Source organism: Rhizobium sp. Leaf262, assembly GCF_001422245.1.
Taxonomy (GTDB): domain Bacteria; phylum Pseudomonadota; class Alphaproteobacteria; order Rhizobiales; family Rhizobiaceae; genus Agrobacterium.
In genome coordinates this window covers 172,419-214,089 of record NZ_LMMM01000002.1, presented here as the reverse complement: position 1 = coordinate 214,089, position 41,671 = coordinate 172,419, and the positions used below count along the sequence as shown (strand labels likewise).

At 58.6% G+C, this 41,671-nt stretch carries 32 protein-coding genes and 1 tRNA gene (1 of these 33 running past the window's edge); 14 read left to right on the top strand and 19 right to left on the bottom strand.

Going from position 1 to position 41,671, the window contains the following annotated elements:
* Window positions 1-714 precede the first annotated feature (714 nt).
* From ASF29_RS04595 to ASF29_RS04575, 5 genes are all read right to left on the bottom strand, one after another.
* Complete coding sequence (locus tag ASF29_RS04595; RefSeq protein ID WP_062449012.1) at window positions 715-1,860, bottom strand: iron-containing alcohol dehydrogenase; 1,146 nt, start codon at window positions 1,858-1,860, stop codon at window positions 715-717.
* Window positions 1,857-3,245, bottom strand: coding sequence for an aldehyde dehydrogenase family protein (locus ASF29_RS04590; protein ID WP_062449010.1), 1,389 nt, complete (start codon window positions 3,243-3,245; stop codon window positions 1,857-1,859). Before ASF29_RS04590 ends, ASF29_RS04595 begins: the two co-directional genes overlap by 4 nt.
* Before the next feature lie 76 nt (window positions 3,246-3,321).
* Window positions 3,322-4,692 (bottom strand): glutamine synthetase family protein, encoded by a 1,371-nt coding sequence (locus ASF29_RS04585; protein WP_062449008.1) that lies wholly within the window; start codon window positions 4,690-4,692, stop codon window positions 3,322-3,324.
* A gap of 57 nt (window positions 4,693-4,749) precedes the next feature.
* Window positions 4,750-6,264, bottom strand: a complete 1,515-nt coding sequence (locus ASF29_RS04580; protein ID WP_062449006.1) for an amino acid permease — start codon at window positions 6,262-6,264, stop codon at window positions 4,750-4,752.
* Window positions 6,265-6,455: 191 nt separating this feature from the next.
* Window positions 6,456-7,217, bottom strand: coding sequence for an N-formylglutamate amidohydrolase (locus ASF29_RS04575; RefSeq protein ID WP_062449045.1), 762 nt, complete (start codon window positions 7,215-7,217; stop codon window positions 6,456-6,458).
* A gap of 177 nt (window positions 7,218-7,394) precedes the next feature.
* Between ASF29_RS04575 and ASF29_RS04570 the strand changes: the two genes are divergently transcribed.
* The 6 genes from ASF29_RS04570 (at window position 7,395) to ASF29_RS04545 (ending at window position 13,922) form a co-directional block, all read left to right on the top strand.
* Window positions 7,395-8,279 (top strand): MurR/RpiR family transcriptional regulator, encoded by an 885-nt coding sequence (locus ASF29_RS04570; protein WP_062449005.1) that lies wholly within the window; start codon window positions 7,395-7,397, stop codon window positions 8,277-8,279.
* Window positions 8,280-8,494: 215 nt separating this feature from the next.
* Window positions 8,495-9,601, top strand: a complete 1,107-nt coding sequence (locus ASF29_RS04565; protein WP_062449003.1) for an ABC transporter substrate-binding protein — start codon at window positions 8,495-8,497, stop codon at window positions 9,599-9,601.
* 93 nt (window positions 9,602-9,694) lie between these two features.
* Window positions 9,695-10,585 (top strand): ABC transporter permease subunit, encoded by an 891-nt coding sequence (locus ASF29_RS04560; RefSeq protein WP_062449002.1) that lies wholly within the window; start codon window positions 9,695-9,697, stop codon window positions 10,583-10,585.
* On the top strand, window positions 10,582-11,364 hold the full coding sequence (locus tag ASF29_RS04555) for an ABC transporter permease (RefSeq protein WP_062449000.1): 783 nt from the start codon (window positions 10,582-10,584) through the stop codon (window positions 11,362-11,364). The genes ASF29_RS04560 and ASF29_RS04555 overlap by 4 nt, the downstream gene beginning before the upstream one ends.
* A gap of 11 nt (window positions 11,365-11,375) precedes the next feature.
* Entirely contained in the window at window positions 11,376-12,434 is a 1,059-nt protein-coding gene (locus ASF29_RS04550; RefSeq protein ID WP_062448999.1) for an ABC transporter ATP-binding protein, read from the top strand.
* A 444-nt stretch (window positions 12,435-12,878) separates the two neighbouring features.
* On the top strand, window positions 12,879-13,922 hold the full coding sequence (locus ASF29_RS04545; RefSeq protein WP_062448997.1) for a zinc-dependent alcohol dehydrogenase family protein: 1,044 nt from the start codon (window positions 12,879-12,881) through the stop codon (window positions 13,920-13,922).
* A 224-nt stretch (window positions 13,923-14,146) separates the two neighbouring features.
* On the opposite strand, the gene ASF29_RS04540 is transcribed toward ASF29_RS04545, so the two are convergent.
* The 3 genes from ASF29_RS04540 to metH form a co-directional block, all read right to left on the bottom strand.
* A complete protein-coding gene (locus ASF29_RS04540) occupies window positions 14,147-14,419 on the bottom strand; it encodes a hypothetical protein (protein WP_062448995.1) in 273 nt (90 codons plus the stop codon).
* A gap of 262 nt (window positions 14,420-14,681) precedes the next feature.
* Window positions 14,682-15,851, bottom strand: coding sequence for a leucine-rich repeat domain-containing protein (locus tag ASF29_RS04535; protein ID WP_062448994.1), 1,170 nt, complete (start codon window positions 15,849-15,851; stop codon window positions 14,682-14,684).
* Between the two features lie 116 nt (window positions 15,852-15,967).
* A complete protein-coding gene (gene metH / locus ASF29_RS04530) occupies window positions 15,968-19,741 on the bottom strand; it encodes a methionine synthase (protein ID WP_062448992.1) in 3,774 nt (1,257 codons plus the stop codon).
* A gap of 312 nt (window positions 19,742-20,053) precedes the next feature.
* Between metH and ASF29_RS04525 the strand changes: the two genes are divergently transcribed.
* Window positions 20,054-21,301: an AGE family epimerase/isomerase gene (locus ASF29_RS04525; protein ID WP_082453382.1), complete on the top strand. Its 1,248-nt coding sequence runs from the start codon at window positions 20,054-20,056 to the stop codon at window positions 21,299-21,301.
* Between the two features lie 142 nt (window positions 21,302-21,443).
* Here ASF29_RS04525 and ASF29_RS04520 read toward each other — a convergent pair whose 3' ends face one another.
* The 3 genes from ASF29_RS04520 to ASF29_RS04510 all read right to left on the bottom strand — a co-directional run bounded on the left by ASF29_RS04520 (window position 21,444) and on the right by ASF29_RS04510 (window position 23,929).
* Window positions 21,444-22,004 carry a dual specificity protein phosphatase family protein gene (locus ASF29_RS04520; RefSeq protein WP_062448989.1) on the bottom strand — a complete coding sequence of 187 codons (561 nt, stop codon included), beginning with the start codon at window positions 22,002-22,004 and terminating at the stop codon, window positions 21,444-21,446.
* Window positions 22,005-22,213: 209 nt separating this feature from the next.
* The gene (locus tag ASF29_RS04515) at window positions 22,214-22,666 is read right to left on the bottom strand and encodes a hypothetical protein (RefSeq protein WP_062448987.1); all 453 of its coding nucleotides are present in this window, start codon (window positions 22,664-22,666) and stop codon (window positions 22,214-22,216) included.
* Window positions 22,667-22,846: 180 nt separating this feature from the next.
* Window positions 22,847-23,929 (bottom strand): hypothetical protein, encoded by a 1,083-nt coding sequence (locus tag ASF29_RS04510; protein ID WP_062448985.1) that lies wholly within the window; start codon window positions 23,927-23,929, stop codon window positions 22,847-22,849.
* Between the two features lie 164 nt (window positions 23,930-24,093).
* On the opposite strand from ASF29_RS04510, the gene ASF29_RS04505 reads away from it, so the two are divergent.
* The gene (locus ASF29_RS04505) at window positions 24,094-24,414 is read left to right on the top strand and encodes a low molecular weight protein tyrosine phosphatase family protein (protein ID WP_062448983.1); all 321 of its coding nucleotides are present in this window, start codon (window positions 24,094-24,096) and stop codon (window positions 24,412-24,414) included.
* 21 nt (window positions 24,415-24,435) lie between these two features.
* On the opposite strand, the gene ASF29_RS04500 is transcribed toward ASF29_RS04505, so the two are convergent.
* Window positions 24,436-24,511: transfer RNA gene (locus ASF29_RS04500), tRNA-Ile, on the bottom strand.
* Between the two features lie 184 nt (window positions 24,512-24,695).
* Between ASF29_RS04500 and ASF29_RS04495 the strand changes: the two genes are divergently transcribed.
* A complete protein-coding gene (locus ASF29_RS04495; RefSeq protein WP_062448981.1) occupies window positions 24,696-25,433 on the top strand; it encodes an SIMPL domain-containing protein in 738 nt (245 codons plus the stop codon).
* Between the two features lie 111 nt (window positions 25,434-25,544).
* On the opposite strand, the gene ASF29_RS04490 is transcribed toward ASF29_RS04495, so the two are convergent.
* Together ASF29_RS04490 and ASF29_RS04485 are read right to left on the bottom strand one after the other, a co-directional pair.
* Window positions 25,545-25,883 (bottom strand): hypothetical protein, encoded by a 339-nt coding sequence (locus ASF29_RS04490; protein ID WP_062448979.1) that lies wholly within the window; start codon window positions 25,881-25,883, stop codon window positions 25,545-25,547.
* 131 nt (window positions 25,884-26,014) lie between these two features.
* The gene (locus ASF29_RS04485) at window positions 26,015-26,437 is read right to left on the bottom strand and encodes a secondary thiamine-phosphate synthase enzyme YjbQ (RefSeq protein WP_062449044.1); all 423 of its coding nucleotides are present in this window, start codon (window positions 26,435-26,437) and stop codon (window positions 26,015-26,017) included.
* A gap of 279 nt (window positions 26,438-26,716) precedes the next feature.
* Between ASF29_RS04485 and ASF29_RS04480 the strand changes: the two genes are divergently transcribed.
* Window positions 26,717-29,269, top strand: coding sequence for an HWE histidine kinase domain-containing protein (locus ASF29_RS04480; protein ID WP_062448978.1), 2,553 nt, complete (start codon window positions 26,717-26,719; stop codon window positions 29,267-29,269).
* A 31-nt stretch (window positions 29,270-29,300) separates the two neighbouring features.
* Here the strand turns inward: ASF29_RS04480 and ASF29_RS04475 are convergent, their stop codons facing one another.
* The 3 genes from ASF29_RS04475 to dnaG form a co-directional block, all read right to left on the bottom strand.
* On the bottom strand, window positions 29,301-30,296 hold the full coding sequence (locus ASF29_RS04475; RefSeq protein WP_062448976.1) for a DUF930 domain-containing protein: 996 nt from the start codon (window positions 30,294-30,296) through the stop codon (window positions 29,301-29,303).
* A gap of 117 nt (window positions 30,297-30,413) precedes the next feature.
* A complete protein-coding gene (gene rpoD / locus ASF29_RS04470) occupies window positions 30,414-32,468 on the bottom strand; it encodes an RNA polymerase sigma factor RpoD (protein ID WP_062448975.1) in 2,055 nt (684 codons plus the stop codon).
* A 391-nt stretch (window positions 32,469-32,859) separates the two neighbouring features.
* Entirely contained in the window at window positions 32,860-34,839 is a 1,980-nt protein-coding gene (dnaG, locus tag ASF29_RS04465) for a DNA primase (RefSeq protein WP_062448973.1), read from the bottom strand.
* Between the two features lie 181 nt (window positions 34,840-35,020).
* Here dnaG and ASF29_RS23770 point away from each other — a divergent pair, with 181 nt between their 5' ends.
* Together ASF29_RS23770 and ASF29_RS04455 are read left to right on the top strand one after the other, a co-directional pair.
* The gene (locus ASF29_RS23770) at window positions 35,021-35,311 is read left to right on the top strand and encodes a BrnT family toxin (RefSeq protein WP_082453376.1); all 291 of its coding nucleotides are present in this window, start codon (window positions 35,021-35,023) and stop codon (window positions 35,309-35,311) included.
* The gene (locus ASF29_RS04455) at window positions 35,274-35,606 is read left to right on the top strand and encodes a BrnA antitoxin family protein (protein WP_062448969.1); all 333 of its coding nucleotides are present in this window, start codon (window positions 35,274-35,276) and stop codon (window positions 35,604-35,606) included. The genes ASF29_RS23770 and ASF29_RS04455 overlap by 38 nt, the downstream gene beginning before the upstream one ends.
* A gap of 284 nt (window positions 35,607-35,890) precedes the next feature.
* On the opposite strand, the gene ASF29_RS04450 is transcribed toward ASF29_RS04455, so the two are convergent.
* Window positions 35,891-36,343, bottom strand: a complete 453-nt coding sequence (locus ASF29_RS04450; RefSeq protein ID WP_062448968.1) for a GatB/YqeY domain-containing protein — start codon at window positions 36,341-36,343, stop codon at window positions 35,891-35,893.
* A gap of 323 nt (window positions 36,344-36,666) precedes the next feature.
* On the opposite strand from ASF29_RS04450, the gene carA reads away from it, so the two are divergent.
* The gene (carA, locus tag ASF29_RS04445; protein ID WP_062449042.1) at window positions 36,667-37,872 is read left to right on the top strand and encodes a glutamine-hydrolyzing carbamoyl-phosphate synthase small subunit; all 1,206 of its coding nucleotides are present in this window, start codon (window positions 36,667-36,669) and stop codon (window positions 37,870-37,872) included.
* A gap of 42 nt (window positions 37,873-37,914) precedes the next feature.
* On the opposite strand, the gene ASF29_RS04440 is transcribed toward carA, so the two are convergent.
* Complete coding sequence (locus ASF29_RS04440) at window positions 37,915-39,312, bottom strand: MATE family efflux transporter (RefSeq protein ID WP_062448966.1); 1,398 nt, start codon at window positions 39,310-39,312, stop codon at window positions 37,915-37,917.
* 322 nt (window positions 39,313-39,634) lie between these two features.
* Here ASF29_RS04440 and ASF29_RS04435 point away from each other — a divergent pair, with 322 nt between their 5' ends.
* Window positions 39,635-41,671, top strand: partial view of a methyl-accepting chemotaxis protein gene (locus tag ASF29_RS04435; RefSeq protein ID WP_062449040.1) — the 5' portion only. 45 nt of this gene lie beyond the right edge of the window; the window shows 2,037 of its 2,082 coding nt (coding positions 1-2,037); it begins with the start codon at window positions 39,635-39,637; its stop codon lies beyond the right edge, outside the window.

Sequence of the window (41,671 nt, the reverse complement as noted above, 5' to 3'; positions counted from 1 at the left end):
AGGTTTGCGTCACCCTCCCAACCCCAGCGCCGGTCCCGCCTCGCCGCAACGCCTTGCGGTGTATCCGAGGGCGGAACGGGACCAGTGTGCGGGTGATTCGCGCGCCATTGAGAAAGTTGCGGGGGAAATTTTGGTGTTTTTTGCGGGGTTTTGGGTAAGGGATTGATTTGGTTGGGAAGTATTTTGGGTGTGGGCGTGTTGGGGCGCGCATCGTGAGGCTTGAGGGTGGGGCTTACCCCCCTCTGGCCTGCCGGCCATCTCCCCCACAAGGAGGGAGATCGACTCGTGGTGGGCACCCGGCCGTCTTTACCGTTGCGGATAGAGCGGGGGCATTCGGCATGCAGGCCATCCTTCTGACGGCCGCGATTTGAGCGGTGGGCGTGCCTTTTGCCGATCTCCCCACCTGTGGGGGAGATGCCTGGCAAGGCAGAGGGGGGTGAGCGGCTGGCTCAGGCCTCAAGCGTCATCCTGAAGCTGCGGAAGGATAAGCAATTGGCAATAAGGCACTCTGCCCCACGTCCGCAACCCTCGTCCTTCGAGGCTCCGGCTGCGCCTGCGCACCTCAGGATGAGGGTTGCTGCTGTTGCGGTTCAATGTTTACGCGTCAGCGTTAAGCGCCAGCGTTAAGCGCCAACCTTTACGCGCTAGCGTTAAGCACCAGCGTCAAACACCCGCACTTTGCCATTCAAAACAGCCAAGGCGCACTCACCTCGCTCAAAAGCACTCCAGAAACAGCGCCTTCGTGTTCTCCACCGTCATTTCCACCGGATTACCGCCGCAGCTTGGGTCCTTGATGGCCTCTGCCACCAGTTCATCCACGCGGTCCGGCTTGATGCCCATGGCGGTCAGGTTTTCCGGTACGCCGAGTTCTTTGCGAAGCTCCAGCACGTAGTCGTAAAAACCGTCAAACCCGCCTTCGATGCCGAGATAGGCTGCCGCTCTAGCGATCTTGTCTTCGATGACGGGGCGGTTGAAGCGTAGGACGGCGGGCATGACGACGGCGTTGGTCATGCCGTGGTGGGTGTTGTAGACAGCGCCGATGGGATGGGACAGCGAGTGGATGGCGCCCAGCCCCTTCTGGAAGGCGACGGCGCCCATGGCGGCGGCGGCCATCATGTTCGAGCGTGCCTCGATATCCGTGCCGTCCTTATAGGCGCGCGGCAGATATTCCTTCACCAGCCGCAGGCCTTCGAGCGCGATGCCCTGGCTCATGGGGTGGAAGAAGGGCGAGGAATAGGCTTCCAGGCAATGGGCAAACGCATCCATGCCGGTGCCTGCGGTAATCGCCTTGGGCATGCCGACCGTCAACTCAGGATCGCAGATGACCACGCCGGGCAGAAATTTCGGGTGGAAGATGATCTTCTTCACATGGGTCTGCGAATTGGTGATGACGCTGGCGCGGCCCACTTCCGAGCCAGTGCCAGCCGTTGTCGGCACGGCGACGATGGGCGCGATGCCATCGGAATTGGCGCGCGTCCACCAGTCGCCGATATCCTCGAAATCCCAGACCGGGCGGGTCTGGCCTGCCATGAAGGCGACGGCCTTGCCGAGGTCGAGACCCGAACCGCCGCCGAAGGCTACGACGCCGTCATGGCCGCCATCCTTGAAGGCTTTGACGCCTGCTTCGAGGTTGATCTCGTTGGGATTGGGGTCCACATCGGCAAAGATGGCGCGGCCAAGGCCTGCCTCTTCCAGAATATCCAGCGCGTGGCCGGTGATCGCCATGCTGGCGAGGCCCCGGTCGGTGACCAGCAGCGGCTTCTTGATGCCGAGCTGCTTGCAGGCATCCGCCAATTCCTTGATGCGGCCGCGTCCCATCTTGATCGGGGTCGGGTAGCTCCAGTTTGCGACGATGTTCATTTCGTGACTTTCTTCAGATGGTAGGATTTTGGACGGGTCAGGTTCTGGAAGCCGATGACCGAAAGCGAGCCGCCGCGGCCGGTTTCCTTGACGCCGGTCCAGCACAGGGCTGGGTCGAGATAATCGGCGCGGTTCATGAAAACGGTGCCGGTTTCGATCTCGCGACCGATGCGCCCTGCCCGCTCAGCGTCCTGCGTCCATAACGATGCGGTCAGGCCGTATTTGCTGTCATTCATCAGGCGGATGGCTTCGTCGTCGTTCTTCACCTTCATGATGCCGACGGCGGGACCGAAGGTTTCCTCGGTCATGAACTCCATAGAGTGATCGACATCAACGAGGATTTGCGGCGCGACATAGGCGCTTTCGCCATCATCTGCTGCAAAGAGTTTTGGATCGACAAGCGCTTTCGCGCCCTTGGCAACCGCATCCGCCACCTGCTGGCGCACCACCTTCGCGAAACGCTTGTTGGCCATCGGGCCGAGCGAGGTTTCCTGTTCCAGCGGGTTGCCGAGCTTGTAATTGGAAACCCAGGCGACGGACTTTTCGACGAAAGCGTCGAACAGCGCTTCATTGACATAGACACGCTCGATGCCGCAGCAGCATTGGCCCGAATTGAAGGTCGCACCGTCCATCAGCGTATCGACCGCCGCATCCAGATCGGCATCTTCCATGACATAGCCGGGGTCCTTGCCGCCAAGTTCCAGACCGAGACCGGTGAAGGTGCCAGCCGCAGCGCGCTCGATGGCGCGACCACCTTCGACGGAGCCGGTGAAGTTTACGAAGTTGAAATTGCTTTCGGCAATCAGCGCCGATGTGGTCTGGTGATCAAGGAAAAGGTTGGCGAAAACATCATCCGGCACACCCGCCTCGACAAAGGCGCGGACCATGCGCTCACCCACCAGCAAGGTCTGCGCGGCGTGCTTGATGACAACGGTGTTGCCCGCCATCAAGGCAGGCGCAATAGTGTTGATCGCCGTCATATAAGGATAGTTCCACGGCGCAATCACGAAGACGACGCCATGTGCTTCGCGCTCGATGCGGCGTTCGAAATTGCCGCTTTCCTCAATGACGAGCGGTGCAAGGGCATCCGCCGCGATGGACGCGACATAGTTGGAGCGTTCGTTGAAGCCCTTGAACTCACCGCCATAACGCACCGGGCGGCCCATCATACGGGCCAGTTCCGGCACGACCTCATCGACCATCTCGTTCAGCCGGGCCACGCCTTTCAGCACCAGTTGAACGCGATCCTCCAAAGGGCGACGCGCCCAGGATTTTTGCGCAGCACGCGCCTTCAACACGACGCCGCGCGCCGCATCCAGCGACATCGCCTCACGCTCGGCATAAACAGTGCCGTCGATCGGCGAGATATTCTGGATCATGACCATGATGGTTCTTCCCTAACTTTTTTGCCTCACATCGGATGACCCGAAAACCGCTTCACACTTTTCGGTCCGATGTCGTTTATGCCCGTTCGAACCCACGTGCGACTTCCCAGTCTGTAACCCGGCGGTCGTATTCTTCCTGCTCCCATTTTGCGGCGCGAACATAGTGGTCGATGACATCATCTCCGAAAGCGCTGCGCAGCATCTTGGAGGTGTTAAGGTGATCCGTCGCATCCCGCAATGTCTTGGGTATCTCGCGGATGTCCTTGCCACCATAGGCGTCGCCTTCGAACTGCGCCTCAAGTTCCATCTTGTTTTCGATGCCGTCAATGCCTGCCGCCAGAAGCGCGGCCATGGCGAGGTGTGGGTTGAGGTCGGAGCCGCCGACGCGGCATTCGATGCGGATGCCTTTGGTATCTGCGCCGCACAGGCGATAGCCTGCCGTGCGGTTATCCGTGCTCCACACGGCTTTGGTGGGCGCAAACGTGCCTGCCATATAGCGCTTGTAGGAGTTGATGTAAGGCGCGAGAAAATAGGTGATTTCGCTGGCGTGAGCCAAAAGCCCGGCGATGTAATGCTTCATCATCGCGGACATGCCGTGGTCGGCGTCCTTGTCCAGAAACATCGGCGTCTTGCCATCGAGGCTCCACAGCGACTGGTGAATGTGCGACGAGCTGCCTGCCGCGCTGTAATTCCACTTGGCCAGAAAGGTCACGGCCTTGCCCTTGGACCAGGCGATTTCCTTGGTGGCGTTCTTGATGATGGCGTGGCGGTCGGCCATGGTGAGCGCATCGGCGTAGCGCACGTTGATTTCTTCCTGACCGGCAGAAGCCTCGCCCTTGGAATTTTCCACCGGAATGCCCGCACCCTGCAAGCCGTTGCGAATGGCGCGCATGACCTCTTCTTCCTTGGTGGTCTGGAAGATGTGGTAGTCTTCATTATAGGCGCTGGCCAGTTGCAGATCGCGGTAGCCATTGGCGCGGGCGGTCTCGAAGCTTTGGTCGAACAGGAAGAACTCCAGCTCGCTGGCCATATAGGCCTTCAGGCCCATGGCTTCGAGGCGGGCGACCTGCTTCTTGAGCATGGCGCGCGGGGAATGGGCGACTTCTGCGTGGGTGTGGTGGTCATAGGCGTCGCACAGAACGAGTGCCGTGCCTTCCAGCCATGGCACGCGCCGCAAGGTCGAGAGATCGGGCTTCAGCGTATAATCGCCGTAACCCTTTTCCCAGCTGGTGGATTTGTAGCCCGGCACGGTTTCCATTTCCATGTCGGTGGCCAGCAGATAATTGCAGGTATGGGTTTCCTCATAGGCGCTTTCCACGAAGAATTCCGCCTGGAAGCGTTTGCCCATCAGACGACCCTGCATATCCACGAGGCATGCCAGAACCGTGTCTATGCGCCCCTCGGCGACATCTTTCTTGAGGTCTTCGAATGTGTAGGTCGTCGTCATGATTGTTCCGTTCCCTTTGTTTATGGGGCGACCGTTGCCGGTCGCCCTGTTTGTCGGTCAGGCCTTGGCAGCCGCCGCATCGAGTGCGGCCTGCTTGTGCTCCAGCGCGAATTCCTCTTCCGGCGACAGGATGAGGCGGTGACGGCCGACCAGCGCGAAATAGGCAATCGCTACGGCAAACCACAGCGCCACCCAGATGACGCCCTTGGTGAAGTTCGGGTCCTGCACCTGATAGAGCAAGGTTATGACAGCGATAATGATGGTCAGCACAGCGCCGGGAATGCCGAGCGGCGAACGGAAGGGCCGTTCGATATTCGGCAGGTTACGGCGCAGCATGATGAAGGAGATGGCCTGCATGATGTAGGAGAACATCGCCCCGAACACGGCCATGTTGAGCAGCACGCTGCCGATGATGCTTCCGCCCTGCTCCGCACCCAACGCAAACCAGATGGTCATCATCACGGCAAGACCGACGATGGCACCCGTCAGCATCGCCACATGCGGTGTCTTGAACTTGGGATGCGTGACCGACAGCGCCGTCGGGAAATAGCCTGCCCGCGACAGCGAATAGATCTGGCGACCCTGCGCATAAAGAATGGTGTGGAAGCTGGCGATGAGGCCCGTGAGAGCAACAAAGCCCAAGAGAACCACGCCACCGTCACCGTAGACAGCCTTGAAACCATCCAGCAGCGGCTCCAGCGAAGAACCGAGATGGAAGGCGCCGATGCCGGGCAGCGAAGGGTTGAGCAGCACGATCATGAAGGCCGAGATCATCAGCGTGATGATGCCGAGAATGATGCCCTTGGGCATGTCGCGCTTGGGATCGACGGATTCTTCCGCTGCCAGCGGCAATTGCTCGATGGCGAGGAAAAGCCAGACCGCAAAGGGCAGCGTGGCCAGAACACCGGAGAAGCCGAAGGGGAAGAACGAGCCGTTGCCTTCCGGCAGTTCGATGGCCGCACCATCCGGCCCGACGCCGATGTTCAGGGCCCAGCGGGAGAAATCGATATTGGGAATGGCGCTGATCCAGAAGAAGACGAGAACACCCAGCGAAATCAGCGTGATGACCAGCGTTACCTTGAAGGATAGTTCAAGTCCGAAGACGTTGAGCGCGAGGAAGATGACGTAGAACAGCACCCATAGGAACGGCGAATAGACCGGATCGAGCCCGAGGATGGAGTTTACGTAAGCTGTGATGAAAGTAACGATGACGGCGGGGGTGAGGACGTATTCGACGTTCTCGCAAAGCCCGGTGATGAAGCCGCCCCAAGGGCCCATGGCCGTGCGGGCGAAGGAATAGGCAGCACCGGTGTGCGGCAGTGCCGGGCTCATTTCCGCGATGGAGAATGTCAGCCCCAGATACATGACGGCGATGATCATGCCCGCAACCAGCATGCCGCCCCAGCCGCCGGTAGCGAAGCCGAAGTTCCAACCGGAAAAATGGCCCGAAATAACCGCGCCGACGCCGAGCGCCCACAGCGACCAGACGCCCGCGTAACGCGAGAGCCCTCTTTTTTCGAAGTAAGATGCGTCAGCCTTCTTATAGCTGACCCCTGATGATGAACTGTCCATGCCGTTCTCTCCTGATCAAGAAAAACAGGCTGTCAGCCGGAATGGCCGATTTTGCCCCAGTCTCGGCGCGATGGAAAACCCGATCACGCCATGCACATCTGCTGTTCCCACGCTGCACCCGTGCCGATTGTTCGGCATTCTTGACGGTGCAGCGGCACTCCAGTTTCGCGAGGCAATTCCCGCGAAACGAATTACGAGGCGTCAGTGGCAATCCCCGCCACCAGAAGCCCATGTAGAAAATCGGCAGCGACCCGCTGCCCCTCTTCATCCTGTATGAGGTCGTTTCTGACCTCGATCATCACGTTCAAAAGCCCGTTCGGCAGCGCATGCAGACGCAGCGTGTGGGTCACGCCGTCTTCCGGGCCATAGGGCTCGTTGCGCTCCACCTTGAAGGATGCGCCCGCGGCATGGGCCAGCATTACATCGGCCAGCCGGGCGTCGGTATCGTGCAGAATGCCGATTTCGACTTCGCGGTGCTTGCCATGGTAGACCGGCGTAAAACTGTGGATCGTCACCAGAACCGGGTCTTGCCGAGCCGCGACAAGTTCGCCGATGCGATCATGAAACGGAATATAGAGCGCCGAGGTGCGCGCGAACCGCTCCGCATCGCTCAAATCCGCATTGCCGGGAATGTCATAGATTTCGCTGGTGACAGGCATGGCCGAGGGAGATTCCGGCGGGCGATTGCAGTCATAGATCAGCCGGGAATAATTCTGGTAGATGACGGTCGCATCGAGACTGGCCGAAAGAAGACGGGTGACCGCGAGAGCACCAGGATCCCAGGCAATATGGCTTGCAAGCACGTCTTCGCTGAGGCCAAGGGTGCCGAAGCGGGCGGGCAGCCTGCGCGACGCATGTTCGCACACCAGCAGCACGCGGCTCTTTCCGTCAGCGTTTTCCACGACAACAGGCTCTGCCTCGTCGCTTGTGAAAAACTGGCTTTGCACCATCATGGTGAACCCCGCTGTCAACATCACTGTCCCCCGACAGTTAGAAAAGAATTCTTCACGCGCACCAAAGTGTCAAATGGTTTTTGAAATTTTCTCTTCATTTTTTCGATTGACTCCATCTGCCCGCCGTATCTTAATCAGCGCTAACAGACCGGCGAAAAGCTCGGCTAGGGGAAAAATTTGCACAGTTCTGCCGCGACCGTTTCGGACGTTATCCAGGCTCATTACGAGAGCCTGACGCGTGCCGAAAAGCGTCTGGCGGAAAGTCTTCTTGGTAATTACCCGGTCTCAGGGCTGGGAAGCATCACCACCGTTGCGGAAAATGCAGGCGTTTCGACGCCGACCGTGGCGCGCATGGTGCAAAAGCTGGGTTTCAAGGGTTATGCGGAGTTTCAGGCACGGCTGCATCAGGAGCTGGAAGCCACCATTTCCAACCCCATTGCCAAGCATGACCGCTGGGCCAGCAATGCGCCGGGCCTGCACATTCTCAACCGCTTTGCCGATGCGATAACCAACAATCTGCGCGACACGCTAAGCGACCTCGACACCGCTGATTTCGACAATGCCGCAGCCCTGCTGTCCGATCGTAAACGCAGCCTCTACTTTGTCGGCGGGCGCATTACCGGGGCGATTGCCGAATATTTCTTCACCCACATGCAGGTCATCCGCCCCAAGACGGCGCTGATGTCGTCCAACTCCAGCTCATGGCCGCAATTCATGCTGAACATGAACGCGGGAGACGTGCTGGTGATGTTCGATATCCGCCGTTACGAGCAGGACATGGTGACGCTGGCGCAGGTGGCACATGACAATAATGTCCGCATATTGCTGTTTACCGACCAGTGGACCTCACCGGTTTCGCGCTTTGCCGAACATACGTTTCGCGTGCGCATCGAGGCGCCATCGGCGTGGGACAGCTCCGTCGTCACGCTGTTCGTGGTGGAAGCGCTGATCGAGGCCGTGCAGAACAACAGCTGGGACGAGACCCGCCAGCGCATGAACTCTCTCGAAGGTCTCTTCGAGCAGACACGCCTGTTCAGAAAACCGGAAAAGGGAGAAAAGTAGAGGGCCGGAGGCAGCGCACAATTCTGATCAACGGCGCAACACGAATTTTTTATGTCGTTTTTTAAATATCATGGCGACGACAGGGCGTAATGATGGCAATAAAACGGCAGGGGCCAGATAAGGGCGAAAACTCGCCTGAAAAAACCGTCACATAACGTTCATGCAACCCACGTATCAGCGTCGCCAGACGCATGAGACACAAGAGGAGACTAAACGTGATCTCGCACAGCCGCCGACTGCTATCGCTGACAACAGCACTGGTCATCGCATCCACCGCGATCGCCTCTGCCGCACCGAGCGAAGAACTCATCGCCGCCGCCAAGAAGGAAGGCATGCTGACGACCATCGCCCTGCCCCACGACTGGTGCGGCTATGGCGACGTTATCGCCTCCTTCAAGGCCAAGTATCCTGAAATTCAGGTGAACGAACTGAACCCGGACGCCGGTTCTGCCGACGAAGTCGAAGCCATCAAGGCCAACAAGGACAACAAGGGCCCGCAGGCGCCTGACGTGATCGACGTTGGTCTGGCTTTCGGCCCACAGGCCAAGAAGGAAGGTCTCCTCCAGCCTTACAAGGTTTCCACCTGGGACGAAATTCCTGACAATGTGAAGGACGCCGAAGGCTACTGGTACGGCGACTATTACGGCGTCATGTCCATGTTCGTGAACAAGGACCTCGTCACCAATTCTCCAAAGGACTGGGCCGATCTGCTGAAGCCGGAATATGCCGGTCAGGTTGCTCTCGCCGGTGACCCGCGCGCCTCCAATCAGGCTATTCTGGGTGTTCTCGCTGCCGGTCTTTCCACGGGTGCCAAAGACGGCAAGGAAGCTGGCGAAGCCGGTCTGAAGTATTTTGCCGAGCTCAACAAGGCTGGCAACTTCGTTCCCGTCATCGGCAAGGCCGGTACGCTGGCACAGGGCGCAACACCAATCATCGTAGCATGGGACTATAACGCCCTGTCCTGGGCAAAGACGCTGAACGGCAACCCGCCGACAGAAGTCGTTGTTCCTGAAAAGGGCGTTCTGGCTGGCGTTTACGTGCAGGGCATCTCCGCCTACGCACCGCATCCAAACGCTGCCAAGCTGTGGATGGAGCATCTCTATTCCGACGAAGGCCAGCTTGGCTGGTTGAAGGGCTTCTGCCACCCGATCCGCTTCAACGCGATGGCAAAGGCAAACAAGATTCCAAAGGATCTCTTGGACGCCCTGCCACCAGCAGCAGCCTATGAAAAGGCAATCTTCCCGACACTCGAAGACGTGGATGCCAACAAGGCTGCCGTCACCGGCGGTTGGGACAAGGTTGTCGGCGCCAACGTGAAGTAACGAAATAAACAGCCGCCCCGGTATTTCCAAAGGTCGGGGCGGCTGATTTACAGTATAGAAGACCGCAATGATCGCGGCGTTTGGGAACATGATATGTCATCAAACATCAGTGGCGCGCCATCGCGACCAGCAGCCGGGCGACGCCTGAAGCTGGAGTGGCTGGGTGTTTTGCCATTTGCCATTTTTATTCTGCTCTTTTTGATCATGCCGACGATGAAAATCGTCATCGGCGCTTTTCAGACGCCGGATGGCAGCTTTACGCTGCAAAACCTTGCTGATCTTTTCACGACGTCCATTCTCTCGGCCTACTGGATTTCCATCAAGATCAGCGTTGCCTCGGCAGCCCTTGGCTGTCTGATCGGTTTCGGGGTGGCCACAGCCGTGGTGCTGGGCGGCCTGCCGCAGAAAATCCGCGCGCCTCTGCTTACATTTTCCGGCGTCGCTTCGCAGTTCGCAGGCGTGCCGCTGGCCTTCGCCTTCATCGCCACACTTGGCCCTGTCGGCCTCGTGACCGTATTCTTGAAAACACAGGTCGGGCTCGACCTGCGCCTGCTCGGCTTCAACATCCTGTCCTTTTGGGGACTGACCATCACCTATCTGTTTTTTCAGATACCGCTGATGATCCTCATCATCACTCCGGCGCTGGACGGCTTGAAGCGCGAATGGCGTGAGGCAGCGGAAATTCTGGGCGCAAGCGGCTTTCAATATTGGCGCATGGTGGCCTTCCCCATTCTGCTGCCCTCCATTCTCGGCACGTTCTCGCTGTTGTTCGCCAATGCCTTCGGCGCGGTTGCCACGGCAATTGCGCTCACCGGCTCGTCGCTCAACATCGTGCCTATTCTGCTGTTTGCGCAAATCCGTGGTGACGTGTTGGGCAATCCCAATCTTGGTTATGCGCTGGCCTTCGGCATGATCCTTGTCACCTGCATTGCCAACACGCTCTACATCTGGATGCGCACGCGCAGTGAAAGGTGGCTGAAATGAAGCGGATTTTCGCCTGGGGCGCGCTGCTGTTCGGCCTGCTCTATTTCGCCCTGCCGCTGATCGGCATGACCAACTTCTCACTGAAAATGCGCCGCGGCGAATATTCCTTCGACGCCTACGCCAAGGTTCTGGGCGATCCGCGCTTTCAGGAAACCTTTACCTTCTCCGTCATCATGGCGCTGGTCACCATCATCTTTGGCGTGCTGCTGGTGGTGCCGACGGCCTATTGGGTGCGGCTGAAACTGCCTGCCTTGCGGCCCGTCATCGAATTCATCACGCTTCTGCCGCTGGTCATTCCCGCCATCGTCATCGTCTTCGGTTACATCAGGCTCTACAACACCTCCAGCTGGCTGCCGCTGACGGGCACGACATCTGGCACCAATCTGCTGTTGATGTTCGGTTATACCACGCTCGCCCTGCCCTATATGTACCGCGCCGTCGATACCGGGCTTCGCACCATCGACATCACCACGCTGACGGAGGCCGCGCAAAGCCTCGGTGCCGGGTGGACGACCATTCTCGCCCGCATCATTTTGCCGAATGTGCTGGTGGCCGTACTGTCAGGCGCGTTCCTCACCTTCGCCATCGTCATCGGTGAATTCACCATGGCAGCGCTGCTGAACCGTCCGGCCTTCGGCCCTTACATGCAGCTTCTCGGCGCCAACCGCGCCTATGAGCCTGCAGCGCTGGCCGTGATTTCCTTCGGCATCACATGGGGCTGCCTGGGCCTGATCCAGCTCGTCTCGCGTTACCAAAAAGGCTTGGCCCCCAAGGCCTGAGGATTTATTTTATGAGCTTTTTGACACTTCAGAACATCAAAAAATCCTTCGGTCAGGTTCAGGTCGTCCATGATTTCAACATGGCGATCGAGCAGGGAGAATTCGTTTCCTTCCTCGGGCCATCGGGCTGCGGCAAGACCACGATCCTGCGCATGATTGCCGGTTTCGAAACGCCGAGCGATGGCTCCATCGTCATCAAGGGCAAGGACCAGACGGCGCTGAAACCCAACCAGCGCAATATCGGCATGGTGTTTCAGGCCTATGCGCTGTTTCCCAATATGAATGTTTACGAAAACGTCGCTTTTGGCCTCCAGATCGCGGGCAAGCCCAAGGCGGAAATCGATGCGCGGGTGAAGGAAATGCTGGCGCTGATCCATCTGGATCACCTGGCCGACCGCTACCCCTACCAGATGTCCGGCGGACAGCAGCAGCGCGTGGCGCTGGCGCGCGCGCTCGCTCCCAAGCCGCAGGTTCTGCTGCTGGACGAGCCGCTGTCTGCGCTCGATGCCAAGATCCGCGTTTCGCTGCGCGAAGAAATCCGCAGTATTCAGCGCAAGCTCGGCATCACCACCATTTTCGTGACACACGATCAGGAAGAGGCGCTCACCATCTCCGACCGCATCGTGGTGATGAATGCCGGTCGCGCCGACCAGATCGGAACACCCTTCGACATTTACAACAAGCCAGCAACCCGCTTTGTCGCATCCTTCGTGGGTACGTTGAACCTGATCGATGCCACCGTTGTCGATGCATCCACCAGCACGATCCAGATCGGCGACCAGCAGGTTTCGCTGAAGAAGCCGCTGGGCAAAGGCAATGGCGAGAAGGTCACCGTGGCGTTGCGGCCCGAGGCTGGCTCTCTCGGTGAAGCCAATGTCGGCGACGTTGCCATATCAGGCACCGTGACCTCCAGCCACTTCCTCGGCTCGGTCATCCGGACACGCATGGATGTGGGCGGAGCGACGCTCTCCTTCGATATGTTCAACGACCCCGGCAAGACTCCACCTGATATCGGTGAACGGATCACGCTGAAATTCGCATCAGAAGATTTGATGATTGTGGCAGACTGACCCCCGGAAGGTGGCTTTCAAGTCTATCACGCAATGCACGACAGCGGCTGTGGCTCACCCCCCTCTGTCCTGCCGGACATCTCCCCCACAGGTGGGGAGATCGACTCGTGTTGGCCGCTCGGCTATCTCATCCGTCGAGATTGAAGTGATGTCGGGACGCCCATCCGATCTCCCTCCTTGAGGGGGAGATGCCCGGCAGGGCAGAGGGGGGTAAGCCACACCTACTGTATTTCAATGCGCCAAGGAGAGAATATCGCATCCAAAAAGAGATTCCGATTTTCACTCCAACGGTCTAGTGACGACGGCATCGGGAAATACACCACCTGATATCGGCGAGCACATCACGCTGAAATTCGCATCAGAAGATTTGATGATTGTAGCAGACTGACGCACTGTTTCTCACCGGGAGATCGGGCTAGACAAGTCCATCTCAGGAGATCAGTCATGCGCGCATTGTTCTACGAACGCTTCGGTGAAGCCCCTCTTATCGCGAACCTGCCGGACCCGGAATCGACACCGGGCGGCGTGGTGATTGCGGTCAAGGCGACCGGGCTCTGCCGCAGTGACTGGCACGGCTGGATGGGTCATGACAGTGATATCCGCTTGCCGCATGTGCCGGGCCATGAGTTTGCGGGCGTCATTTCCGCCATCGGCAAAAACGTCATGCGTTTCAAGGTCGGTGACCGCGTCACCGTGCCGTTCGTCTCCGGCTGCGGCCATTGCCAGGAATGCCGCTCCGGCAACCAGCAGGTCTGCGAAACGCAGTTCCAGCCGGGCTTTACCCATTGGGGCTCCTACGCCGAATATGTCGCCATCGACTATGCCGACCAGAACCTTGTGCATATGCCTGACGATATGGCGTTCGATACGGCCGCCAGCCTCGGCTGCCGCTTCGCCACCTCGTTCCGCGCCGTGGTCGATCAGGGTCGGCTGAAGGGCGGCGAGTGGCTGGCTGTGCATGGCTGCGGCGGCGTGGGCCTCTCGGCCATCATGATCGGCGCCGGGCTCGGCGCGCAGGTCGTCGCCATCGACATTGCCGACGACAAGCTGGCGCTGGCGAAAGCGCTGGGCGCGACCGCCACCATCAACAGCCGCGAGGTTGCCGATGTCAGCGAGGCCGTTCGCGACATCACCGGCGGCGGCGCGCATGTCTCCGTCGATGCGCTGGGCCATCCGCAGACCTGCTGCAACTCCATCACCAACCTGCGCCGTCGCGGCCGCCATGTGCAGGTGGGCCTGATGCTGGCTGACCACTCCATGCCGCAAATTCCGATGGCGCGTGTCATTGCGCATGAGCTGGAGATCTACGGCAGCCATGGCATGCAGGCCTGGCGTTATGATGATATGCTGGCGATGATCAGGTCGGGCAAGCTTTCGCCGGAAAAGCTGATCGGGCGGCATATTACGCTGTCGGATGCGGTGACGGCATTGCCTGCGATGGATACGTTCAGGGAGAGCGGGATCAGTATTATTGATCGGTTTGAGTAGGGCTGCGGTGCTACGGCGAGTGATGAGCTCGTGGCACCCCCTCTGTCCTGCCGGACATCTCCCCCACAAGGAGGGAGATCAGCTGGGCGCATGCTCCCCACTTGATACTCGACCGTCAAGATGGGTGAGAGGTCTCCACAAGTCGATCTCCCCACCTGTGGGGGAGATGTCCGGCAGGACAGAGGGGGGTGAGCCGCACCCACCAACACCCAACGCCCCCCCACTCAAGCCGCAGCCATAGCCGCCAAGATCGTCATCAGCGCCGAGATGCGATTGATCTTGCTGGCTGTGTAAGACGCCACCCCCTCCCTGCCGCGCACAAGCCGGGCACCGAGATAGAGCACGGTGTGGGCCACGAAGAAGAAGGCGAGCGGGCCGATGATGAGAGCAGCGATGCCCTCGCCCCATTTGCCATCGCTTGCGGCACCGGTCACGACATGGGCGCTGAGGATCGTCAGGGTGATGAAGACCAGCAAGAGAGAAGAAAGCTGCTGCACGTTAATCTCCGATGAGGACGCCAATGGAAGTCACAACCTTTGAATACATTCAAATAGTCTAATATTATTTAAAGGCGTTATCAACAATTGCGCCTTCTGGCGGAAACGCACGGAAACGAGCAGCGCCAGAACGGCAAAAAGCGCGGAGCGATCCGCGCTTTTTCTATTTTAAATCAATACCTAAGAGCCGACTTCGGAATCAACCCGACAACCACCTGAATCGAATTGTCAGATGGCGGTTTCTACTTTTTTCGGCCTCGGTCTATCGTCTACTCATGGGGCAATCGCGGTCTGCCATGGCAATGCATTGCCGTTCATCGGTCACCCCGCCTCGCCATTCTCGATAGGTAGCGCAGAGTTGATCAATGGGGTCAACGCCATCCGAAGAGGTATAGGATGTGGCATTCAGCCCTTTGGCAATGATTTCGTCGACGACCGCGCGGTCAGACCAGCAGATACGATGGCCGAGATAGGCGCGTTCGAGGCTTTGTGAACGAAGAAGCGGTTTAAGGTCGATCTTTCGATGCCCTTCCAGATTCACATGTTTCAGATTGGGCAGTGTCGCCAGGACAGATATATCGGTGTAATCGGAAGCGCTTAGGTTGAGAGTTTCGATATCGCGTAACTGTGCAAGCACCGACAAGTCAGAAACGGCAGTATTGGAAAGAGCGACAGACTTCAGGCGGGTATTGCCCGACAGCGGCGTCAGATCTTTGATCGTGGAATCGATGATATCGAGGCGCTCGAGGGAGACAAGACCGGCAATCGGCGCGAGGCTGTCGAGCCCTTTTGGTTGGAGTGAAAGTTCTCGCAGCCGCTTCGCGTTCGAAAGCGCCGAGAGGTCGCGTACGCCATAAAGTCGAACTTTGATCAGTCCATCGATGTCGGCGAGATTTCCGATATTGCCTGTCTGCCACGAATCGTGATCGATCTCGATATCGGTTTTCATCGTCCGAAGCGGTGCCAGATCATCTTTCTCGCTGGCTCGCAGCGACAGGTATTTCAGCTGCGAGAGACGCATAACCGCTGAGAGATCGGCTCCCCCGACCCTCCCAAGCTCCAGCCGCTTGATGCCCGTTAGCTGACCGAGGCTGCCTGTATCATGGATGAGAGCAACCGAGATACGGAGTTCCTGCAGGTCCCTTGCCGCGATCAACGGCGCCAGACTATCGATCTCGGTATGACCGAGATCGAGATATTGCAGGCCAGGTAAACGCGCAACTTCCGCCAGCAAAGCCTGCGACACTTTCGGAGCAGCCGGAACCTCAAGTGGGGAATCCGGGTCTACGAGGTTGAGCGACAGGCAGCGTGTCTTGTCGGTCCCCGATGGGCAGTCGGCGTCCGGATGAACACCATATTGCTCCAGAGCCGCTCTGTGCTCCCGCAGCACCTCCGGCTCCATATAATAGTAATAGGCGCTGCTGCCCACCAAGACGCATGCCAGTATCCCAATCGCAAAAATACGCGTTCGTCTCGAAAAATACCCCAAGTAAAACTCCGTATGGCGTCCTGCCTTACGAGCAAGGCGAGACGCCACGGCACCTGTAGTTATGCCGCGTCACCAACCAAATCCTCTGCCTTTGCCGGCACGTAGTTCAACACGGGACCGAGCCAGCGCTCGACGTCTTCCACCGCCATGCCCTTGCGCTGGGCATAGTCCTGCACCTGATCGCGCTCCACCTTGGCAACGCCGAAGTAGTAGCTTTCGGGGTGGCCGATATAGAGGCCGGAGACGGAGGAGCCGGGCCACATGGCGTAGCTTTCGGTCAGCACCACACCGGTTTCTTCCGTCGCATCCAGCAGGCGGAACAGGGTTTCCTTTTCGGTGTGGTCGGGCTGGGCGGGATAGCCGGGGGCCGGGCGAATGCCGGCATAGGCCTCACCGATCAGATCGTCGGGGCCGAAGCTTTCATTGGCCGCATAACCCCAATATTCCTTGCGCACGCGCTCATGCATGCGCTCTGCAAAGGCTTCGGCGAAACGGTCGGCCAGTGCCTTGACGAGGATGGAGGAGTAATCGTCATTGGCCCGCTCGAAGCGTTCGGCAATCGCCACTTCCTCAATGCCCGCCGTGACCACGAAGCCGCCGACATAATCGGTAACGCCAGTGTCCTGCGGCATGACGAAATCCGACAGCGCCACATTGGGACGGCCATCGCGCTTGGACAGTTGCTGGCGAAGCGTGAAGAAGGTCGCGAGGTCTTGCCTACGGCTCTCATCCGTAAACAGTCTGATGTCGTCGCCCACCGCATTGGCAGGCCAGAAGCCGATGACGGCGCGGGGTCGGAACCACTTTTCGTCGATGATCTTCTTCAACATCGCCTGCGCATCGGCAAAGAGCTGACGCGCCGCCTCGCCCTGCTTCTCGTCCTGAAGAATGGCGGGGTAACGACCCTTCATCTCCCAGGTCTGGAAGAAGGGCGTCCAGTCGATGTATTTGGCAAGCTCTTCAAGGTCATAGCTCTCGAAGGTCTTGGTGCCGAGGAACTGCGGTTTGACCGGCTGGTAGGCCGTCCAGTCCACCTTGTGCGCATTGGCACGCGCACGTGACAGCGGCAGACGCAACTTTTCCCGCTCGTTGCGGGCATGGGCGTCGGCCACCTTGGCATATTCAGCGCGGATGCCATCGATATAGGCAGGTTTCTGATCGTCCGACAGCAGAGCGGACACAACACCCACGGCGCGCGAGGCATCGGTGACGTAGATCGCCTGACCCTTTTCATAACGCGGATGGATCTTGACAGCCGTATGCACGCGGCTGGTGGTGGCACCGCCGATAAGCAGTGGAATGTCGAAACCCTGACGCTCCATTTCGGCGGCAACATGCACCATTTCATCCAGCGACGGCGTGATGAGGCCGGACAGGCCGATGACATCGACCTTCTCGGCAATGGCCGTTTCCAGAATCTTGGTAGCGGGCACCATGACGCCAAGATCGATGATCTCGTAATTGTTGCAGGCGAGAACGACGCCGACGATGTTCTTGCCGATATCGTGCACGTCGCCCTTCACGGTCGCCATCAGCACCTTGCCGGCGGCCTTGCGCTGATCACCGCCGTTGAGGCGCTTCTCTTCTTCCATGTATGGCAGAAGAACGGCCACGGCCTGCTTCATGACGCGGGCGGATTTGACGACCTGCGGCAGGAACATCTTGCCCGAACCGAACAGATCGCCCACCACATTCATGCCCGCCATCAGCGGTCCTTCGATGACATGCAACGGACGGGCAGCACTCTGGCGCGCCTCTTCCGTATCGGCATCGATGTAATCGGTGATGCCGTTGACCAGCGCGTGTTCCAGACGCTTTTCCACCGGCCATTCGCGCCAGGCGAGATCCTGCACCTTGGCTTCGCGGCCCGGACCACCGCGGAACTTTTCCGCCACTTCCAGCAGCCGCTCGGTGCCATCGGCGCGGCGGTTCAGCACCACGTCTTCGCAGGCTTCGCGCAGTTCAGGATCGATGCTCTCGTAAACCGCAAGCTGCCCTGCATTGACGATGCCCATATCCATGCCGACCTGAATGGCATGGTAGAGGAACACGGCGTGCATGGCCTCGCGCACCGGCTCATTGCCACGGAAAGAGAAGGACAGGTTGGAAACACCGCCGGAAATATGAACCAGCGGCATGGTTTCGCGGATCGTCTTGGTGGCGTTGATGAAATCCACGCCGTAATTGTTGTGTTCCTCGATACCGGTGGCGACAGCAAAGACGTTGGGGTCGAAGATGATATCTTCGGGAAGAATGCCCGCTTTTTCGGTCAGCAGCTTATAGGCGCGGGTGCAGATTTCCACCTTGCGCTCGTAAGTGTCGGCCTGCCCGACCTCATCGAAGGCCATGACGACGACGGCGGCACCGTAATGGCGCACCAGACGCGCCTGCTCCAGAAACTTCTCCTCGCCTTCCTTCAGCGAGATGGAGTTGACGATGGATTTGCCCTGAACGCATTTCAGGCCAGCCTCGATGATCTCCCACTTGGATGAGTCGATCATGACAGGCACGCGGGCGATATCCGGCTCGGCAGCGATGAGGTTCAGGAATTCGACCATGGCCTTCTGGCTGTCGATCAGGCCTTCATCCATGTTGATGTCGATGATCTGCGCGCCGTTTTCCACCTGATCACGGGCAACAGCGAGAGCCGCCGTGTAATCGCCAGCGGTGATGAGCTTGCGGAACTTGGCAGAGCCGGTGACGTTGGTGCGCTCACCGACGTTGACGAAGGGAATATCCTTGGTCAGCACGAAGGGCTCGAGGCCCGACAGCGACATGAAGGAGCGGTGTTCCGCCACCTTGCGCGGCGGATATTTGGCAACGGCTTCGGCAATCGCGCGAATATGCTCTGGCGTTGAGCCACAGCAGCCGCCGACCACGTTGACGAGGCCTTCGCGGGCGAATTCCTCGACCTGTGCGGCCATCATCTCTGGTGTTTCGTCATACTGGCCGAATTCGTTCGGCAGGCCTGCGTTGGGATAGGCGCAGATGAAGGTGTCGGCCACTTCCGACAATTCCTGCAAATGCGGACGCATGGCGCTGGCACCCAGCGCGCAGTTCAGGCCGATGGTGAAGGGGTTAGCGTGGCGAACGGAGTTCCAGAAGGCAGAGGGCGTCTGGCCGGACAGCGTGCGGCCGGACAAATCGGTAATCGTACCCGAGATCATCACCGGCAGATGAATGCCCTTGGCGGCGAAGCGCTCTTCGCAGGCAAAGATCGCAGCCTTGGCGTTCAGCGTATCGAAAATGGTTTCGATGAGAATGAGATCGGCACCGCCATCGATCAGGCCGTCGATCTGCTCGCCATAGGCAATGCGCAGCTCATCGAAGCTGACGGCGCGGTAGCCGGGATTGTTGACATCTGGCGAAATCGAAGCCGTGCGGTTGGTGGGGCCAATGGCACCGGCCACGAACCGACGGCGACCGTCTTCCCGCTCCGCACGCTGGGCGGCACGGCGCACGATGAAGGCACCTTCGCGGTTGAGATCATAGACGGCACCTTCCATCTCGTAATCCGCCTGCGCAATGCGGGTGGAGGAAAACGTGTTGGTTTCCAGAATATCCGCACCTGCCATGGCATAGCGATAATGGATTTCCTCGATGGCATCCGGCTGGGTCAGGATGAGAAGGTCATTGTTGCCCTGCTGGTGACAGGCGCAGCCGATGAAGCGATCGCCCCGGAAATGGTCTTCATTGAAACCAAGCCCCTGGATCTGCGTGCCCATGGCACCATCGAGAACAAGGATGCGCTCCTGCGCCGCCTGACGCAGCGCCTTCAGGATTTCCGCGCCGTCTCTTTTGCCCCCTACGGGACCAAACAGATCTTCCAACATCGGCACACTCCTCATTCTCTTGCTGATTTGCAATATCTCAGTCACATAAAGATATCTTTATGTCAATATATGAAGCATTTTTGGTATTGCCACGCCTTTTACCGCGAGGGTACGAAATTTTCGTTATGGATGACACCGTTACGTCCCAAAGATATAGAAAATATCAAGGCAAACGATACAACGGGCTCAAGACTTACGTGCACCGCCTCCTCCCCTCATTCCTGTGCTTGTCACAGGAATGAGGGGAGGAGGCGGTTACTGTCAGGCACGATTGTAACGCCTACTGCGAATGAAATGAACGAGGAGGAAACGATGACCGAGGCGGAACACGCGAAAACCAACTGGAGCACCCTGCCCTGGCACCGGCAATGGCTGGTCAAGCAGGCCGAAGGTCTGTTCGACTTCTTCCAGTATCGCGCCATCAATCCCAAGGGTGGCTTTTTCGATCTCGACCGGCAGGGTGCGCCTTTGCAGCCGGACAATCCGGTGCGCGGCATTCACATGTCGGCGCGCATGGTGCACTGCTTTTCCATCGGCCATCTGCTGGGCCGCCCCGGTTGCGGCGATGTCATTGATCATGGCATGACATATTTGTGGAACAACCACCGCGACACGGAGCATGGCGGCTACTTCTGGCAGGTGGATGAGAACGGCCCTGTCGATGCAAGCAAGCAGGGTTATGGCCATGCCTTCGTGCTGCTTGCTGCCTCCTCGGCAAAGGCAGTGGGCCATCCGCTGGCCGACCAGATGCTGGCGGATATTACCGAGGTTCTGAACACCAAGTTCTGGGAAGAGAACCACGGCGCCATCAACGAGGAGTTTTACCGCGACTGGTCTCCCATCGAGAAGTATCGCGGCCAGAATTCCAACATGCACCTGACCGAAGCGCTGATGGCAGCCTTCGAGGCAACGGGCGACAAGTCCTATCTGACCAAGGCCGAGCGCATCGCCGATCTCGTCATCCGCCGTGCCGCCGGTGCCCTCGATTTCCGCGTGCCTGAGCATTTCGACGAGAACTGGGTGCTGGACAAGGATTATCGCGGCAACGAAATGTTCCGCCCCTCTGGCTCCACCCCCGGCCACTGGCTGGAATGGGCACGCCTCATCCTCCAGCTCTGGGTGCTGGGAGACCGCAAGCACGAATGGATGCCAACGGCGGCGAAATCGCTGTTTGTGCAATCCATGTCGCTGGGCTGGGACCGCGAAAAGGGTGGCTTCTTCTACACGCTGGGCTGGGACAACGTGCCTGCCAAGCGCGAAAAGCTGTGGTGGCCGATGTGCGAGGCCGCCGGTGCGGCCCACTTCCTCAACGAGCATCTGCCCGCCGACGAATTCTACGAAGACAGCTATCGCCGCATCTGGAGCACCATCGCCACCAGCTTCCTCGACCATCAGAACGGTGGCTGGCATGAGGAACTGACGGAAAATCTAATGCCCGCCAACACCATCTTCCCCGGCAAGGGCGACATCTACCACGCCCTGCAAGCCTGCCTCATCCCGCTGTTTCCGGCGGATGGCAGCCTGACGAAGGTGATTTCGGATAAGGGCGGTCGGTTTTAGCACGCTTGAGATTGATGGGGAGAGCCAGCCTCTCCGCCGTCACCCTCGGGCTTGTCCCGAGGGTCCAACGAACCACAACGTTCAGCGTGATTAGATCCTCGGGACAAGCCCGAGGATGACGAAGTCGTGGTTCAGCCCTGCGTCAAAACCCCAGCGTTTCCTCGAAATCGTCCCAGGACTGGTACATCTCGTAACGGCCAACGCCCTTGATTGGCACATGACCGTAATAGGGCGACAGCTGAAACTCGGCAGCGCTTTCGCTCTTCTTCGCGACCGCGCCGACATAGATCGCGGAAGCCAGTCCGGTGCGATTGGCTCCATGTTCGCAATGGATGAGAATGGGCTTCGGGGCATCCTTCATGATGCGAACAAGTTTCTCGGCCTGATCCTGCGGCAATTCCTTGCTGGAACTCAGCGGAAAATCGATGAGGCTGACGCCATTGGCACTGGCCGCAGATTTCTCGTCTTCGTACCACCCTTTCGGGTTCTCATCGCGCAGATTGATGATGGTCTTGATTCCGTATTGCTCTGCGTATTTCGTCACATCGGCACCACTCGGCTGGGCAGAGCGATAGAGTTCTCCCGGCAGCACCTCATGGAAATTTCCGGTCAACTGGTTGATGCCCATATGCGCACCGACAGATGCGGGGACCGCGACGAAGCAAACGACCGCTATTTTCAGAATACGGGATACAGGAACCAAAACGCAGACCTTCTGGACAACTCTCGAATGCGGCTCCAGATGGCACCGCGCAAGGGCGCATACAACACCCTCGAAGTTGCAGAATGATGACGAGCGGGTGAAAGCCTCCGCGCCAAAGAGGCCAGAGGCGTTGTCAGCCCGCGTCTATAAGCACTTTATTTTTCTGCGCAAAAAGCTCTTCAAAACTTTGTGAGACGCCGCGATAGGTCCTATTCGAACTCTGCCGAGTTGACGGTGACGCGCCATTCCAGCGTTCTGGCATCGACGTTTTCATTGTTGCGCAGCCGGAACGGGCGACACGCCGCATAGGTCTCGTGTGGCTCCAGACGCCTCTCGCTGACCTGATAGGGGTCGAACGACACCGAAGCGCGAAATGCCGGCTGGAAACCTTCCAGCGTATAGGTCAAACGGCGGACGGCAACATCGTTGGTGTTCTGGAAACTGAGGCGGATCGGTGCTGCCGCGTCTGTGCAGGATGGGTCGAAAGACGCCGTCGCGATGATGGCTTCGACCCTTTCTCCCGAGCGAAGCCAGTCGAAGAGCACCCATGAGGCCGTGCATGCCCAGACGATCGCCAGACCGACGACCACGGGCTTCAGGTGCCTTGGAAAGGCAATCAGGAAACACATCAGGATTGCCGTCAAAACAATGCCGACAATCATGCGCGCCGCAGACCTTTCCTATCGCTGAACAGCTTTTTCAACTCGATAACCTCCCCCACGCTGATGTTGCTCTACCCACAGATGCGGCGGGGTGGGCATCATGTCAAGCCGCGCTGGAGTGACCAGCACGTCAGCAGCGGTGGTGGGGGCTGATCCTCCGCATCACGCACCTTTTCGTGATCAGGCGGGACTGCACGTCTCGTCGGCCGCACCGGATCGCAGGCAGGCATCGACAAGCGCGCAGCATACGACCACGGCGACGAGCATCGTCGATCCGCTCAGCGGCAGCATCAGCAGTAGATAGTTTATCGCAAGCTCTGTACCCACAACCAGGGCGATCTGCGTCGCCGCAATCAGCAGCAACAGCGATGACGGAAGCGTAAACCCCTTGCGTGCGAAGATACGGCTGTAGCCAAAAACAAAGAGCGGCGAGAGGATCGTCGTCATGGCCATGAAATAGACCGGTATCACGGAATCATCATAAAAAACCTGTGGCACCAGCACGGCAAGACCGGTGAAAACATAGTTGCCGACAATCGCCGCGAGGATCGGAGGCCACACGACGATGGCGAGTGGAAAGAGAGGGGCCGTTTGCGTTTGGCCGTTGGTATAACGCGTGTAACGCTTGATCACGGCGCAGCAGGCAAAGGTACAAAGCGCAATGCAAAAGACGGTGATGAGCAGGATTTGAAAGAGCTGCTTGTCGGACGCAGCACCGCTGCGAAACACGTCGGCGACCGAAGAAAGGGTCGACGGGAGACCGAGCAGACCGGGCAAAAGCCATAGGATCCACAGGCCGGCGCGAAGGCTCGGCAGCACCACCTGACGCGACAGGAAAAGCATGACCGCCGTTCCACCGACAAGAGCCCCTATGAAGCTGAACGCAACGAGAGCACCCTCTCCCACCAAACGGTCCGTCGCTGAAAAAAACTGTGCGAGGCTGTTGGCCTGCGACACCGCAAACGCAAAGATCAGCACATCCTCAGCCAAGGTAAGAAAACCGCTGCCATCGGCACGCGGGAAGATCAGACGGATGACCTGCCCCAAAGCAAGACCCGCAAGTAACGGACCGGCGCTCAGCGCCAGAACGGAAAACTGAGAGGGCCTCACGCCCTGCCCAATCTGCAGATCGACAAATGCCGGATCGAGCCCTGGCACCGGAATGTTCCAACCTATGATAGCCACCAGCGACACCAGAAGCACCCGCACCAGATTACCGAAACCACCGGGCCGTATACCGGAACCATCGACTGTTACGCTCATCAAAGACCTCCTGACGCGACCACGGATCATAGCGCACGCTCAAGGCGTGTCATCCACTTCGTGGCTACCATGGAAAGAAAAATACGTCTGTCAACTCCAGCGTGTTGTCACCCATAAAGCCGTGCCGTAAACATGTTGACAATGCGAGGGAAAGGCCGAGCCGAGTGAAAAACATATTGTTCGTTTGCAGTCAGAACAAGCTGCGCAGCCCGACCGCCGAACAGGTCTTTTCAGCCTGGCCCAACATCGAGGCCTCTTCTGCCGGGACCAACAATGACGCTGAAAACCCGCTTTCTGCCGAACTGGTCGAATGGGCCGACATCATTTTCGTCATGGAAAAAACGCACCGCACGAAGCTGCAGACCAGATACCGCACCGCGCTCAAAAACAAACGCCTGATCTGCCTCGATATCCCGGACAATTACACGTTTATGGAACCCGCACTCGTTCAACTGCTCGAGAAAAAAGTACCGGGATATCTGTGAGCGGGAAGAAGAGAAGACGGATGGTGGGCCTGGAGAGACTCGAACTCCCAACCAAGCGGTTATGAGCCGCCGGCTCTAACCATTGAGCTACAGGCCCTTCCGAATGCTTGACGCGGGTCGGAATGCGGGGTTGCAATGGTTCAACCCGACGCGGATTTGGCTTTAACGTAATTTTTTGGACGCGACAAGCCGTTGTAACATCGAGATGGGTACTATGCCGTATTAGCTACATAATCTCCTGCGAAACCGCTGTGAGGGACGCTAAAATAAGAGGAAACTTAATGACATCGAAACTAGCACGCTCCGTGGCGCTTTGCGCTTTTACCGCTCTGGTCGCCTTGCCTCTGGCGGTGTCGGCACAGGAAAGCGAGAAGCGCGACGCGGTCATCCGTGTTTCGGGCGAAGGGGATGCGGCCGTAGCGCCGGATATGGCTATCCTGTCTTTCAGTGTCGTCAAGCAGGCCGAAACGGCGGCCGCTGCCTTGAGCGAAAACAGCAAGACCATGAGCGAGGTTCAGGCAGCACTGAAGAAAGCTGGCATTGCCGACAGGGATTTGCAGACGAGCAATTTTTCTGTCCAGCCGGTCTACAAGCAGTTCGAGCCGAAGGACGGCGTCTACGTCCCGCCTGAAATCACCGGCTATCAGGTGACCAACGGCCTTACCGTGCGGGTGCGCGAACTGGCCAAGCTGGGCCAAATTCTCGACAGCTCGGTGAAGCTTGGAATCAACCAGGGCGGCGATATCGCCTTTACCAATGACAAGCCCGAGGCCACGGTGACGGAAGCACGCAAGGCAGCGATCGCAGATGCCATAGCCAAGGCCAAAACCCTGACAGAAGCCGCAGGCGTGAAGCTTGGTCGCGTCATCGAGATCACCGAAAATGCGCCGCGCCCAGTTCCCCTGCCACCCACGATGATGCGTGCGGCTGCGATGGAAAAATCCGATAGCGTGCCGATCGCTGCGGGTGAAAACAGCTATAAGGTCAATGTCAACGTGACCTTTGCGCTGGAGCAGTAATCTTATACGAGGCGCCGGGAGAGGCGCCTCTTTTACCGCTGCCGGAACAAACAAAAGCCCCTCGCCATGAAACCATGACGAGGGGCTTTCTGATGGTGTGGATGTGCGCCGTTAGCGGCGAATGACGGGGCAGCCGCGTACGTTGGCGAAGACCACGCGGTCACGACCATGGCGGTCGAAACCCGCGACGACGACACGGCGCGGCGAGACGTCTACGACACGGGCGCGACGCAGGCCCATGCGGCTGGCCTTTTCTTCGGCCATCCAGGGCGAGCAACGGTCGCGGTCACGACCCGGACGACCCCAGCCATGACCGCCATGGCGATAACCGTCCTGCACATAAATACCGTATTGAACATCAGGGCCGGCAGAGGCTGCGGACGCCGTTGCCGAAACGCCGCCGAGAGCGATGAGGGCCGCAAGGCCAGCTTTTGCGAAAGTGTTGATCATTGTCTTACTCCGTTTCCTCACGTTCGCCGGAATGCCTGACTGCCCGGGCGAATTAGCAAGACGATAATAAGCTTTGAGTGAATGATTCCAGAACCGGGCGTTCAGCCTGTATTCATGCCCGGCAGACCCTTTCAAGGAGACAGGTGCAGGACGATCTGCCGCTCGTGGCGCTGATTTCGGTGCTCGAAAAGATAAATGCCCTGCCATGTGCCGAGCACCATTTTCCCACGCGAAACCGGAATGCCGATGGAGACTTGCGTCAGTGCCGACTTGATATGCGCTGGCATATCGTCCGGCCCTTCCATGGTATGGACGACCCACGCCATGGAAGGATCGCTGGACGGCGGCACCAACCTTGCAAAAAAGGTCTTCAAGTCTTTTTGAACATCCGGATCGGCATTTTCCTGTATCAACAGAGAGCATGAGGTGTGGCGCACAAAGATCGTCAACAACCCGTCTTCCTGTCCGCTGGAGCGGACGAAGGTTTGCACGGCATCGGTAACTTCATAAAGCCCCTGCCCGCGCGTGGAAATTTCGATGGTTTCTTGTGGCACGATAATTTTCACTTTCCATGCTGGAACAAAATGCGCGTCACCGCCGTTCAGTGTCATCACGCGATGTTTTGTGTGGGCTTTCCGCGTTCATTTCGGTGACGTGACTGGCACACTGGGGACAACACCAAGAATGTACGACAATGTTTACGTGCGAAACGACAAGATCGCCAAGCCAGTTCCGATACAGATGCCCAGTATGTTTATTTTAACAGAAAATCATTTATTGAAGAACACGAGCCGTACATCCTCACTATTCGTTTGCTACCGAAAGACCAACATATGACGTCGCAAGTCCAGCAGGTCGATCTTACCAACTGCGACAGAGAACCCATCCATATTCCAGGCAATATACAGCCACATGGCTGTCTTTTTGCATGCGACAGCGCCATGCGCACCGTTTTGCGGCACTCGGTCAACTGTGGAGAGATGCTTGGCATTTCCGGTGAGATTATTGGCCAGCCCATCGAAAACTTTCTGGGTAATACGGTTGTACATGACCTTAGAAACGCGTTGACGGTAACCGCCAACAGTAGCCGCCCCGCCATGCTGCCGAAAGTGACGCTGCCGAGCGGTGCGACATTCGATATCGCCATTCACCGCTACAAGTCGGTCTCGATCATTGAACTGGAACCGGCAAGCGACGAGGCCCAGCCCCTGCACACCGCGCAGCTGATGATCGACCGCATCCGCGAGGCGGACAATGTCGACAGTCTGATTTCCCGCACCACACGCCTCGTAAAGGCGATGCTGGGCTATGATCGTGTCATGGTCTACCGCTTCGAGCAGGATGGTGCAGGCAAGGTTATCTCGGAAGCCAAGCAGCCTGCGCTGGAAAGCTTTCTGGGGCAGTATTTTCCTGCAAGTGACATTCCGCAACAGGCGCGTGTTCTCTACCTTAAAAATACCCTGCGCATCATTTCGGACTCGAATGGCGCGCGCGTCGCCATCGAACCGGAGCTGGACCCATCCGGCGAACCGCTGGATCTGTCGTTTGCGCATTTGCGAAGTGTTTCGCCCATCCATTGCGAGTATCTGCGCAATATGGGCGTATCGGCGTCCATGTCGATCTCCATCATCAACGATGGAGAGCTATGGGGTCTGATCGCCTGCCACCATTATTCGCCACGCGTTCTTCCCATGGCCATGCGGATCGCTGCGGAAATGTTCGGCGAGTTTTTCTCCCTGCATCTCCAGGCGCTCAAACAGAAGAAAAAGCTGGCCACGGCGCATGATGCCCATGCATCTCTCGACAAATTCCTCCGTCTTGCAGCCCACCACAACAATATCGAGGAACTGCTGGTCGAGAACCTGCCGGACTTCAGCCGACTGCTGCCATGCGACGGTGTCGCTGTGTGGATGAACGATCGCTGGTCGAGCGTGGGCTACGCACCACCGGAAAGCGCGGCACCGCTGCTCGGGCGGTTGGTCAATTCCGTTTCGGAAGGCCGCGTGTGGGCTACACATTCTCTGATAAACCACCTTCCCGAGGCCGAATTTATGTCCGACGACATAGCGGGCGTGCTGGCGGTGCCTTTGTCGCAGGTGAAGAACGACTATCTTCTGTTTTTCCGTCGAGAACTGGTCCAGACGCTGAACTGGGGTGGCAATCCCGACAAATCCTACGAAACAGGTCCGCTTGGCGACCGACTGACCCCTCGCAAAAGCTTTGCGCTGTGGAAAGAGACCGTCCACAAACAGGCGCAACCCTGGACCGACGAAGACAGACAGATTGCCGAGGCCGCCCGTGTGGCGCTGGTGGAGGTCGCCTTTCGCCACAGCGAATTGATGGCCGGTGAACGCGCGCAGGCCGAAGTGCGCCAGCGCATGTTGAACGAAGAGCTGAACCACCGCGTCAAGAACGTTCTGGCCATCATCAAGTCACTGGTGGGCAACCCGACACAGGAAGGCCGCACGCTTCAGGAATATGTGTCGGCGCTGAAAGGCCGCATTCAGGCCCTGTCCTTTGCCCATGACCAGGTGGTGCGCGGCGAAGGGGGCGGCATGCTGCGCGATCTGCTGGACGCCGAACTGTCGCCACACCGTTCGCCTGACAGCGAGATCGTGGCCCATGGGCCGGGCGTCCTTCTCGACTCCCGCGCATTTTCCGTCATGGCGCTGGTGCTTCACGAACTGGCGACGAATGCTGCGAAATACGGCGCGTTGGCGCAGGCAGGCGGCAAGCTGACCATTCTCTGGGAGCTGAACGACGTCGGCGACTGCGTCATCTCCTGGAAGGAAGCCGTGCCCGGCACGGTTACGGCCCCGACCAGAACCGGTTTCGGCTCTGCCCTGATCAGCCGTAGCGTACCGTACGATCTCGGCGGCAAGAGCAAGGTCACCTACCAGAGCCACGGCATCGAAGCCGAAATTCTTTTGCCTGCGCGCCATGTCAGCGCAGACGCCTCCCCCGCGACCCACGACCTCGCGCTGGATGCTCCCATCGAACTCCTACCTTTTTCCGCGGAGGAACCATTGCGGGTATTTCTTGTCGAAGATCAGATGCTGATCGCCATGGATGTCGAATATATGCTGGAAGGCCGAGGCATCACCAACATCGAAACCGCCACGTCATCGGCCATGGCCCTTGAGAAATTGAAAGGGTTGACGCCGGATGTCGCGATCCTCGACATCAATCTGGGGTCGGACACGTCGATACCGGTGGCGTACGAGCTTCTGCGCAGAAACATTCCGTTCATGTTCGCCACCGGCTATGCCGACGGCATCATGATCCCTGCCGAGTTTTCTGAGGTGCCTGTCATCCGCAAACCCTATGACGAGGATGCGCTGATGAACTCCATCGGCAAGCTCGTTGGCCGCCAGGTTGCGGCCTAGCATAATTCATTGCAGGCAGTGGCTGTGCACCTCACTGGCTGCGCAGCCCCAGTCTTCGGACCTCGTCCGTCGATAGTTCCGGTTTGATATCGAAACGGAAGTCCGTGACAATGTATCTGTCGACATTCACCTCGCACCGATAATCGAGCGGAAACCACTGCGGCCCGATGTTGAAGGCGCCTTTCGCCGTCAGCACGTTGTTTGCGATATCGCGCTTCAGAAACTGCAGGCCTTCCAGTGGCTGCCCGTTTCGCGCCGCCTTGATCTGCGCCACGACCTCGGCAAAGCACAATTGCATCACCCGTTCTGTCGGCGACAGATTGCCGAAAATCTGCCGCATCATCGGGCCGGGGCGCTTTGCTGCGGCAATGATCTTTTTCGCTGGCTTGAGCGTAGGGTCGCCGTCGCCATCCACCAACGTGGTTGCGGGCTGCTGAGGGGCCGGTTTCGTTTCCGGCTTGGGAAGCGGCACAGCCACATTTGCAAGATCAGCCGGGTCGGCAGGGCTTTCCGCAGCGGCGATCTCACCCTGCGGTGCCGTTGGCGTCGCGGCCGGTGGTGGCGGAACGGCCTCCTCATCGGCGGGTTGCGGAGACGGCGCAGTAGCGGCCTGCTGCTCCTCGGCTGGCTGTTCTGGCTTCGGCTGGTCCTTGCCAGCAGCCTCCTGCTCTGCGGGGTCGTCACGCTCGTCCATCTGTGTAGACTCGGGGCGTATGGGGACAGAGGACATCATCGAAGGCAACGGTGGCGCAGGCTGCGTCGGCTCTTCGGGTTTTGCCTCGGGCGGTGGCGGCGGCTCCTCGGCCTTTTTCTCCTCCGCCTTTTCAGGAGCGGGCGGCTCTTCTTTAGGCGGCTCTTCCTTGGGCGGTTCGACCAGCTCTACATTGACGCTCTCGGGCTCGGCGGGCGCTTCGACACTGCCCGGCCACTGGAGGTAAAAAATCGCGACGACCAGAACATGCAGCAGCACGGAGAGTGGGATCGGCCACCTCTCCTGCCACCAGTTCTTTTTCGCGCCCTTTTCCATATACCGGCCGTCTGTTGTTCCGCATCAGAGATGGTGCCTGCGAACCGCTGCATCATCCAAAAAACAAAAACCCGGCCAGAGACCTGACCGGGTTTGGTATCTTGCCTCAGCCAGACATCAGCTGTCGAGGAACGAGCGCAGCTTGCGCGAACGGCTCGGATGCTTGAGCTTGCGCAGCGCCTTGGCTTCGATCTGACGAATACGCTCGCGGGTCACCGAGAACTGCTGTCCGACTTCTTCCAGCGTGTGGTCCGTGTTCATGCCGATACCGAAGCGCATGCGCAGAACGCGTTCTTCGCGTGGCGTGAGCGAGGCCAGAACGCGGGTCGTCGTTTCGCGCAGGTTGGCCTGAATGGCCGCATCGATCGGCAGAAGCGCATTCTTGTCTTCGATGAAGTCGCCCAGATGCGAATCCTCTTCGTCACCCACGGGGGTTTCGAGCGAGATCGGCTCCTTGGCGATTTTCAGAACCTTGCGGACCTTTTCCAGCGGCATGGCCAGCTTTTCAGCCAGTTCTTCCGGCGTCGGTTCGCGACCGATTTCATGCAGCATCTGGCGCGATGTACGAACGATCTTGTTGATCGTTTCGATCATGTGCACCGGAATACGGATGGTACGGGCCTGGTCGGCAATCGAACGGGTGATGGCCTGACGGATCCACCATGTCGCATAGGTCGAAAACTTGTAACCGCGACGATATTCGAACTTATCGACCGCCTTCATCAGGCCGATATTGCCTTCCTGAATGAGATCGAGGAACTGCAGACCGCGGTTCGTGTACTTCTTCGCAATCGAGATAACCAGACGCAGGTTGGCCTCGACCATTTCCTTCTTGGCGATGCGCGCTTCGCGCTCGCCCTTCTGGACCATGGATACGATACGGCGGAATTCGGCGATGGAAATGCCGGTTTCCTGGGCCAGATTCTGGATTTCCAGACGGATATCGCGGATCGTGTTGTTTTCTTCGCGTGCGAATTCCTTCCAGCCCTTGGCGGCCAGATTGGCAATCGACTTCATCCAGTTCGGATCGAGTTCCGCACCGTGATACTGCTCAAGGAAGCCGTCACGCTTGACGCCGTAGGATTCGGCAAGGCGCAACAGACGGCCTTCGTTCTGCATCAGACGCTTGGAAATGTCGTAGAGCTGCTCGACGAGGCTGTCGACGCGGTTCTGGTTCAGCGACAGCGACTTCACGGCTGTGATCAGCTGATCCTTCAGTTCCTTGTAGCGGCGCTCCTGCCCCGTGGACAGCGTGCCGGTGCAGGCAAGGCGAGCCTCGACCTGCTGGTCCTGAAGCTTGCGCAGCTTCTTGTAGGTGTCGGCAATCGTATCGAGCGTTTCCATGACCTGCGGGCGCAGTTCGGCTTCCATCGCAGCAAGCGAAAGGTTGGACTCGTCATCGTCCTCCTCTTCCTCTTCGTGCGGAAGGCCTTCGCCGCCGACATTCGTCACATCATCGTCGCCACCGGGATTGCGCAGACGGCGGACTTTTTCTTTCTCTTCGGCAGCCTTGCGGTCCGCTTCGATCTTCTCAGGGCTCTGGAACTGCGGCGCAGCCTTGGCTTCCGGGCCGGAATAGGTGGTTTCGAGATCGATGATCTCGCGCAGCAGCGTCGTGCCTTCGTTGAGTTCGTCGCGCCAGATGATCAGCGCCTGGAACGTCAACGGGCTTTCGCACAGGCCGGAGATCATCGTCTCGCGCCCAGCCTCGATGCGCTTGGCAATCGCAATTTCGCCTTCACGCGACAGAAGCTCGACCGAGCCCATTTCGCGCAGATACATGCGCACCGGATCGTCGGTACGGTCTGTGGGCTCTTTCTTCTTGGCGGCAGCAAGGGCGGTGCCGGCGGAAGGCGCAAGTTCGCCACCTTCGGACTCTTCAGCCTCGCCGTCACTGTCATCCGATTCCGTGGTCGCCTCTTCCGCGTCCTCGTCCTCGATGACGTTGATGCCCATTTCACTGAGCATCGCCATGATGTCTTCGATGCGATCAGGATCGACCTGATCGGATGGCAGAACCTCGTTCAGCTCATCCATGGTGACGTAGCCGCGCTTCTTGGCGGCCTTGATCATTTTCTTGACCGCGTCATCCGAAAGATCGAGAAGCGGCCCATCCGTCGCAGCATCGCGTTCGTTTTCAGCTTCTTCGTTTTCTTTGACTTTGGTTGCCATCTATCTCGTCGCTTTCCTTGACGCTAATCCGCTTCGCCGCACGACCGTTCGCCTGTTCAGAGGCATCCGGCTGTGGCCGCGAATCACTGTCAAACACCTAACGGAATGATCTTTAATTGCCGATTAACCACGGCTACCACCGGCGGAATATCAAGACAGTGCATTCGGAAATGCTTTTTCACGCAGTTTCGATCCGCCAAGGCCCATTCCACCTTACTTTTCCTGGAATGGTGATTCCCGCTATTTCCCGTCACGTCAAGCCTTTATGGCCAGAGCTAGGGCTAAAAACCAAAAAAGCCGTCATCGCGGCGACATTTTGCGGGCCTTCACCAACTTATCCCCTATTTAGGACGATCTGCACAAAAGACAAGCCTCCAACGCCATCAAAGAGCTATCCGTGGCTGTAAGCCGGCCCCTTGACCCGGCCAGACATGACACCGAAACCATCGATAATCGCCTCCTGATTTTCCATTCGTCCGATTTCCAGCTGCACCTCGGCGAGCGCGCGCATGAGCTGCACCATACGCTCACCGTCACCCGCTTCCGTTGCTTCCGCAATCTCGCGCTCCAGATCGATCTTCTGCCAGCGCAGCGCCTTCGTGCGTTTGTGCAGCGAGAGCGCCTGTGTGTATCCTTCGCGTGCATCTTCCGGTGCCGCCTGCTCCGTCGCCGTCCAGAGGCGGGCATTGCGCACCTGCTGGTTCATCGCCTTTAGCAGCGCATCGAAACCTTGCACCTCAAGCCGCGCAACAAGCCCTTCACGGGACAGCTCGGCGCCGTTTTCCGCCGCATAGGTCAGAACCTGCGACCAGAGCCGTTGCAGATCACGGTTCTCATAATCAATGGCGGCGATCTCGTCATATTCTTCCAGCAACAGCTGCGGATGGTTGACGATGGTCAGCGCCAACACGCTTTCGCGCAGGGCGGGGGCACCGAGATAGCCTTTGACGAGGCCGGACTGGCTGAGCCGGTCTGAAATACTGCCCGAACCGGTGGTCGTTCCACGCGGCGGCGTTCTCTGGCCAGTGCGGTTGTTGTTGCCATCGCTGCGCCTGAAGTTTCCATTTTGCCCGCTGCCGCGCTGAAACTGCGGCTGGAAGAACGCATTCAACCGATCGCGCACATCCTGCTGGTAAAAGCGGCGCACGCTTTCATCGCCGATAACGGACACGATCTGCCGCAGGCGGTTTTCCAACTCCGCACGCTTTTCGGGCGTGTCGAAGGTGACAGCCGCCGTCTCACGGCTCCAGATCATCGCGGCCAGCGGCTTGGCTTCTGCCAGTACCCGGTCGAACGGCGCCCTGCCCTCATGACGCACCAGATCATCAGGGTCTTTACCATCAGGCAGCAGCGCAAAGCTGACGGAACGGCCCGGCTTTATATGCGGCAGCGCCAAATCGGCCGCACGGCTGGCTGCGCGAATGCCCGCGCCATCTCCATCAAAGCACAGCACGGGCTGCGTCGACATTTTCCACAACAGATCGAGCTGGTTTTCCGTCAGCGCCGTTCCCAGCGGTGCCACAGCGTTTTCGACACCGGCCTGATAGAGCGCGATGACATCCATATAGCCTTCGACGGCAATCACAGTGCCTGACGATTGCGTGGCCCTACGCGCGCGGGCGAAATTGTAGAGCACGTTGCCCTTGTGGAAGAGCTCCGTCTCATTGGAATTCAGATATTTGGCCAGCGCATCCGCCGCCATGGCACGTCCACCGAAGGCAATCACCTTTTCCCGCGATGACAGGATAGGGAACATGATGCGATCGCGAAAACGGTCGTAAGAGACAGGCACATTCTCATGCACCACCAGACCGCAGGCCTCCATTTGCTCCTTGGCGATGCCCTTGGAGGCCAGATGCTCCTTCAGCGCGTTGCGGCTATCGGGCGCAAAACCCAGCCGGAACGTTTCGATGGTGCGGCCCGTCAGGCCACGGTCACGCAAATAGGCGCGCGCCCGCGCACCCGCTGCCGTCTGCAACTGATCCTGAAAGAACAGCGTCGCCATTTCCATGACGTCCTGAAGCGACGCCCGCTCCCGCTCGCGCCGCTCCGCCTGCACATCCGGCTGCGGCATGGACACGCCGGCCATATCGGCGATCTGCTGCACGGCCTCGGGAAAACCCATGCCATCGAGATCGGTCAGAAAACGGAAATGGTCGCCCGAGACACCGCAGCCGAAACAATGGTAACGGCCCTTGCGGTCCTCGCAATGGAAGCTGGGGCTCTTCTCGCCATGGAAGGGGCAGCATGCCCAGTAGTCACCCTTGGACGCGTTACTCTTCTTCCTGTCCCACGTCACACGTCTGCCGATAACATCTGAGATGTTCACTCGGTCACGTATCTCGTCGAGAAATGAGTTTGAAAAGCGCATCTTTACCTGGGATCACTGCCTGTTTTCGGCCAGTCTTTTATATAAGCGCAGCAGGCCGGGATTACCAAGGGCAGAAACGGATGATGCCCGTTATTCACAGACCTTGACAAAAGTGTATATACAAATGAATATACATGAAAGCGCAGGACGTGCTGACGAACAGTGTTTTTAGGAACGCCCTATGCTTGTCTCTAAAGAATTTGCCTCGTTCGAATGGGACGAGAACAAACGCAAAGCGAATTTGGTCAAGCACGATATCGATTTCGAAGATGCCTTGGAAGCGCTTAGCGAACCGCATATCGAGCTATTATCCAACAGAAACGGAGAAGTCCGCATCTGCGCTATTTGTCCCTTGGGTCGTCGCCTCATAACTGTCGTTTACACGATGCGCGGCGATATATGTCGGATAATTTCAGCGCGCGCGGCGAGGAAAAATGAGCACAAACTCTACCACGCGAATGACATTGGATGAGCTTCGGGCCAAGCGCGCGCGTGGCGAGAAAAGCGCGACCGACTGGGCGCGCGTCGATGCCTTGACCGACGCGGACATCGAGCGTGCGATGCGTGACGACCCCGATTGGGCGGAGTGGATCGATGTCGATTGGTCGAAGGCAGAGGTCGTCGTTCCCACCACCAAGAAATCCATCTCGATCCGGCTGGATGAGGACGTCATCGATTTCTTTAAAGCCACAGGCAAGGGATACCAGACCCGTATGAACGCGATCTTGCGACACTATGTGCGCGAGCAGCAAAGCAACAAGAGCTGAGCGGGTTTCGACCTCGATCCGAACATGCGGCGCACGCGCCAAATTGGCAAATTTGCGGCGGAAAATCCTCTGGCGACATTACGTTTTTGTAATTTGATGGAAAGCGAAACTCGTCCTAATCTGCAACCATCGGCATGATGCCGAGCGTATGTGTGATGCTGGATGGTTCGGGCCTATCCCCCAAGAAAGCCGAACAGGCGCTTTCCCCCAAAGCGCATCTCCACGCATGAAAAAGGCAGGGCATCCACATATGCCCTGCCTTTCCTTTTTCAGACGGTTTCGTCTTACTTGAGCAAGTCCTTGATCAGTGCCGACGCCTTGCCGAAATCGATCTGGCCGGGATAGCGCTCTTTCAGAACGGCCATCACCTTGCCCATATCGCGCAGGCCGGATGCTTCGGTTTCGGCGATGACGCCTTCAAGAATGGCACGAACCTTCTCCTGCGGAATCTCCTCCGGCATGAAGCCCTTGATGATGGCGATTTCCTCGCGCTCATGCTCAGCCAGTTCGGCGCGGCCAGCCTGATCGTAAATACCGGCGGACTCTTCGCGTTGCTTGATCATCTTGGCCAGAATCTGCAGAATTTCCTCATCCGACACCGGGTCCTTGCCAACGCCGCGATTGGCGATATCGCGGTCCTTGACCGCCGCCTGCACAAGGCGGATGGTGGAAAGACGGCGCGGTTCGCGGGCTTTCATGGCCTCTTTCAGAGCGTCGGCAAAGGTATCGCGGATCATGTCTGTCTCCTTTGGAAAGCCATATCGACCGGCATGTTCCGGTCAGGCATTTCCCTGATTATTTTGGCGGTGGCATAAACCAGCAACCGGGTATCGGCAAATCATTTGCTTAAGCTGTTGATTTGCCAGCTTTTAAATTCCGGTTAATTATCGGGCGTGTGGTTGACCCTGCGTGCCCCTTTCGTTATTTTCCGGCACCTGCACAGGATTTTAACGAAGGTTACGACGCGAAGGCTTTCGCGCGCCCTTATTCGCGAAAAAAGATGGCCGCTTTGCCCCTGCCTTTCAAGAGGCGGGCCGAAGTAGCAGAAACGGGAAACGAGATGACCGAGACAGCACCCTGGACCACCCGCAAACCCACCGCCATGCTCGTTCTGGCAGATGGCACCGTGATCGAGGGAACCGGCATCGGCGCAACCGGCAAGGTTCAGGCGGAAGTCTGCTTCAACACGGCGCTGACAGGTTATCAGGAAATCCTGACCGACCCATCCTATCTGGGCCAGATCGTCACCTTCACCTTCCCGCACATCGGCAACATCGGCGCCAACGACGAAGACATCGAAGATCTGACACCTGCCGCACGGCGCGGCGCGGTCGGCGTGATCTTCAAGGCCGACATTACCGAACCATCCAACTTCCGCGCTGCCAAGCATCTGGATGCGTGGCTGAAAGCCCGCGGCATTATCGGCCTTTGCGGTGTCGATACGCGCGCTCTGACGGCCTGGATCCGTGAGAATGGCGCACCGAACGCCGTCATCGCCCATGATCCGAACGGCGTGTTCGACATCGAGGCGCTGAAGGCCGAAGCCAAGGCATGGAGCGGTCTCGAAGGTCTCGACCTCGCCATCGAAGCGACATCCGGCCAGTCTTCGGTCTGGAACGAGACGCCCTGGGTCTGGAACGAAGGTTTCGGCACGCTGGGCGAGGCCGATGCCAAGTACCATGTCGTCTGCGTCGATTACGGCGTGAAGCGCAACATTCTGCGCCTCTTTGCCGGTCTGGATTGCAAGGTCACGATCGTGCCTGCCCAGACGTCGGCCGAGGATATCATGGCGCTGAAGCCCGATGGCGTGTTCCTCTCCAACGGCCCGGGCGACCCGGCTGCAACAGGCACATATGCCGTGCCTGTCATCCAGAACCTGATCAAGACGGACCTGCCTGTGTTCGGCATCTGCCTTGGCCACCAGATGCTCGGTCTCGCCGTCGGTGCGAAAACAGAAAAGATGCATCAGGGCCACCACGGCGCAAACCACCCCGTCAAGGACTTCACCACCGGCAAGGTGGAAATCGTGTCCATGAACCACGGCTTTGCGGTTGATGCGAAGTCTCTGCCGGAAGGTGTTGAAGAGACACATACATCTCTGTTCGACGGTACAAATTGCGGTCTGCGCATCACCGGCAAGCCGGTCTTCTCGGTCCAGCACCACCCGGAAGCATCCCCCGGCCCGCAGGACAGCCACTATCTGTTCCGCCGCTTCGTCAACCTGCTGCGTGAGAAGAAGGGCGAACCGGCTCTCGCAGAGCGCTGATAAGACTCTCGAAATTGCGAATAACGATATGGCGGCCCGCTCTTAGCGGGCCGTTTTCATTTCGCGCTTTACCATCAGGTAAAAGCGTGTGGTCAGCAGAACGGCAGCGGTCGACAGGCCGACCACGAAGCCGAACCAGACACCGGGTCCGCCAAAACCGAGCGGAAAAGCTGCGATCCAGGCAAGCGCCAGACCGATGGGCCAATAGGAAATCAGCGCAAGGATCATCGGCACGCGTGCATCTTTCAGACCGCGCAGAAGACCGGCAGCCACCGCCTGCATGCCATCCACCAGCTGAAACACACCGGCGATGATGACCAGCGTTCCTGCATAGGCCAGAACTTCCGTCGCACCCGGAAGCGTCGGATCGAGGAACCAGCTTGCGAGATATTCAGGCACGAGAGCGAACAAAAGGCCACCGCAGGCGGCGATAGCGCAGGCAACGCCATATACGGTAATCGCTGCGCGCACGAGATTGGGATAATCCTTCTGCCCATGCGCCACGCCGATCCGCACGGTTGCAGCCTGCGCCAGCCCAAGCGGGATCATAAAGGCAATCGATGCCAATTGCAGCGCAATGCCGTGTGCCGCAAGCTCAAGCGTTCCGATCTGGCCCATGAGAATGGATGCGGCGGAGAATAGGGTTACTTCGGCCAGAATAGTGACGCTGATGGGCAGACCAAGGCGGATGACCTCCCACAGCGCATGAAAATCCGGCCGCCAGAAGCGCACGAAGAGTTCGTAGCGCCGCGTCTCATCCCGTGTCTGGATATAGATGACGATGAAAGCGAGACTGAAGGTGTTGACGATAACAGCCGCATAGGCAGCGCCGATCATGCCGAAAGCGGGAAAGCCGAAATGGCCGAGAACCAGCGCATAGGCCAGGAAACCATTGAGCAGCAGCATGGAAATGGTAGCGTAAAGGATGATGCCCGCCCGCCCGATGGCACTGACGAGGCCGCGCATGACGTAAAACAGAAGTGCTGGCAGCAGGCCGAATTGCGCGACGGCCAGATATTGGCCGGTCTGCGCGGACACTGCCGGATTTTGCCCGAGCGCCAGCAGGATTTTCTCGGCGCTGAGGAACAGCGGCACCGTCAGCAGCCAGTAGACTATGGCCACCCACATGCCCATGCGCAAGGCGCGACGCGCAGAGGTCGCATCCCCCTGCCCATAGGCATTGGCGACCATGGGAACGACGGCGACGGAAAAGCCCGAGCCGAAAATGAAGACGACGAAATAGAACTGTCCGGCCAGCACCATGGCGGCCAGCTTTTCAGCGCCCAGCTGTCCGACAATAATCATATCGGTGGTGTGAATGCCCAATTGCGCAAGCTGCGCGCCGATCAGCGGAATACCCAGCGCGAGCGTCGCGCGCAGATGCGCGCCCCAGGAATGGACACCCACAGGAGTTTTCTCAACCGCGACCGACGAAGACATGACATCACCTCAAAAAAGCAAAAGCCGCTTCCCTGCAAATGAGGAGAGCGGCGCGCGACCTGAATAGGATATTTGGAGGAACTGCGCAACAATTTGGGCAAACGCACAAATTCTAGTCGACAAAAAATATAGAACCGGAAAACAACGGCTTAGCCTGAGACCGGAAACCGGTTCCTGAGAACCTTAAACTTTCTTTACCGTTGATGGGTAAGAGTTGCCGGGTAGAGACGTCAATATTTCCGGGTGCATGAAGCACGCTGCAAAAGCCTAAGGCATGTTTCCTTCAAGCCCGGTGCGACCGGGCCCTCCCGAGGTCCAGGAATTGTCCAAAAAATCCAATTTGATGACGCGCATCGTCGTGGCGGCATCCTGTGTTGTTGTGGTCGCCTTTGCAGGATTTTCGATTTACATCGATGGCCTCCAGCGCAACGCGGCCAATGATTTCGTTGAAGACAAGATCAACGCCGCTGGCAAACAGTCGGCACAGAGCATCGCCAACTGGCTGAACGGCCGCGTGATGATGACCGAAATGGTCGGCGCAGCGATGGTACCGGCGACGACGCAGGACAAGCTGGAACTGGCCCTACACAATGATGTGCTGGCCCGCGAGTTCAAATCCACCTATTTCGGCGAGGAAACAGGCACCTTCAACAACTTCCCGTCCGCCAAGATGCGCGAGGGTTACGACCCGCGCCAGCGTCCGTGGTATCAGGCCGCCGTCAAAGCCAACTCGACCATTTTGACCGAACCATACATCGCTGCCAGCACCGGCAAGCAAGTCATCAGTGTCGCCCTGCCCGTCAAACGCGATGGCAAACTCGTCGGCGTCGTCGCAAGCGACTTCATGGTCGGCGCGCTCGTATCCATGATCGGATCCGTCGATGCCGGCAAGGATGGCTATGCGTTCCTGATCAACAAGGATGGCAAAATCCTGATGCATCCCGATGAAGGGATGATCGACAAGACATTGAGCGATCTGTTCCCGACCGCGACACCGAAGATTTCGCAGGCGATTTCGGAAACCCAGATCAACGGCGTGGACAAGATCACCAGCTTCATTCCCGTACCCGGTCTTCCCGGCGTCGAATGGTCCGTGGGCCTCATCGTCGACAAAGGCACGGCCTTTGCCTCCATTTCGCAGTTCCGTATTGCCGCCGTCGTCGCCACCATTCTGGCCGTTGCCGGCATGATCGCCTTCCTCGTGCTCCTCGTGAACAGCCTCATCGTCAAGCCGGTAACGCAGATGACATCGGCGATGGATCAGCTTGCCGCAGGCAATCTGGACGCCGCCATTCCCGGACAGGAACGCAAGGACCAGATCGGCTCGATGGCAGCAGCCGTTGCCGTGTTCCGCACCAATGCGCTGGAGCGTCGTCGCCTTGAAGGCGATGCCGAGCAGACACGCACCCTGTCCGAACGGGAGCGCAGCGAGCGCGAACAGACGGCTGCGAAAAATGCCGCAGACATCCAGTTCGCCGTCACCGCACTGGCGGAGGGGCTTGCCCATCTGTCCGACGGTCACATGGATTACCGCATCAACACGCCTTTCGTGGCGCATATCGACCGCCTGCGCGAGGACTTCAACAGCTCGATCGGCAAGCTCAACGCCGCGCTCGTCACCGTTGGCCAGAACGCCCGCGCCATCGATGCCGGTGCCAGTGAGATTCGCCAGTCCGCCGACGATCTTGCCAAGCGCACCGAACAGCAGGCAGCGTCGGTCGAAGAGACCGCAGCGGCACTGGAAGAAATCACCACGACGGTCAAGGACTCGGCAAAGCGCGCCGAAGAAGTCGGTCGTCTGGTGGAGCGCGCCCGCACCAATGCCGAGCAGTCCGGCGTGGTTGTCGGCGATGCGGTGAAGGCCATGGAAGGCATCGAGCAGTCGTCTTCCGGCATTTCCAAGATCATCGGCGTCATCGACGAAATCGCATTCCAGACCAACCTTCTGGCGCTCAACGCCGGTGTGGAAGCGGCCCGTGCCGGTGAAGCAGGCAAGGGCTTTGCAGTCGTGGCACAGGAAGTGCGCGAACTTGCACAGCGTTCCGCCAACGCCGCCAAGGAGATCAAGACCCTCATCAGCGCGTCGACGACACAGGTCGAAGCGGGCGTTTCGCTGGTCGGCAATGCCGGCAAGGCGCTGGAAACCATCGTGGCGGAAGTGCAGGAGATCAACCAGCACATCAATGCCATCGTTCTGTCGTCGCGTGAACAGTCCACCGGCTTGCAGGAAATCAACACGGCGATCAACACCATCGATCAGGGCACCCAGCAGAATGCCGCCATGGTCGAGGAACAGACCGCCGCCAGCCACGGCCTTGCGTCGGAAGCAGCTGCACTGAACGAACTCCTGGCGCAGTTC

What these genes read in the sequence shown, in the direction of transcription:
- ASF29_RS04555 (WP_062449000.1), top strand. Translation starts at nt 10,582, where the DNA reads ATGAAGCGGATTTTCGCCTGGGGCGCGCTGCTGTTCGGCCTGCTCTAT.
- ASF29_RS04550 (WP_062448999.1), top strand. Translation starts at nt 11,376, where the DNA reads ATGAGCTTTTTGACACTTCAGAACATCAAAAAATCCTTCGGTCAGGTT.
- ASF29_RS04560 (WP_062449002.1), top strand. Translation starts at nt 9,695, where the DNA reads ATGTCATCAAACATCAGTGGCGCGCCATCGCGACCAGCAGCCGGGCGA.
- ASF29_RS04440 (WP_062448966.1), bottom strand. Translation starts at nt 39,312, where the DNA reads ATGTCTTCGTCGGTCGCGGTTGAGAAAACTCCTGTGGGTGTCCATTCC.
- ASF29_RS04585 (WP_062449008.1), bottom strand. Translation starts at nt 4,692, where the DNA reads ATGACGACGACCTACACATTCGAAGACCTCAAGAAAGATGTCGCCGAG.
- ASF29_RS04480 (WP_062448978.1), top strand. Translation starts at nt 26,717, where the DNA reads ATGACGTCGCAAGTCCAGCAGGTCGATCTTACCAACTGCGACAGAGAA.
- ASF29_RS04515 (WP_062448987.1), bottom strand. Translation starts at nt 22,666, where the DNA reads ATGATTGTCGGCATTGTTTTGACGGCAATCCTGATGTGTTTCCTGATT.
- ASF29_RS04510 (WP_062448985.1), bottom strand. Translation starts at nt 23,929, where the DNA reads ATGAGCGTAACAGTCGATGGTTCCGGTATACGGCCCGGTGGTTTCGGT.
- ASF29_RS04580 (WP_062449006.1), bottom strand. Translation starts at nt 6,264, where the DNA reads ATGGACAGTTCATCATCAGGGGTCAGCTATAAGAAGGCTGACGCATCT.
- metH (WP_062448992.1), bottom strand. Translation starts at nt 19,741, where the DNA reads ATGTTGGAAGATCTGTTTGGTCCCGTAGGGGGCAAAAGAGACGGCGCG.
- ASF29_RS04495 (WP_062448981.1), top strand. Translation starts at nt 24,696, where the DNA reads ATGACATCGAAACTAGCACGCTCCGTGGCGCTTTGCGCTTTTACCGCT.
- ASF29_RS04490 (WP_062448979.1), bottom strand. Translation starts at nt 25,883, where the DNA reads ATGATCAACACTTTCGCAAAAGCTGGCCTTGCGGCCCTCATCGCTCTC.
- ASF29_RS04525 (WP_082453382.1), top strand. Translation starts at nt 20,054, where the DNA reads ATGACCGAGGCGGAACACGCGAAAACCAACTGGAGCACCCTGCCCTGG.
- ASF29_RS04450 (WP_062448968.1), bottom strand. Translation starts at nt 36,343, where the DNA reads ATGATCCGCGATACCTTTGCCGACGCTCTGAAAGAGGCCATGAAAGCC.
- ASF29_RS04595 (WP_062449012.1), bottom strand. Translation starts at nt 1,860, where the DNA reads ATGAACATCGTCGCAAACTGGAGCTACCCGACCCCGATCAAGATGGGA.
- ASF29_RS04590 (WP_062449010.1), bottom strand. Translation starts at nt 3,245, where the DNA reads ATGGTCATGATCCAGAATATCTCGCCGATCGACGGCACTGTTTATGCC.
- rpoD (WP_062448975.1), bottom strand. Translation starts at nt 32,468, where the DNA reads ATGGCAACCAAAGTCAAAGAAAACGAAGAAGCTGAAAACGAACGCGAT.
- ASF29_RS04475 (WP_062448976.1), bottom strand. Translation starts at nt 30,296, where the DNA reads ATGGAAAAGGGCGCGAAAAAGAACTGGTGGCAGGAGAGGTGGCCGATC.
- ASF29_RS04455 (WP_062448969.1), top strand. Translation starts at nt 35,274, where the DNA reads ATGAGCACAAACTCTACCACGCGAATGACATTGGATGAGCTTCGGGCC.
- ASF29_RS04575 (WP_062449045.1), bottom strand. Translation starts at nt 7,217, where the DNA reads ATGATGGTGCAAAGCCAGTTTTTCACAAGCGACGAGGCAGAGCCTGTT.
- ASF29_RS23770 (WP_082453376.1), top strand. Translation starts at nt 35,021, where the DNA reads ATGCTTGTCTCTAAAGAATTTGCCTCGTTCGAATGGGACGAGAACAAA.
- carA (WP_062449042.1), top strand. Translation starts at nt 36,667, where the DNA reads ATGACCGAGACAGCACCCTGGACCACCCGCAAACCCACCGCCATGCTC.
- ASF29_RS04545 (WP_062448997.1), top strand. Translation starts at nt 12,879, where the DNA reads ATGCGCGCATTGTTCTACGAACGCTTCGGTGAAGCCCCTCTTATCGCG.
- dnaG (WP_062448973.1), bottom strand. Translation starts at nt 34,839, where the DNA reads ATGCGCTTTTCAAACTCATTTCTCGACGAGATACGTGACCGAGTGAAC.